The organism is Haloterrigena sp. KLK7 (assembly GCF_037914945.1).
GTDB lineage: Archaea > Halobacteriota > Halobacteria > Halobacteriales > Natrialbaceae > Haloterrigena > Haloterrigena salinisoli.
Genome location: NZ_CP149788.1, coordinates 229,767 through 287,437, shown reverse-complemented (window position 1 = coordinate 287,437; position 57,671 = coordinate 229,767). Strand labels below are relative to the sequence as shown.

48 protein-coding genes and 2 pseudogenes (1 of these 50 only partly in view) are annotated in these 57,671 nt (G+C 58.2%); 25 read left to right on the top strand and 25 right to left on the bottom strand.

Translation table 11 applies throughout. The features are described 5' to 3' along the window. Positions 1-45: 45 nt before the first annotated feature. Positions 46-303: a hypothetical protein gene (locus tag WD430_RS20140; protein WP_339105909.1), complete on the bottom strand. Its 258-nt coding sequence runs from the start codon at positions 301-303 to the stop codon at positions 46-48. A 1,584-nt stretch (positions 304-1,887) separates the two neighbouring features. Further along, positions 1,888-2,283, bottom strand: a complete 396-nt coding sequence (locus tag WD430_RS20135) for a recombinase family protein (RefSeq protein WP_339105908.1) — start codon at positions 2,281-2,283, stop codon at positions 1,888-1,890. 198 nt (positions 2,284-2,481) lie between these two features. Here WD430_RS20135 and WD430_RS20130 point away from each other — a divergent pair, with 198 nt between their 5' ends. Next, positions 2,482-2,736, top strand: a complete 255-nt coding sequence (locus WD430_RS20130; RefSeq protein ID WP_339105907.1) for a hypothetical protein — start codon at positions 2,482-2,484, stop codon at positions 2,734-2,736. A gap of 316 nt (positions 2,737-3,052) precedes the next feature. On the opposite strand, the gene WD430_RS20125 is transcribed toward WD430_RS20130, so the two are convergent. Continuing rightward, complete coding sequence (locus WD430_RS20125) at positions 3,053-4,060, bottom strand: sodium:calcium antiporter (protein ID WP_339105906.1); 1,008 nt, start codon at positions 4,058-4,060, stop codon at positions 3,053-3,055. A 168-nt stretch (positions 4,061-4,228) separates the two neighbouring features. Between WD430_RS20125 and WD430_RS20120 the strand changes: the two genes are divergently transcribed. Continuing rightward, a complete protein-coding gene (locus tag WD430_RS20120) occupies positions 4,229-4,858 on the top strand; it encodes an HTH domain-containing protein (protein ID WP_339105905.1) in 630 nt (209 codons plus the stop codon). A 583-nt stretch (positions 4,859-5,441) separates the two neighbouring features. Here WD430_RS20120 and WD430_RS20115 read toward each other — a convergent pair. Continuing rightward, positions 5,442-6,419 carry an aldo/keto reductase gene (locus WD430_RS20115; protein WP_339105904.1) on the bottom strand — a complete coding sequence of 326 codons (978 nt, stop codon included), beginning with the start codon at positions 6,417-6,419 and terminating at the stop codon, positions 5,442-5,444. A 594-nt stretch (positions 6,420-7,013) separates the two neighbouring features. Here WD430_RS20115 and WD430_RS20110 point away from each other — a divergent pair. The 5 genes from WD430_RS20110 to WD430_RS20090 all read left to right on the top strand — a co-directional run bounded on the left by WD430_RS20110 (position 7,014) and on the right by WD430_RS20090 (position 12,642). Next, positions 7,014-7,871 (top strand): tripartite tricarboxylate transporter substrate-binding protein, encoded by an 858-nt coding sequence (locus tag WD430_RS20110; protein WP_339105903.1) that lies wholly within the window; start codon positions 7,014-7,016, stop codon positions 7,869-7,871. Positions 7,872-7,876: 5 nt separating this feature from the next. Then, positions 7,877-8,413: a tripartite tricarboxylate transporter TctB family protein gene (locus tag WD430_RS20105; RefSeq protein WP_339105902.1), complete on the top strand. Its 537-nt coding sequence runs from the start codon at positions 7,877-7,879 to the stop codon at positions 8,411-8,413. Continuing rightward, positions 8,410-9,906, top strand: coding sequence for a tripartite tricarboxylate transporter permease (locus WD430_RS20100; RefSeq protein WP_339105901.1), 1,497 nt, complete (start codon positions 8,410-8,412; stop codon positions 9,904-9,906). The genes WD430_RS20105 and WD430_RS20100 overlap by 4 nt, the downstream gene beginning before the upstream one ends. 69 nt (positions 9,907-9,975) lie before the next feature. Continuing rightward, the gene (gene sauS, locus WD430_RS20095) at positions 9,976-11,409 is read left to right on the top strand and encodes an acylating sulfoacetaldehyde dehydrogenase (RefSeq protein ID WP_339105900.1); all 1,434 of its coding nucleotides are present in this window, start codon (positions 9,976-9,978) and stop codon (positions 11,407-11,409) included. Between the two features lie 45 nt (positions 11,410-11,454). Beyond that, a complete protein-coding gene (locus WD430_RS20090; protein WP_339105899.1) occupies positions 11,455-12,642 on the top strand; it encodes a CoA transferase in 1,188 nt (395 codons plus the stop codon). Positions 12,643-12,703: 61 nt separating this feature from the next. On the opposite strand, the pseudogene tnpA reads toward WD430_RS20090, so the two are convergent. Next, positions 12,704-13,116, bottom strand: a pseudogene (tnpA, locus tag WD430_RS20085) (IS200/IS605 family transposase). Here tnpA and WD430_RS20080 point away from each other — a divergent pair. Together WD430_RS20080 and WD430_RS20075 are read left to right on the top strand one after the other, a co-directional pair. Then, positions 13,058-14,188 (top strand): hypothetical protein, encoded by a 1,131-nt coding sequence (locus WD430_RS20080; protein WP_339106174.1) that lies wholly within the window; start codon positions 13,058-13,060, stop codon positions 14,186-14,188. The pseudogene tnpA and the gene WD430_RS20080 sit on opposite strands and share 59 nt — an antisense overlap. 132 nt (positions 14,189-14,320) lie before the next feature. Beyond that, positions 14,321-14,782 (top strand): winged helix-turn-helix domain-containing protein, encoded by a 462-nt coding sequence (locus WD430_RS20075; RefSeq protein ID WP_339105898.1) that lies wholly within the window; start codon positions 14,321-14,323, stop codon positions 14,780-14,782. A 1,213-nt stretch (positions 14,783-15,995) separates the two neighbouring features. Here the strand turns inward: WD430_RS20075 and WD430_RS20070 are convergent. The 3 genes from WD430_RS20070 to WD430_RS20060 form a co-directional block, all read right to left on the bottom strand. Beyond that, the gene (locus WD430_RS20070; protein ID WP_339105897.1) at positions 15,996-19,193 is read right to left on the bottom strand and encodes a PAS domain S-box protein; all 3,198 of its coding nucleotides are present in this window, start codon (positions 19,191-19,193) and stop codon (positions 15,996-15,998) included. A 220-nt stretch (positions 19,194-19,413) separates the two neighbouring features. Further along, positions 19,414-19,701: an amphi-Trp domain-containing protein gene (locus tag WD430_RS20065; protein ID WP_339105896.1), complete on the bottom strand. Its 288-nt coding sequence runs from the start codon at positions 19,699-19,701 to the stop codon at positions 19,414-19,416. A 56-nt stretch (positions 19,702-19,757) separates the two neighbouring features. Then, the gene (locus WD430_RS20060) at positions 19,758-20,009 is read right to left on the bottom strand and encodes a HalOD1 output domain-containing protein (RefSeq protein WP_339105895.1); all 252 of its coding nucleotides are present in this window, start codon (positions 20,007-20,009) and stop codon (positions 19,758-19,760) included. A 181-nt stretch (positions 20,010-20,190) separates the two neighbouring features. Between WD430_RS20060 and WD430_RS20055 the strand changes: the two genes are divergently transcribed. From WD430_RS20055 to WD430_RS20040, 4 genes and pseudogenes are all read left to right on the top strand, one after another. Further along, positions 20,191-20,496 (top strand): ArsR family transcriptional regulator, encoded by a 306-nt coding sequence (locus WD430_RS20055; RefSeq protein WP_339105894.1) that lies wholly within the window; start codon positions 20,191-20,193, stop codon positions 20,494-20,496. Beyond that, the gene (locus WD430_RS20050; RefSeq protein ID WP_339105893.1) at positions 20,487-20,873 is read left to right on the top strand and encodes a hypothetical protein; all 387 of its coding nucleotides are present in this window, start codon (positions 20,487-20,489) and stop codon (positions 20,871-20,873) included. The genes WD430_RS20055 and WD430_RS20050 overlap by 10 nt, the downstream gene beginning before the upstream one ends. A 71-nt stretch (positions 20,874-20,944) precedes the next feature. Further along, the gene (locus WD430_RS20045; protein WP_339105892.1) at positions 20,945-21,541 is read left to right on the top strand and encodes an O-antigen ligase family protein; all 597 of its coding nucleotides are present in this window, start codon (positions 20,945-20,947) and stop codon (positions 21,539-21,541) included. Between the two features lie 189 nt (positions 21,542-21,730). Then, positions 21,731-21,997: pseudogene (locus WD430_RS20040) on the top strand (site-specific integrase); the annotation flags it as partial. A 29-nt stretch (positions 21,998-22,026) separates the two neighbouring features. Here the strand turns inward: WD430_RS20040 and WD430_RS20035 are convergent. Next, complete coding sequence (locus WD430_RS20035; protein ID WP_339105891.1) at positions 22,027-22,554, bottom strand: hypothetical protein; 528 nt, start codon at positions 22,552-22,554, stop codon at positions 22,027-22,029. Next, positions 22,551-23,150: a transcriptional regulator TrmB gene (locus WD430_RS20030; RefSeq protein ID WP_339105890.1), complete on the bottom strand. Its 600-nt coding sequence runs from the start codon at positions 23,148-23,150 to the stop codon at positions 22,551-22,553. The genes WD430_RS20035 and WD430_RS20030 overlap by 4 nt, the downstream gene beginning before the upstream one ends. Before the next feature lie 99 nt (positions 23,151-23,249). On the opposite strand from WD430_RS20030, the gene WD430_RS20025 reads away from it, so the two are divergent. Beyond that, positions 23,250-23,990 (top strand): DUF429 domain-containing protein, encoded by a 741-nt coding sequence (locus tag WD430_RS20025; protein ID WP_339105889.1) that lies wholly within the window; start codon positions 23,250-23,252, stop codon positions 23,988-23,990. Positions 23,991-25,165: 1,175 nt separating this feature from the next. Here the strand turns inward: WD430_RS20025 and WD430_RS20020 are convergent. Together WD430_RS20020 and WD430_RS20015 are read right to left on the bottom strand one after the other, a co-directional pair. Continuing rightward, on the bottom strand, positions 25,166-26,254 hold the full coding sequence (locus WD430_RS20020; RefSeq protein WP_407067150.1) for a CNNM domain-containing protein: 1,089 nt from the start codon (positions 26,252-26,254) through the stop codon (positions 25,166-25,168). A 95-nt stretch (positions 26,255-26,349) separates the two neighbouring features. Beyond that, positions 26,350-27,456, bottom strand: a complete 1,107-nt coding sequence (locus tag WD430_RS20015) for a hemolysin family protein (RefSeq protein WP_339105887.1) — start codon at positions 27,454-27,456, stop codon at positions 26,350-26,352. Between the two features lie 265 nt (positions 27,457-27,721). On the opposite strand from WD430_RS20015, the gene WD430_RS20010 reads away from it, so the two are divergent. Next, entirely contained in the window at positions 27,722-28,153 is a 432-nt protein-coding gene (locus WD430_RS20010) for a universal stress protein (RefSeq protein WP_339105886.1), read from the top strand. Positions 28,154-28,873: 720 nt separating this feature from the next. After that, positions 28,874-29,107: a hypothetical protein gene (locus WD430_RS20005; RefSeq protein ID WP_339105885.1), complete on the top strand. Its 234-nt coding sequence runs from the start codon at positions 28,874-28,876 to the stop codon at positions 29,105-29,107. Positions 29,108-29,918: 811 nt separating this feature from the next. Here the strand turns inward: WD430_RS20005 and WD430_RS20000 are convergent. Together WD430_RS20000 and WD430_RS19995 are read right to left on the bottom strand one after the other, a co-directional pair. Further along, positions 29,919-30,278, bottom strand: coding sequence for a hypothetical protein (locus WD430_RS20000; protein WP_339105884.1), 360 nt, complete (start codon positions 30,276-30,278; stop codon positions 29,919-29,921). A gap of 71 nt (positions 30,279-30,349) precedes the next feature. Further along, a complete protein-coding gene (locus tag WD430_RS19995) occupies positions 30,350-31,006 on the bottom strand; it encodes a helix-turn-helix domain-containing protein (RefSeq protein WP_339105883.1) in 657 nt (218 codons plus the stop codon). 919 nt (positions 31,007-31,925) lie between these two features. Between WD430_RS19995 and WD430_RS19990 the strand changes: the two genes are divergently transcribed. Further along, a complete protein-coding gene (locus WD430_RS19990) occupies positions 31,926-32,393 on the top strand; it encodes a hypothetical protein (protein WP_339105882.1) in 468 nt (155 codons plus the stop codon). Here WD430_RS19990 and WD430_RS19985 read toward each other — a convergent pair. Genes WD430_RS19985 through WD430_RS19975 form a run of 3 tightly spaced genes read right to left on the bottom strand, consistent with a single transcriptional unit; the run spans position 32,390 to position 38,003 of the window. Continuing rightward, positions 32,390-35,128 (bottom strand): type IV secretion system protein VirD4, encoded by a 2,739-nt coding sequence (locus WD430_RS19985; protein ID WP_339105881.1) that lies wholly within the window; start codon positions 35,126-35,128, stop codon positions 32,390-32,392. The genes WD430_RS19990 and WD430_RS19985 overlap by 4 nt on opposite strands. After that, positions 35,125-36,183, bottom strand: coding sequence for a hypothetical protein (locus WD430_RS19980; protein WP_339105880.1), 1,059 nt, complete (start codon positions 36,181-36,183; stop codon positions 35,125-35,127). The genes WD430_RS19985 and WD430_RS19980 overlap by 4 nt, the downstream gene beginning before the upstream one ends. Further along, positions 36,183-38,003, bottom strand: coding sequence for a hypothetical protein (locus tag WD430_RS19975; RefSeq protein ID WP_339105879.1), 1,821 nt, complete (start codon positions 38,001-38,003; stop codon positions 36,183-36,185). The genes WD430_RS19980 and WD430_RS19975 overlap by 1 nt, the downstream gene beginning before the upstream one ends. Positions 38,004-38,075: 72 nt before the next feature. Here WD430_RS19975 and WD430_RS19970 point away from each other — a divergent pair, with 72 nt between their 5' ends. Beyond that, a complete protein-coding gene (locus tag WD430_RS19970) occupies positions 38,076-38,999 on the top strand; it encodes a hypothetical protein (RefSeq protein WP_339105878.1) in 924 nt (307 codons plus the stop codon). A gap of 218 nt (positions 39,000-39,217) precedes the next feature. Here the strand turns inward: WD430_RS19970 and WD430_RS19965 are convergent, their stop codons facing one another. Both WD430_RS19965 and WD430_RS19960 read right to left on the bottom strand, forming a co-directional pair. Further along, complete coding sequence (locus WD430_RS19965) at positions 39,218-40,267, bottom strand: hypothetical protein (RefSeq protein WP_339105877.1); 1,050 nt, start codon at positions 40,265-40,267, stop codon at positions 39,218-39,220. A gap of 313 nt (positions 40,268-40,580) precedes the next feature. Continuing rightward, positions 40,581-41,069 (bottom strand): hypothetical protein, encoded by a 489-nt coding sequence (locus WD430_RS19960; RefSeq protein WP_339105876.1) that lies wholly within the window; start codon positions 41,067-41,069, stop codon positions 40,581-40,583. A 141-nt stretch (positions 41,070-41,210) separates the two neighbouring features. Here WD430_RS19960 and WD430_RS19955 point away from each other — a divergent pair, with 141 nt between their 5' ends. Both WD430_RS19955 and WD430_RS19950 read left to right on the top strand, forming a co-directional pair. Further along, the gene (locus WD430_RS19955) at positions 41,211-41,426 is read left to right on the top strand and encodes a MarR family transcriptional regulator (protein WP_339105874.1); all 216 of its coding nucleotides are present in this window, start codon (positions 41,211-41,213) and stop codon (positions 41,424-41,426) included. Positions 41,427-42,125: 699 nt separating this feature from the next. Beyond that, entirely contained in the window at positions 42,126-43,022 is an 897-nt protein-coding gene (locus WD430_RS19950; RefSeq protein WP_339105873.1) for a thermonuclease family protein, read from the top strand. 572 nt (positions 43,023-43,594) lie between these two features. Here the strand turns inward: WD430_RS19950 and WD430_RS19945 are convergent. Beyond that, entirely contained in the window at positions 43,595-44,602 is a 1,008-nt protein-coding gene (locus WD430_RS19945) for a DMT family transporter (protein WP_339105872.1), read from the bottom strand. Between the two features lie 446 nt (positions 44,603-45,048). Here WD430_RS19945 and WD430_RS19940 point away from each other — a divergent pair, with 446 nt between their 5' ends. Beyond that, positions 45,049-45,504: an acetyl-CoA hydrolase/transferase C-terminal domain-containing protein gene (locus WD430_RS19940; protein WP_339106170.1), complete on the top strand. Its 456-nt coding sequence runs from the start codon at positions 45,049-45,051 to the stop codon at positions 45,502-45,504. 7 nt (positions 45,505-45,511) lie between these two features. On the opposite strand, the gene WD430_RS19935 is transcribed toward WD430_RS19940, so the two are convergent. Continuing rightward, complete coding sequence (locus tag WD430_RS19935) at positions 45,512-46,675, bottom strand: acyl-CoA dehydrogenase family protein (protein WP_339105871.1); 1,164 nt, start codon at positions 46,673-46,675, stop codon at positions 45,512-45,514. Between the two features lie 353 nt (positions 46,676-47,028). Continuing rightward, a complete protein-coding gene (locus WD430_RS19930; RefSeq protein ID WP_339106169.1) occupies positions 47,029-48,675 on the bottom strand; it encodes a thiamine pyrophosphate-binding protein in 1,647 nt (548 codons plus the stop codon). 411 nt (positions 48,676-49,086) lie between these two features. On the opposite strand from WD430_RS19930, the gene WD430_RS19925 reads away from it, so the two are divergent. After that, positions 49,087-49,869: an IclR family transcriptional regulator gene (locus tag WD430_RS19925; RefSeq protein ID WP_339105870.1), complete on the top strand. Its 783-nt coding sequence runs from the start codon at positions 49,087-49,089 to the stop codon at positions 49,867-49,869. A gap of 126 nt (positions 49,870-49,995) precedes the next feature. On the opposite strand, the gene gdhB is transcribed toward WD430_RS19925, so the two are convergent. Together gdhB and WD430_RS19915 are read right to left on the bottom strand one after the other, a co-directional pair. Further along, entirely contained in the window at positions 49,996-51,282 is a 1,287-nt protein-coding gene (gdhB, locus tag WD430_RS19920; RefSeq protein WP_339105869.1) for a glutamate dehydrogenase GdhB, read from the bottom strand. A gap of 426 nt (positions 51,283-51,708) precedes the next feature. Continuing rightward, positions 51,709-52,416, bottom strand: a complete 708-nt coding sequence (locus WD430_RS19915) for an SDR family oxidoreductase (RefSeq protein ID WP_339105868.1) — start codon at positions 52,414-52,416, stop codon at positions 51,709-51,711. 203 nt (positions 52,417-52,619) lie between these two features. On the opposite strand from WD430_RS19915, the gene WD430_RS19910 reads away from it, so the two are divergent. Beyond that, positions 52,620-53,390 carry an aldolase/citrate lyase family protein gene (locus WD430_RS19910; protein WP_339105867.1) on the top strand — a complete coding sequence of 257 codons (771 nt, stop codon included), beginning with the start codon at positions 52,620-52,622 and terminating at the stop codon, positions 53,388-53,390. 118 nt (positions 53,391-53,508) lie between these two features. Here WD430_RS19910 and WD430_RS19905 read toward each other — a convergent pair whose 3' ends face one another. After that, positions 53,509-55,002 (bottom strand): CoA-acylating methylmalonate-semialdehyde dehydrogenase, encoded by a 1,494-nt coding sequence (locus WD430_RS19905; protein WP_339105866.1) that lies wholly within the window; start codon positions 55,000-55,002, stop codon positions 53,509-53,511. Between the two features lie 531 nt (positions 55,003-55,533). Between WD430_RS19905 and WD430_RS19900 the strand changes: the two genes are divergently transcribed. Both WD430_RS19900 and WD430_RS19895 read left to right on the top strand, forming a co-directional pair. Further along, positions 55,534-56,700 (top strand): pyridoxal phosphate-dependent aminotransferase, encoded by a 1,167-nt coding sequence (locus tag WD430_RS19900; protein WP_339105865.1) that lies wholly within the window; start codon positions 55,534-55,536, stop codon positions 56,698-56,700. 152 nt (positions 56,701-56,852) lie between these two features. Then, positions 56,853-57,671 carry the 5' portion of an NAD(P)-dependent oxidoreductase gene (locus tag WD430_RS19895; protein WP_339106168.1) on the top strand. The gene runs 51 nt beyond the window's last position, so only the first 819 of its 870 coding nucleotides appear in the window; the start codon lies at positions 56,853-56,855; its stop codon lies beyond the right edge, outside the window.

Genomic DNA, 57,671 nt, shown 5'->3' with positions numbered 1-57,671 from the left:
CGTTGTTGAAGAAGCAACGGGAAAGGGCGCAGGCTTTCATATTAATCAGTCATCTATCTTGATTGCGTCGAGAAACTTGTTGAGAGTATCGGCGAGATCCGGGACTGATCTGCGGTCATCTGTCTCGATCGGCGAGAATCGGATGACGATCGTATGCTTTGTGTCGGTGTTACGCGCCGTATCGACGCTGCTAACGCCTTGCCAGATCCCAGTGACTTTGACGTTGCCGTGGCTTGCATGGTCGTATACCTCGCCAACTTCGATAGATTGGTTCGCTGTCGAATCAAGATCCGCCTTAGACATCTATCCGATTGTCACCATTCATGGTGACTTAGTCTCTATGCCGACATGCTAATCGTGAGACGACGCTACCGCCATGAGCACAGCGCGAGAACACCCGCTCAGCCCTCAAGTCAAGCCGACGTCGTCGCTGGAACGTTGTTCGGAGTACGCTTGATTTCTGAAAAGTCAAGTGTGATTTGAGAGTATGGAGAAAACTACCCCTACGCCGCACCGCATTTCATCTCTATCAGATAACCAATCCAGTAGCTTTCTAGCGAAGGTTCTCTCGAGAATCAGAGTGGTTTCGGAGTTGCTGTCAGAGTGATCGAGTTGAAAGGGTATTGTGGGTCTGCCCATACCCTTCGAGAGTGTTCAACGGTGGCTCTGACCCACCTTCGGGGTCATGGGACCGTACCGAAGGCAGGTCAATTAAGCGTTTGCTAGTCCATTACATAGCGATTGGCCCGCCCTTTGCATGGACGCTTTGAGGGGGTGACTAAGTCGTTCTTCTGCGTTCTCAAGTTTGGTAGTTGTTCCAACCCCAATTAGCAATGTCCTCGAGTAGTAGGATTGACGGGGCAACTGGATGGTAGTTTAGAGTGGTTTTATATACTTAGATATAGTGGTAACTCTCACACTCGCGGCACACTGATAGGAATGAGATCCTATGGTGCAACGCCCCCCAGCATTGCACCGTGATCTGCGACAGCACCGCGAGTGTTTCCCCCACCCCCATTCTCAAAAATCCCTAATACTGTTTCTACTCCGCGAATGGCAGTAAGGAGTCCCAAATGAGTCATAGACGTGTTTCCTACAAAAGATCCGACCCAGTCGTTCTTTAAGTGGTTCTGGTCACAAGGTAGAGCTATGACGGGAAGTGAGGTTCTCTGAGGCGCTTACCCCACAGTCACAACTCGGTCACAAGGAGCGTTGCATAGGCCGTTGCATATATCGAACCGAACCTATCCAAAGCTGGATTGCATGGGGTATTTCGCTTTAAGTGGTTCTCGGCACAAGGTAGAGATATACCAGGGAGTCGTTCCTCTGAGATCTCCACTCCTCAGCCGATCAGCATCCTCGAGTCGCGGGACTGGAAACCATCAGTCACTGGTGTTGGCTATCGGTGGTCTCCTCATCGAACGGGGCAGATGGTGACGAGTCAGAAATTCACCGGTTCTCTGAAGATATACAACTCGGATGGAAAACACCAAGGCCGAACTTGCCTCCCTCTGTCGCCTTGTGTACTCGTCTTCCCTCTATCAGCTCGCCGCATTCATCGCACCTCTTTGGCACCTTCCCCTTCGTTTGGGTATTAGCTGTCATAGCTAGTGGTATCCGGTCCAGCAAAGGAGACGTCTGGATCTGGTCTCTGCCTTTGCATCTGGCCGGATACTCTAACCAACTAAATCGACAGTATTGAAGGCCTGAGACTGTTGATTGCCTTAGTAAGCGTTAACCGAAATTAACGCTATTTTCGTTGTGTTTAGCTCAACAGTATAGCGGTCAGCGACCATTCTGTTCATACAGTCTACATCTAGGATGCACACACCCGCCGTGTGTAGTTCTCTCGAGGATCGCTCACTCATGGCGGTCTCGGTCGCGAGATTATAGTCGGAGGTATCGACAAGCCCGCTCGACCGAATGCAGTTCGACGTCGCGCTCATCAAGAGCGAGCAGTAGTCGGATCCAATTGTTCTGATTCCGCGAGAGCCGCGACAAGTCCCGAACGACGACAGCCGAGACGGCGCCTTCGCTAACGTGACGTCGGAGCTCGTCGTACTTCTCTCGACTCCCATCAAACCCACTCAAGCCCGTTCCATCATTAAGAATCCAGACAAGCTCGAGGTCGCGGTCAGCACAGTACTCCCGAATGTCCTCTTTCTGGCCGATGATCGAACGGTCAGACTCTTGGGAGAGCCGCGTGTAGCCGAGAACGGGAGCGTTGTCTGGCACCGTTACTGGCCCACCGGAGTCGGCGACGCTCTCGCTGTTTCCGCTCATACGCTACTCCCCGCTACTGTTATGGCCGGTGATCTCGAGCTTGCTGCTCGCATTTCCAATCTTCCACTCGAGGGTAGTCTCCCGATTCATATCGAAGAACTTGGACGCCGACGACGGCCAACCGATGTGCGAGTCGTGCAGTATCCAGTGGGATGACGACACAAGTAGGTAGGATACAGAGGATATGGAGGAAGTAACATGAGCAATGATGGAACCGGATTCGAGAAGGTTGTAGTGCGACGAGCCGGCGATCTCGGCGTCGACACCGACCCAGAACCGCCAGAGATTCGCGGACCTGGTGACTCCGGCTCCGGATCGGATCTTCAAACGCCTGCGTTCAATGAGATTCGCGAGCGCGTTGATCTCGATGAGCACGACGCAAAAACGCACGTAGCCACGATTTGGTACGACCCCGACACTTGGGAGTACACGGTTGAGTATTCCGTAGAGTGAGATCGGTGACGGTTGTATCTCCCAACGAGGGTGTCAAGTGCCTCTGACGTTAATTCGTTGTCATCACTCCTTCTTTATCTTTCGATACCACTTCACCACGGACTCTCGAGTCTGGTCGCAAGGCAGCGGCAATGGACGGACAACCGATGCCCGAACGGACAGAATCGTGGCGAATGCCCAGCACCGCACCGCGGCCGCCGTTGCTGGCGACCGGTGGACAGTCGACCTGGAACACGCAAGATGGACAGTCCACTCGAGATTGCGCAAGGAAGGCACCAGATTTGGCCCTGTTGGAATAATTTGAAGTGAATATTGATTAGATTCCCTGAACGGTCTCAATAACGTCCATTGATTCGAGAATCATCCAGAGAAGGAACAGCCCGTACAGTCCGAGGAAACCGTATGCTTCGCGATCGGTAAGTTCGAGGTGAGTACGAGTAAACACGATAAATACGAGCGTAGCGAACGCGAGGAACCCCATCGTTGGAATCGCCGCGAGGAAGTTGATGGTCGCAGACCCCGCTAAGAGGACACCGACGGGGATAGCGACCAAGAGGTTAAACGTATTACTTCCGAGGACGTTCGTAAGACTGGTAACGCTGTCGTCATTCTGAGCGGCGCGAACGCTGACGAATGCGTCGGGCAGACTCGTTCCGGCAGCGATAACGGTCAACCCCCATAGGAAACTCGGCGTGTCGAAGATCGCTCCGAGTGAGAGGGCGGCACGGACGATTCCCTCGACGCCGACGGCAATGACGAGTAGACCCACTACGAGCACTCCCCATTCTCGGGCTGGACGTACATCGAGAGAATCGTCAGTGACGTGTTCACTGGCATCCTGCTGGTGGAGAAAGACGTAAATTCCGTACGTGGCAAGTGAGATCAGAGCCAGCGGAGGTGTCAGGATCGCAGCACGGTTCGTTCCCCCTGGAACGTAGGTCGCACCGAGTGCGAAAGTGATGAATAGGACGAGAACGCTGATGACGTAGAACTGCGCGTCTTTGTGAATGAGGTCGCGGGTCGCTTCCAGTTCCTCGCTAGAGAGGGCTGAGAGAGCTGGAATCACGAGGAGGTTGAAGATGGCGCTCCCAACGATTGCTCCGACACCGAGGGAAAACTCACCGTGAACGACCGTACTGATGACGATGGAACTGATCTCGGGGAAACTCGAACCGATGGCAACGACGATGGCTCCATGGACGGCGACAGGTAACCCATAGTGCTTACTCAGTCGCTCTGCCGCCTGCTCGAAGTATCCGCTTCCTTTCCAGATGACGAGTGTTGCGACAACTGCGAGAACAAGGGTGCCGAGCAGTCCTGGCATCGATTATCGTTTGTCGACACGCGATGAAAGATGTGTTTCCTTCGAACGAAAGTGAATGAGCGCCGAGCGAGGACCGCCTTGTAGTTCTCCCAGCCCACCATTCACGACGGAGACGTGGTCTAAGTTGCTAGGGGCATCTCGTTAGTCAGGTGCGTGACGTCCTTGACAATGCGGGTTCTCCGCATCCAAGCTGTGGAATTCGCTCCCGAAGACGAACACCGCGAACTCCGACTGGATGAACTCCGCTATGCCCTGGGTACGCTCGAGCCCGAGCAGTTACTTGCCGACCTCCCACCGGCCGTTGGTCGAATCATCCACACGCTTCTCACCACCGAGAGCCGGATCTCACAGCGTGAGCTCGCCGACCAAGCAAACGTGTCGGCACGAACAATCCGAAACTATCACGGCCGACTCGAGGCACTCGATCTCGTTCGTGTCGACGAGAGCGGGTATCGACTGGCGTTGTCGTTCCGAACGGCCACCGAACGTCGCGAGCCCGTTGTTCCGACCGGCCTCGAGGAGAGCCAGACGCTACGTAACGCAGCTGACGCACTCCTCGACATACTTCTTCCACCAGATCGATATGGCGACCCCGACGATCCGATAGGGAGTGTACTGTTCTGGCCACCAGATCCAATACGATTACTCGACCATCCCAGAGTCGGTCTGTGGCTACAGCTGGCAGCGGCGCTCACAGCAACAGGATCTACCGAGAACAACCGAGCCGTACAGATGGGCCCACCGCTTAAGCAGCAAGCGCTTCATCGTGTCTCTGGCCGCCCATCGGACGGGAAGTAGTCTAGCTCACATTGTACACATAATGAGTCGACGCCGACGCTGCTCTCGGTCCTGGACCGAGCAGCTGTCAGCTGCCGATGCTCGGATGCTCCTTGACGAGATCAGTGACGCCTGCAGTTGGGACGCAAACAGCTACGTACAACGGGCCCGCTCGCTGCTCGAGGAGTCTTGACACCGACGCTGTCGCCCTCCGGTCCTCAGTCATCTCCTCTTCTACCCATCTGTACTGAGGGTGTCATAGAACGATCCGCATAACGTTCTTTTCACCTAATCTGGAGCGAACCATCCGTTCACTACACCTGCGAGGTGAGCGATAAGCCGGGCCGGTCTCGGACGGTACGGCGTGATGCCGCCGACAGTCGTCTGCGAACGCATGTGACGAGGGAATCCAGATCTGTCCTAAGTACAGTCATTCCGTGAGGAACTCGAAAGGACCACAGTGAATCAATAACCCCAACCTAGTACACGTCGTTCTCGCTGCAGCATTCGACGAACTCATCACGTTCGGCTGGGCGTGCGATCGCCATCCCTATGACATCGTAACGGCTTCTCAGTATAATTTTGCTTCAGACTTCTAACTCATCTATGTGTGACCTGATACTGGTACTGGTTCGTATGGCGCCTCGAGATACTCAATATCGCTCTCGGACAACGAAATATCGAGTGCTTCGACAGCCTGTTCGAGATGTTCAATGCTCGTTGTTCCGATTATCGGCGCGTCGACCCAATCTTTGTGTAACAGCCAGGCCAACGAGATTTGTGCCATTGTCACTCCCTTGTTCTCAGCGATTTCCTCGACTCGTTCGTTGATCTCACGGCCGCCACCGTCACGATACGGGTGTTCGTACAGTTTCTCACCCGTTTCGCCTCGAGCCGTCGCGTCGATATCCTCGGCAGGCCGAGCGAGATAGCCACGGGCGAGCGGACTCCACGGCATCACGCCGATCCCTTCCTTTTCACAGAGCGGCAGCATCTCGCGTTCCTCCTCCCGGTAGACGAGATTGTAGTGGTTCTGCATGGTAACGAACCGGTCGAGTCCCAGTCGGTCGCTCGTATGGAGTGCCTCGGCGAACTGGTGGGCCCACATCGAGGAGCCGCCGAGATAGCGGACCTGCCCGCGACGGACGGCATCGTCGAGCGCTCTCATCGTCTCCTCGATCGGCGTATCGTAATCCCACCGGTGGATCTGGTAGAGATCGACCGTCTCCATTCCGAGCCGCTCGAGGCTGTTCGCGAGTTCTTGTTCGATCGCTTTCCGCGACAGTCCACTGGCGTTCGGATTGTCCTCATTCATCTCCATGTACGCCTTCGTGGCGATGACGGGCCAGTCGGAGTCGTACCCCTCGAGCGCCTTCCCAAGGATCCGCTCGGACTCACCCCGCGAATACATGTTCGCCGTGTCGAAGAAGTTGATCCCGAGGTCGATGGCCCGGTCGATGATCTCTTTTCCTTCGTCTTCCTCGAGAACCCAGTCGCGCCAGTCGGGGTCGCCGAAACTCATGCAGCCGAGACAGAGCCGACTGACGCGCATTCCTGTCGATCCGAGCGTCGTGTACTCCATGGGGTAGCTGTGGCTAGTGTGAACAAAGATACTCGGGTTGCATTTGAAATATGCACGTCAGATCTCAATTGTGCAATGTGTTATCGTACTACGAATCTCTATGTGACAGTACCCTCAATGAAGTCTAGATGATATAACGGTCTGTGATTCGGCGGTGTCAGTTGCAGTCGCAAGCCGAATAGGCAACCCCGAATGGGTTTTTGATATAACACGTAGACGAGGACACATTTCGACAACCGAATCGTCGAATGCGACGCTCGAGTTGACGTTTAATCGCCGGTGATATTCCAATGATCTCAATTGTGACAGAGCGGTGGTGTCCGCGGATCGATGAATCGAACGACCGGCTCGAGATAGGGATGCACCGAATCGCATCCGCAACTGGTTTCGAGCTGGAACGGACCAAGGCGGCTTCACTATCGAACGATGACACTAAAAAATACTAGTCGACGAGAATTTATCGCGGCGGGAACGGTCGGATTGGCGGGCGCAGCGGCGTACACCGCCCAGGCGCGGGGTATTCTGGGAACGTCCGACGGAACGCAGATCAGAGCGATCGTGCCGTGGTCGCAGGGCGGCGGTACCGACCGATCGATGCGTGTTACGACGCCGACGTGGTCCGAACTACTGGGCACCGAGTTCGTCGTCGAAAATCACCCGGGCGGTTCGACACAGGTCGGGGGCGAAGAGTTGTACAACGCAGACGCCGACGGCTACACGCTTGCGATGTGGAACATGCCCCAAATGCAGGCGACGTGGTTGTTCCAGAACGCCCCGTACAGAATCGGGGACTTCGACTATCTCGGAACCCATCACTGGGATCCGACGATGTGGTTCGCGCCACCCGATAGCCCGTACGACGACCTTGAGGGGTTTATCGAGTACGCCCGCGAGAACGAGGCGACCGTCGGAATCACTGCAGCAATCGGGAATACGGCGCTGTCGGCGCTGCTCGTCAAAGAGACCTACGACCTCGATCTGACGATCATCAATATGGGGGGCGGATCGGGCGTCCGACAGGCCGTCCTCGCCGACGACATCGATGCCGGCGTCAACCAGCCGTGGGCGTTCAACCCCGACTACGCCGGCGACGTGACCGCTCTGGGCTCTCACACGTCCGAGCAACAGGAACTGTGGCCGTCTGCGCCGTCCTTCGGTGACCTCGGTCTGGAAGAGATCCCGCTGGTCGACGAGGGCCTCGGTCAGTGGAAGCTCGTCGTATTACCCGGCGGCGTTCGCGATCGACATCCCGATCGGTTCGAGGAGCTATCGGAGACCTACGCCGCAGTATTCGAGAACGATGCGTTTCAGGCCCGAACCGAAGAACAGGGCGGCCTCGACAAGATCATCGACTATCGCGGTCCCGACGAGACGAAGCGAGAAGTCGAGGCCACCGCTCAGTTCATGAAGGAGTACGCCGACGTGATCGAGAACTTCATCTACGACCAGTAGCAGCCATGACGGATATTACGCCGCCGGTCGTCAACGTCTCGGCCGGCTCACGAACGCTCGAGATCGATACAGGGGAACTGTTGTTTCCGGGACTCGTACTGGCGTTTTGCCTGTTTTACTACTGGGATACTCACACGTTGCCGGATCTCTCGATGCTGTACGCGGGCCCGTTGCTGTATATGACGGCAGCGCTCGCCGTCGTGACTGTCTTCCAGCAGGCTGTCTCAGTCGACGGGTCCGGAGACCGAGGCGAGTCCGGGCTCGGAATAGCAATGGTCGCTCCCGCTCCCGATACAGCGGCTGAGACGACATCAGACGATCAGGTGTTCACTGTACGTAACGCAGCGTTGCTGGTCGCACTGACGACCGTCTATATCGTCGCTCTCGAGCCGATCGGGTTCCTCATTGCCACCACCGGGTATCTGGCGGTCACGCTATACCTGTTCGGCGAGGAGAGCCTGTTCGCCCTGACGCTCTATTCGATCGGGTTCACGTTTCTCCTCTGGTTCGTGTTCATCGAGTGGCTGGGGGTGCCGGTATGATCGAGGCGTTTCTCTTCCCCGCGACGATAGCGGACGGACTCGGCGTACTCGCGAACCCGTACGTTCTCCTCGCGATCCTCCTGGGGACCGCAATCGGCGTCGTTTTCGGCGCGATTCCCGGGTTCTCTGCGACGATGACGATCATCCTGTTTACGCCGATTACGATTCCGTTCGAGTCGACGACGGCGTTGATCTTCCTGGTCTCAGCCTACGGCGGCGCGGTGTACGGCGGTTCGATTCCGGCGATCCTCATTAATACGCCCGGCGCGCCGGGATCGGTCGTCACCTGCTGGGACGGGTACGAACTCACGAAACAGGGGCGGGCCGTCTACGCGCTGGCAGTCTCCGCGATCGTCTCCGGGCTCGCGGGGCTGATCGCGGCCGCCTTCCTCCTCGTCTTCGCCCCGCCGATTTCCGAGTTCGCCCTCAATTTCGGGCCGCCGGAGATGTTTTTGCTCGCGGTGTTCGCCCTGACGATCATCCCCGCCGCGAAGGGAGCGTCGCTCTCGAAGGCACTTTTGGCCGGCCTGTTCGGACTGCTGATCGGAACGATCGGTAACGATCCGCAACTCTCCCAGCCGCGGGCCACGTTCGGCCAGACGACGCTGCTTCAGGGCGTCGACTTCGTCGTCGTGCTCATCGGACTGTTCGTCCTCGCGGAAGTGTTCCGGCTCGCCCACCGCGGCGCTACCGTCACCGCCGACGAAAACGTCGAGGGCGGTATGTCGGAGGTGTACGAGGCCGCCCGAGCCGTCGCTTCTCGCCCGGTCGGGTTCCTTCGAGGGGCTTTCATCGGTACCTTCGTCGGCTCGCTGCCCGGCGCGGGCGCGGACGTGGCGAACTTCGTCTCGTACAACGAGGCCAGGCGGTGGGCCAGCGACGAATTGTCCGACCGGTTCGGCACCGGCGTCATCGAAGGCGTCATCGCGGCCGACTCGAGCAACAACGCGACGCAGGGCGGTGCGCTGATCCCGACGCTGACCCTCGGTATTCCGGGAAGCGGCTCGACGGCGGCGCTGTTGGGTGCGATTGCGCTCCACGGACTGAATCCGGGCCCCGGGCTGTTCGACGCGTCGGGCGAGATCGTCTACGCGATGATCCTCTCGCTGTTCATCGGGAACGTCCTGATCCTGGTGTACGGGATTTCCGGGTCGCGTTACTTCGGAAAGCTCGCGTATATTCCGATTCGCTACATCATCCCCGCGGTGGCAGTACTCGCGATCGTCGGCGGCTTCGCGGTGCGAAACGCGACCGTCGATCTGTATATCGTGCTGATCTTCGGACTGATCGGCATCCTGTTCATCAAGTACGACTATCCACTCGTCAGCCTCGTGTTGGGAGTCATTCTGGGGGACATCGCCGAGTCCGGCTTCGTCACCGGCTGGCTGTTGACCGGCGAGAGCGTTACGGCCTTCCTCTTCAACAGCTACATCGCGATCGGTCTATTGATCCTCATCGCACTCTCGCTGATCGTCACCGTCGTCAAGGACTGAAACGGCCAGGGCTGCCGGCGTGTAGTATGCCGGCAACATAGCTATCCGCGGGAATCGACCACGTCCGGTATGACAACGAACCCTTCACAGGTCGAATCGGCATCCGAGACGGCGGACGGCGTCGACGCCTGTCTCGACCGCGCTCGAGCGGCGATGGACGAGATCGCGGACTACGATCAAGAGCGGGTCGACGAACTCGTCCAGGCGGTCGCTTGGGCGATCTACGAGGACGAACGGGCCCGAGAGATATCAGAGGTAGCAGTCAGAGACACCGGCTTCGGCAACGTCGAGGACAAAATAACGAAAAAGCGCCGAAAGACCGCGGGTACGCTGGACGATCTGCTCGGGGAGCCGTCGGTCGGCGTGATCGATCGGGACGAGGAGGCGGGACTCACCGAAATCGCGAAACCCGTCGGCGTCGTCGGTGCGGTCGTCCCCTCCACCAATCCGGGGACGACGCCCGCGAACCTCGCGATGATGGCGGTGAAAGGTCGCAACGCGATCGTCGTCTCGCCGTCGCCGGCCGGTCTCTCGACGTGCGAACTGGTCGTCGAATACGTCCGCGACGAACTCGAGTCGGTCGGCGCGCCGCGGGACCTCGTCCAGATGCTGCCGGCGCCCGTCGAAAAGGAGAAAACGTACGCGCTGATGGACCGCTGTGACCTGCTGCAAGTGACCGGCTCCGAGAACAACGTCCGACGCGGCGAGCGCTCGGGGACGCCCAACTACTGCGTGGGCGAAGGGAACGTCGTCTCGGTCGTCGACGCGACGGCCGATCTCGAGGCGGCTGCCGAACGCATCGCGAAGAGCAAGACGTTCGACTACGCGACCAGTTGCTCAAGCGATAACGCCGCAGTGATCGTCGGGTCGGTCTACGACGACGCCGTCGCCGCCCTCGAAGCCCAGGGTGGGTATCTCTGCGATGAGGACGAACGCGAGCGCCTCGAGGAAACGATGTTCCCAGATGGTCACGGGTCGCTCTCCTCGGCGGTCACCGCGCAACCGCCGGCGGAGATCGCGGCGGCCGCCGACCTCCCGCCCGAGGCTCACGAGGCCGACTTCTTCATGGTCGAAGGGCAGGGAATCGGTGCGGAGTACCCGCTCTCGGGCGAGAAGCTCTCGGTCGTGCTCACCCTCTACGACGTCGCCGACTTCGACGATGCCTTGGAGACGACAAGCGAGATCCTCGACTTCGAGGGCAGCGGCCACTCCTGTGGATTACATACGACCGACGACGACCACCGGGAACGCATCGGCCACGAGATCGACGTCGCCCGGCTGTTGATCAACCAGCCCCAGTGTTACGGCAACGGCGGAAGCTTCGATAACGGGTTGAACTTCACACTCTCGATGGGAGCCGGCACGTGGGGCGGTAACCAAACCGACGAGAACATCAATTACACCCACTTCCTCAACACGACGACGGTCGCCGAAACCGTCGAACCCGACGAACCGACCGAGGACGAACTATTCGGTTCGTATCACGAGAAGTACGGCCGCTAACCGACCCAGTCAGGCCCAACAATTGATTTCCAACATTACTGATATATGAATCAACAGGCATTAGACGGCGTCGACGTTATCGATCTTGGACAGATCTACAACGGCGCGTACAGTTCGTTGATGCTCTCGTATCTGGGAGCCGACGTAACGAAGGTCGAACCGCCGTTCGGAGAACCCCTCCGCTCTCGCGTCGACGAGGGCGAACCGCCCGAGCTCGTGATGCTCAACTCCACGAAAGACGGGATCACACTCAACCTCAAAGACGAGCGGGGGAAGGAACTATTCAAAGACCTCGTTCGGGACGCGGACGTCCTTGTCGAGAACTTCGCACCGGGAACGATGGAGGAGTTCGGCCTCGGATACGAGACCCTCTCGGAGATCAATTCCGAACTGATCTACGCTCACGGAAGCGGCTTTGGCGAGGACGGCCCCAAGAGCGACCGGCTGGCGATGGACCTCATCGTTCAGGCCGAAAGCGGCGTCATGGATACGACCGGCAATCCAGAAGACCCGCCGACCAAGACTGGTATCGCACCCGGCGACTTCCTCGGTGGGATTCACCTCGCGGCCGGCGTTATGGCGGCGCTCTATCAGCGCGAACAAACCGGCGAGGGCCAGTTCGTCGAGGCAAGCATGCAGGACGCGGTGTACCCCTCCCTAATGTCCCAGCTGGCGAACTACTACGCCGACGCTGACGTGCCTTCTCGAACGGGCAACCGTCACAGCAGCCTCGCAAAAGCACCCTACAACGCCTACGAGGCCGACGACGGCTACGTGGCGATCCTCTGTACGTCCGACGACCACTGGCAAACCCTGTGCAAAGCAATCAGTCGCGAGGACCTGCGAGATGACGACCGGTTTGCGACCAACGTCGATCGCGTCGAACACATGGAAACGATCGATGCGGCCATCGAGGAGTGGACTCGAGAGCGCACTCGCGAGGAGATCGTATCGACCCTTTCGGCGGCTGGGGTCCCCTGCGGGTCGGTCCAGAGCGTCGAGGAGGTGATTCACGATCCCCACCTCGAGGAGCGAGAAATGGTCGTCGAGGTCGACCACCCTACCGAAGGGCCGATCCGCGTTCCCGGGACTCCGATTCGCCTCTCGGGATCGGAAATGCCCGATATCGAGCCCGCTCCACGAAAGGGTGAGGACAACCGTGAGATTTACCGCGATCGCCTAGGTCTCTCGGAGGACGAGATCGAAAAACTCCAAAGCGACGGCGTGATCTAAACTGGTTTCGAGGGCGAGTTCCCCGACCTACCGGGATCGGGGGTAAAGCCCGACACTCGGCCTAATGTTCTGTCTTCTCGATATACCGTTCAACCACCTCCTCCGACACCGCGCCCATCGTCCCCACGTAGTACCCAACCTTCCAGAACCCACCACCCCAGAGATACGACTCCCGGATCTCTGGGTAACGCTCCAGCAAGTGCTTTCCTGAGTACGACTTGACTGCCGAGCAATGTCGGCAGGACTGTGCTTCGGATCGGATTGGACAAACAGGTGTACGTGATCGTCCGCGATTTCTAACGCCAGAATCTCGTGCCCGAAGTGGTCGGCAGTCTCACCAAACAACTCTCGCACATCATCTTCCACCGCGCTGAGGACAGGGTGGCGGTACTTCGGACACCACACGAAATGATACTTGCAGGTAGTCAACGCACTCGATGAGCCGCCTGCGATCCTTCGGGGCGCTCGAAACATCGATGGACTCTCCGAGGCCGCTCTCAACGACCCCGAGACCCTCCGTACAACGTTCGCCGAGTGGGGCGAAATGCTCGAGGAGTTGACGACTAAGCTCTCTCGAGCCACCGGCGACGACACGTCCCCACTCGGCGCCGAGATCATGCGCTCGAGTCACGGTCTCGCGGGCTCGATCATACATTTGCTCGATGCTACCGGAATCGATGTCGTTTGTGACGTTCGCGTCCCCAGTAGCTGCGAGAGCGCCGACCTTGAGGGGCTTGCCGAGTCAATCACTCGATCGGCACTCATCCAATCGAAATACGGTGTATTCGCTCCCTACCATCACATCCTCGAAACTGACGCCGGCGAGCCGTCACTCTCACCGACGGTCGACGCTGCGGATCCACATGGCGAGTTGATCAGATCGTTCGTGTTCCGGGGCCCAGACGTCCACCGGATCCGGGACCCGCTCGAGATGCGGCTCTCGTCGCCAGGTGACGTCCTCGAAGATGCGCCGGAGATCACCGTCCCGATTACTGTCACCGACGCTGGCCGCCCGGAGATCGCGACGACGGTGACCCGACTACTCGAAGACAACAATCTCCGACCGACTCGCGAGGCTGTCTCAGTTCTCCACGCGCTCACCGGAAGTCCATTCGACGTCGCTCACGCCGTGAACCAACTCGAGAGCGAAGCAACATCTCTCAGTATTTCGGCCGCGATTCAGGGGAAATACGGTGTGTTCGCCTCGTACCGACAACTGTTCGAGTCTCGTGAGGAAAAGCGTCGCACCGCACTCACACCGACTGTTGATGCAGATAACCCGCTGGGGACGCTCATCGGCTCTGTTGTCGTTCGTAGGGAGGATGTCCATCCTCTTCACCCATCTCTGGAGGAAGCGCTCGAGAGGCCAGCAGCGGTCGCTGATGACGCTCCCGAATTTGCTGTCCACGCCCCCCTCTCTATGGTCGATCGAACAGGCTACGCAGCGACTACAATGCGGATCCTAGAGTCGAAAAACCTGCGACCGACTCGAGACAGCATCTCGCTCCTCCAGGCGGTAGTCAGCTCGCCGTACGCTGCTGCTTGAGCACTCCAGGAACTCGCTAGCGAAGACGAGAGCCGAGAACTCCGACCGGACGAACTCCGCTACGCGTTGGGAACGCTCGAGTCCGAACAGTTGCTCTCCGATCTCCCACCGACAGTTGGCCGACTCGTTCAGATGCTTCTCACAGCCGAAAACCGCCTGTCACAGCGGGACCTCGCCGACCGAGTGGGCGTCTCAGCACGGACCATCCGGAACTATCGCAACCGGCTCGAGGCACTCGATCTCGTTCGTGTCGACGAGAGCGGGTATCGACTAGCGTTGTCGTTCCGAACGGCCACCGAACGTCGCGAGCCCGTTGTTCCGACCAGCCTCGAGGAGAGCCAGACGCTACGTGACGCAGCTGACGCACTCCTCGACATACTTCTTCCAGCAGATCGGTACGGCAACCCCGACGATCCGATAGGGAGTGTACTGTTTTGGCCGCTAGACCCGGGACGGTTACTCGATCATCCCAGAGTAGGTCTGTGGCTACAGCTGGCAGCTGCGCTCACAGCGACAGGATCTCCCGGGAAGAACCGGGCGGTGCAGATGGGCCCATCGCTCGAGCAGCAAGCGCTGTCTCAGACAACTCCGTAGGATAGCGGCGCGGTTCTTCGATTCGACTTTTGCGGCGCCGTCGACTTCATTCCCATCGTACTCGCGAGACAACAAGGGTTCGTCTCGAACCGTACCTAATCCACCGGATACGACACACGGGGCATCCGTTCGCGTCGGTGCGGGGCCGATGAAGACTGCGCTAAGGGGGAAGAGAAGGTACGCGAGCAGACTATAGTTGGATGGACTGGTATCCATCTCGTTCGCGTCATCTGTTAGCCTCTGAATCGGGTCTTCGCTTCGGTGGAGTCGTCTCTCCCGGATAGGAGTTCAATGGCCGGCGCTGGAAGGCGGTCTGCTATTCTTGGTTCATATGTATGCATTATCTATGCGACGGAGACAATCAAGAGGGGAGACTGAGGACGAGTCGGGCGGGTTATTAGATCGGGTGCGCGGCGGCTCAACGGAGTCTCCGACGGACGATTCAGGGCGTCGGACGGATCGAGAAAGAGGCGAGTCAACGGAACCAACAACGGACGGTTCGGGGAGTTGGTTTGACCAGGCGAAAGCGAAGTACGGGCTCGGAACGCTGCTCGTCGCCGCTGGGATCGTTCTCTTCCTGTTCCCGGAACCGATTACCTCGACCGCAGGGCTGCTCTTGATCGCAGCGGGAGTCCTGATCTGGGCAGTCGGCTGGCTGCGGTAGACGAACCAGTCGATCGGTCCGCAAGTCGGTTCACACCGTTCCGGTTTAGACGGGGGTAGCGGTTCTTGGATGTCATCACCAGTGTTGTTCGTTGAGTCAGTACTCCACGACTGAAGGTTGTGGGCTTCTGCGCTGTACCGCGGTAATCTGAAGCAGGAAAATCATGGGGCGTCGCGTGGCGGACCGTACCCGTCGGGTTCCGTCCGCAGCCGGGACCGCTGGAATGAGAGTAACGGGGCGCGGCATTCGCACCGGCAGCAGTGTGCATCGGTAACGCTGCCCGTGCTCCGGCCGCGCCAGCGGTCGGCTGCTAGTGCTGTGGGCTGGATGGTTTATACAGTGGTTGTAGACTACCGCTCCTGATTACTTGCCGCAGGCGGTGGAAATGCCTCTCTCGAGTGTGCGGATACTGGGAGAAGCCGACTTCCTGTCATAGCTCCACCTTATGGCGAGAACCACTTGAAGAACGGACGGCACGACTCTGCATGAGGCAATTGACGCGGCCGGGATCGGGACGGCTGTTGAAGGTGAGCGGCCAATACAGGCCGTTCATAGATCGTGTTCACTTCCGGCTGGAAGCGTGAATGAGAATGTCGCTCCTTCGCCGGGTTCGGACTCGACCCAGATCTCGCCGCCGTGGCGTTCGATAATCCGCTGACAGAGCGCGAGACCGATGCCTGTCCCGTCGTACTCCTCGCGACTATGCAGCCGATCGAAGACCGTGAATACCCGGTCCTGCTCGTCGGGCTTGATACCGATACCGTTGTCTTCGACCGAGATCATCCACTCGTCGCCGCATCGATCTGCTTCGACATGGATCAGCGGCGGCTCGTCCCCGCTGTACGTGATCGCATTGTCGAGTAAATTCTGGAACACCTGCCGAAGCTGGCTGGCGTCGCCCTCGAGATGGGGAAGCTCTTCGACCGTCACTTCGGCGTCGCTCTCCGCAATCTGGACTTGGAGATCTGTGAGTACCTCCTCGAGAATCTCGTTCAGGTCGACGGGCTCGAACGGATCACCCCGCGTCTCGATCCGCGAGTACTCAAGGAGGGCGTCGATCATCTCGCGCATGCGCTCGGCGCCGTCGACGGCGTACGCGAGGAACTCCTCGCCATCCTCGTCGAAGGTGTCGCCGTAGCGCTGCTCGAGCAGCTGCAGGTAACTGGTGACCATCCGCAGGGGTTCTTGCAGGTCGTGGGAGGCCGCGTAGGCGAACTGTTCGAGTCGCTCGTTGGACTCCTCGAGTTTCCGCTGATACTCGCGGCGCTCGGTGACGTCTTGAACGACGATCATGCCGGCGAAGATCTCATCGTCGCCGTTTCTGACCGGCAACGTATGGGCGTAGAGGTGCCGGTCGTACAGTTCGAGGTCGAACTCGTTCGACTCACCCTCAAGCGCCGCGTGGAAGGACGGCTTGATTTCGTCCACCCGATCGCTCGGATGGATGTCCATGATGCTGTTTCCGACGCGCTCGTCCGGCTCAACCCCGATTTCATCGAGTAGTTGTCCGCCGACGGCCGTGTACTCGAGGTCCTCGTCAAAGAGACCAACCGCGCCCTCTGGGAAGTTTTCGATGAGCGTCCGGTATCGGCGCTCGCTTTCGGCGAGTTTGCGCTGGTACTCGCGGCGGTCGGTGATGTCCGTAATCGTGATGACGCCCCGAGTTACGTCGCCGTCGGTGCTCCGAACCGGCATTCCCTCGATGCGGACGATTCGGCATTCGCCATCGTCGACCTCGATCTCGAAGATGTCCGGCTCCCGAACCTCTTCCCCGTCGAGGACACGGCTCATCGTCATCTCCTCGGCTGCCACCGACTCGCCCGAGTCCGCCCATCGGACCGAGTACTGTTCGTACTCCGCGACCGAGTCGGTGTCTAATACGTCGCCACCCCAAATCTCCTTGGTCGTGTCGTTGGTTCTGATCAGCGACCCGTCTGCGTCGGCGACGACGACGCCGACCGGGAGAGTTTCGAACAGTGTCTGGAGTTGTTCCTCGTTGCGCCGGCGCTCGAGTTCGGCGCGCTTGCGCTCGGTGATGTCGGTCAGCGCGCCGGGGAACGTCAGCGGCTCGCCGTCATCGTCACACTCGACGCGGCCGCGGGCGACGACCCAGCGCAGTTCGCCGTCGGCGTTCCACACGCGGTACTCCGATTCGTACTCGCCGCAGGTCTCGACGGCCGCGTCGATCTCGGTGACCACCCGGTCGCGGTCGTCCTCGTGGATGGCCTCGATGAACCGGTCGAGCGAGACGCCCTGCTGCGCCGCATCCGGATCGACGCCGAACGTCCGGGCGAACGACGGGCCGACAATCATCTCGTCGGTCCGGACGTCCCACTCCCACGTCCCGACCGCACCTGCCTCCGTCGCCGCTTCGAGCTGGGATTTGGCGTCCCGGAGGTACCGTTCGCGCTCCTTCTGCTCGGTGATGTCTTGGGCCATTGTCATCCCGGCAAAGACCTCGCCGTGCTCGTCGGTGATCGGGACCGCGTGGAGGATCCATTCGTGGCCGGCGTACTCGAGTTCGATCGAGTGTTCTTCACCCGCGAGGGCAGCCTGAAACACCGGCCGGAGTTCGGCGGCGGCCTCGTCAGGCCAGACTTCATGGAACTTCGTCCCCTCAAGATCGTCGGGCTCGACGGGAATCTGGTTGAAGCCCCGACCCGCAGCCAGCGTGTACTTGAGGTCGTGATCGAACAGCGTGACGAGCCCGTTCGGAACGTGCTCGGCGATCGTCCGGTAGCGTTGCTCGGACCGTTCGAGTTCCCGCTCGTGCTGTTTCCGCTCGGTAATATCGCTCGCCATGCCGATCCATTCCTCGATCTCACCGTCCTCATCCAGTATCGGGACCGCACGTGAGAACGTCCAGCCCGTGCTTCCGTCGTCCTGTTCCACCCGGTGTTCTAACTCGAACGTGCTCTTCGTCTGGATCGCTTCGTTGATGGCTTCCGTGACTCGCGGCTGTTCGTCGGGATGAATGTATTTATCGAGCCAGTCGCTGATCGGTTCGTCTGTATCAGCGAGGAACTCTTTGCCCTCGAGTTCGTGCATCTCGCTCCAATCGGGGCTCATGCGATACACCACGTCCGAGCTGGCAGTGACCAGCGTACGGAATCGTTCTTTGCTCTTCTGAAGTTTCGCCTCGGCCTGCTTGCGCTCGGTGATATCGTCGAAAAGGACCGCGACTTGCTGGCTCTCGTGGTCTCCAAACGGAAATGCGTACACGTCGTACCAGCGGTCTAATGCTTCTGCCTCTGCTTCGAATTCTACTGACTCACCTGTCTGGACGACTTCACCGTAGCGGTCGAACCAGTATTGCTCGTGGTCAGGCTCCAAGTCGTGCATTCGTTCGCCCTCTGCATCTCTCAGTCCGGTCTGTTCCTCGAACGCTGGATTTGTCTCCAGAAAGCGATAATCAATGGGATTGCCCGCATCATCGAACAGCATCTCGATGATGCAAAACCCCTGGTTGATGGAGTCGAACAACGTTCGGTACTTCTCTTCAACGCTGATGGATGTGGGGTGCTCGTTCGAGGAGTCAGCAGGACGCCACCAGACACGTGCCCGGGCACCGACTTTCTTCGTGTGTACCGCACCACGGTCGTGAAGGTCCTCGAGATTGTTGTAGGCGGCGCGCCGAGAACAGCCGAGTATGTCGGCGATTTCGCTCGCTGTGACGGGTTCGTGGACTGACCCTGTGCTGGTGACTGCACTGAGAGTCTTGGAGTCCGTTACCCGGTCAGAAGCCATACTGGGGTCCAATAACGGAGCGTCAAAAAGAGTTCCGTCAACGGAACAGGAAGGAGACTGGCTGCGTGAAAGAGAGGAAGACTGATGTGTCATCACTGAGCACAATCTATGCTCCGTATTCAGCACGCGATTCTTGGCAGTCTGGAGATAGAGCGATGGCGCTGCTGGTAACGCTCTTACCGATACCCTGTACTGAGCGGTAACTCCGTGTGAGAACACGTCACTCGATTTCTAACTGACCGTTCCCGCCGTCTCCCTCATTGCCGTTCTCGTCCCATTCGAGTTCGAACTCGATACTCAATTCACCGGGGCCGTCCGTTGGCCCCTCGCGTTCGGCTTTAACCTCAAATGTCGGGCGTGATGGCGGTTCCATTGTCACGGACTCGGAACCGGATTTGAGTGTGACTGCATCCCCTTGTTCGAGCTTATCAGCGACACTGCGGAGATACGAGGCAATGTCTTCTCGGTTCTGGTCACTCTCTGATTTGAATAGGACTTCTTCAGGCATAGTGAACGGTACGCTGCCTGCACCGATAAGTGAATCCCCTGTACTGAATAGCTCGCTCAGCTGGTGATCCGGATGGTGCCGGACTCCATGATATGGATCAAATATTGCTCGATGGGGAACGTGATTTCGACGGTTCGTGATTGGGTGAGTGTATCAAGTGCCTGGGGCTGGATGTAGTTGTAGAGCGTGTAATCCAGTTCTGTAGGCTTCTTATCTTCGAGGTCGGCGAGTGCGGTGACAACGGCGAGGCTTGGTGGCTGTTCTGACTCGTATTCGTACGGTGTGTCAGGGCCGTCACTGTCGGTCATTGTCTTGGGTCTCCATGAGCAGTCATCGTTATATTTCGGCATGGACAAGCAAATCCTTATATTCACTACCTACTTAGTAAATATAATAATACGAATAGACAGAGTTTAGAGTGGATAGCTGTGGAAGAACCTGTCATAGGCAGCCGAAAGACCTTCATTGTTTTACCTAATGAATAGGGGTATGCTCGACGAGGTCATGGCGGCGTTAGCTGATGAGCATCGTCGGGAGCTACTGGTCGCGCTGGTGGAGCATAATCCGCAGGCCGCGGTCCAGACACCAGAGGGCGTGCGGTTAGATGATGAGCAGTTGGAAAATCTCCAGGTTGAGATGTATCATAACCATCTGCCCCGGTTGGAAGCCGCGGGATTCATCGAGTGGAAACAGGAGCAGCACAGGGTTGTGCGAGGCCCGAAGTTCGACCAGATCGAACCGGTGCTGGAACTGTTCGCGGAGAACGCGGACGAGTTACCGGTCGAGTGGCCGTGAAGAACAGCGGTAGCCGCGGTCAGCCGAACAACGTGATATCATCTGCACTCCTCCCGGCCCTGACGGCCGCGAGCTTCCGCATTAAGGAAGACGACCGGGCGCTTTCTGACTCGGATGGCTGGATTACATGTGATTCTCTGTGGCCGATGATGCTGCGTGGAGAAGGGTGGGAGATTGTTAATGGCGTGACGGTGTTCGTTGAACCCGACGTGCCGCTGACGCTGACGCCGGCGACTCTGCAGGACCAGTTCTACGGGACGCTGGATCCGATCGTGTTCCAGTCGATCCGGGTGACGACGCTCGACCGGGAGACCCTCGCCACGTTATCGACGCCGTGGGACTGCCGGCAGCTCGTCCTTGACGCGGCTGGAGAATAACGACCCTCGTGGTCGCCTTTCTCGCGATCGCGTTCGTTGCGATGCTCGCGGCCGTCGTCCGCTAGGCGCTCGTGGCCTTTGCCATCGGGTCGGCGACCTTCGTCACGCTCGAGGGACTCCGGCGCTGGCAGAGCCGCGGAAGCGCTCAGGGAGGGCCTGATGTCCCGCGGAAGTTGGTCGTAACGGGCGGCTTGGCCGTCGCGGCGATCGTCGCCCTCGGCGGCGCCGTCATCCAGATGCTCCCGACCTATCGGACGATGCACCTCACGGACATCTCACTTTCCGGTCGGACAGATATCTGGGCGGCAGGATGGACGGCGTTCGAGAGTGCGAACCCGCTTCTCGGCCTCGGAATCGCAGCGTTCAACACGGCCGTCGGGCCGGCCTCGTCGATCGAGTTCGAGGCCGCTGTGTTGTGGCCCCACTCCGCACTGGTCGGCGTCCTTGTCGAGCTCGGTGCGATCGGTTTTGCCCTTTTCCTCGCGACGGCGGCCGGCGGCTCTCAAGGCCTCGTTACCTATATAGGGGATTCTCAAGTGATATTCTGGCAGGCGACGTTACATATGCTGGATAGCTCGAGGAAATTCTCGTGTTCCAGGTACACCCACCCAGACGACTCCCGATCCACTCTTTTTCGTTCGAAAGGTGCAGTGGTGGCAGTCACGTGAAAATCACTCTGATGATGAGCTCGAAGGGTAACTACCACACCTGGACCAATACTTGGCCCCGATCTACCTTGCCAAAAGGTTTCCGGCAAATGTACTAGGTGGGAAGGGGATGGCGAAGGGATGACCGAGTGGGAGGTGAGTACTTCTGTATTCAGCACAGTGTTTTTGACAGGTGTCTGTGATATCAATTGCAGTTATGAGGAGGAGTGTCCGCACGACCGAGACCCGGACGACTGCGAGGCAAATACGTGTGACGCCGCTTCGAAGTGCCCATCCAGTGTGAGTCCGCACGCCATCCGTCGTGGAAGCATCACGCACAGCCTGAACAGCAACATGCCAGACAAGGTCGTTAGCGATCGCGCAAATGTCAGTCCGAAAGTCATCGAACAGCACTACGACCGCCGTACGGAACAAGAACGGATGGAACAGCGGAGGGATTACCTTGACAACCTGTAATCGAAAACCTCCGGAATCGTTCGACGAGGTCAAGTGATCTCGTCAATCAACTCGAACCCATTTTTGAACTGTGCGCGGCCCTCAAACCCGTTTGCCTCGAGAGCAGCAACGACGGATTCCCCGGCATCGATGTCCGTCGTCACGATGCAAACGAAGTCGTTCTCTCTTTGGAGTAATCCGACTGCGACCGCACCGAGCGAGGTGTCAGCCTTCTCAATCTGGTCCTCGTCCCGATTCGACGAGCGAGCGATGAACGACCGGACATCGTCCATAACCTGGGATACCGTACTGCTCGTATAGTCTGGGCCGTCAGCAACCGTAACCCAGCCAGCATCGATAGCACTGTTGATCGGTGTCTGTCCCGGCGTACTTCGATCCGGCGCACCACCGAGTTCGTCGTAGACCCGGTGGGGAACGACGAACGTGAGGTCGTTTTGACGGGCGAATCGCTCGAGGGCAGTGTACTTGTTGTTTTGCTGGCGGCCACACGCGATGAAGAGGCCCGTATCTGCCACCCACGCTACTGACTCCTGGAACGGATCGAACGGCTCACTCATCGGTCCCGTTCGCAGTCCTTTGCTGTTGCCGGCTGCTCGCGGGCGTTCCGGATCTCCTCGAAGTACGGGTCAACCGTCTTCATATCGAGGACGACGTCTCGCAACGCTTGCAGCGCCGCAATTGCGAACGCCTGCTGGAGATCGAGTTCCCGTGCCGCGACCCGTTCCGACATCTCGCCTTCAGCGTACGGGATGGCGTACGTGAGAGCAATTGCAAGCTTTCCGAGTCCGTGTCGCTCGATGAGGAGATCGAGGTCCGGATCTCGGGTCGATCGGCCGAACGCTTCGATGAGCGTCGGTGTGATTGTGTATTCGTCCCCATCGAGATTTGCGGTGAGTGTGATCGGTACTGCCGAATGCGTGTGCATCTTTTGCTCTTCGTTCCGGGTCAGTACCCCGAGTTCGACGAGCGTGCCGGCATCCGAGTACGCCGTCGTCCGTGGCATCTCCAATTCGTCAACGATGTCGTCGATGGAGACTTCCCCTTCTCGGAGAACGAACGTGTAGAGTCGCGCCAGCCGCGGCTCCTCTAACAGCTGTGCGACTGACAGCAGGCCGTTGACGGCTCGCTCAGGATCACCGGCAGTCCTCGACATACAATTCATAATTCGTGTATTGAGTAATAGCACTTGGGGTCGAACTATTCTCAGTTATCGATTTGAACTTTCAATAGCCAGAGATACGAGGAGAGCCCCATGTACATTGGCGTCGATGGATGCTCAACCGGCTGGATCGCTGTTCAGTACGAGGAGGACAGCTACGAAGACTCTTCTCTGTACAAAGATATTGACGAGCTCTGGGCAGCTCACCACGATACGGCAGAACGGATCCTGATTGACGTACCGATCGGTCTTCGAGAGAACTCAAACATGAAGCGCCCGTGTGACGACGCCGCTCGAAAGAAACTCAGTCCGAAACGTCACTCCAGCGTGTTCTCCGTTCCAGTACGGGCTGCCGTTCACGAGGAAAGCTACGAGGACGCAAAGGCGACGCAGGAGAAGCACACAGATGGAAGTCTCGGCGTTCAATCGTGGGGCATCGCCGATAAGATCGCCGAACTCGATTCCTTCCTCCGCGAAACAGAACCAGACGCCGTTGGAACGATCCGTGAGGCACATCCCGAAGTCTGCTTCTGGGCGCTGAACGGCGAATCCGCCACGAAGCACTCGAAAACAGGTCAACCGGCTGCCGCCTTCTGGGAACGGATCGGGATACTCGAAGCCATCGACGATACGATTGTCGATGACGTCCGTGATGCTGCAACCGATCTCGATGCTAAGGTTGGTAACGACGACGTCATCGACGCGTTCGCGTTAGCGCTTACTGCCAGTCCAAAAACCGGATCCCTACGAACGCTTCCTGACAAGTGGCCAGATGACGAGACAGGAGATCCGACTGGTGAACTCCCGATGGAGATGGTCTACGCTTACCCATAGTGTTGGCCGTACGATCCAAGGAATGGCTACGTCGAACCACGACGTTTCAGGAGTTGATGAAGAATCCGTGATCACTCGTGATTGAACCCGGAGTTGGGATCGTCAGCGGCGTTCCGCGATGGTTCCACAGGCACCGATGAGAAGTGCGCGCCGGTTTCGCTCGTCCATACCGGACGTGGATCGGCAGCGGACTTGAAATATCTGATTCCCACTCGATCGATCGACGCGCCGTTTCCCTCTATCCACGTCGTTCAATATAGCTAGTACCACACGACAGGAGATCGAATTCTCGACGAGACTCCCAATGAGTGAGCCCGTACCCTGCGGTGGCTGGACAGCCGCCGCGATCTCAACGGTACCCGCGTCGAAGCACCTTCGAACCGGATTCCCGGTCGCGATCGATTGTGTCACGCCGTGGCGAGTCGAGACTGGCTCGAACGGTTCATCGATCATCCAGCTCGCGTTCAGTAGCCGCACGTAGTGAGCAGAACTCGTCGAGTATCAACAGGTGTTCGATCCAGACACTACGCTTTTTGGCCCGGCGACGAATGACCCCTGTGTCCTGTGTCTCGATCCGATCCAATACAGTGTCCAATCTGTGGCTGGACGGGCAAACAGTCCGAAATCGAAAGTACAAATAATGGGTCCGTCTGCCCTGTTTGCGGCGAGTCTGTGGTGATCGAGTAGTTTCGCAGAACCCCTTCGCTATACGCTGACCGTCTGGCGTGAACGGATCAGTACCGCTCAAGGCGTTACCGCCGTCGGCACGAATTTCCCGGTTCTCGAGCGCGCACCGAACGTCAGCGTCGGTTGCTTGATGGGCCGGATGAGCTATGGATGTCCACTCTCGGCGTCGCACAGCTGGCTCGCCCAAACGAACCCATAAGACATCGGGTCACTCCCATGACGACCGGGCGACTCTCGGGTTCGGGATCGCGACGTCGATCCCAGCAAGGACCCGCAGGTCTGCCGACAGTAGGTATCGCACTCGGGACAGCGATGGACTCTCCGAGGCCGCTCTCAACGACCCCGAGACCCTCCGCACAACGTTCGCCGAGTGGGGCGAAATGCTCGAGGAGTTGACGACTAAGCTCGCTCGAGAACTCGACAGTTCTGACCCTGAAACCGGAAAGGTACTCAAGCGTTTCGTCGAGCGACTGATCGCCGAAGTCGTCTCAGGTCCCGGTCGGGTCCGCTCCACGGCGCGCGCGTCTGGCCCGCTCGTCTATCGGGTCTTCGAGGTCGCCCATGACTTCCTCGAAGGCGTCCGTCGAGGTCAGGAGACCAACGATCTCGTCGTCCTCGGTAACGAGGGCGAGTTCCTGATTTTCCGTCTGGAAGCGGTCGATGGCGTCATCGATTTCCTCCTTGGCCGGGAGCGTCATCGGCGATTCGGAGAGGTCTTCGATGTCGACTTCGCCGCTCATGAGGTCCTCGAAATGGTTCGTGATCGTCGGGAGATAGACGATGCCGCGGAAGTCGTCCATGTCCTCGCCGACCACTGGGTAGCGAGAATGGGAGTGTTCCTCGACGAGCGCGAGGTTCTCCTTGGAGGTGTTCTCGGTCGAAAGCGCGACGATCTCCTCGCGCGGAACCATGATCACCTCGACCGGGATGGCGCCAACGGCCAGCGCGTTCATCACCTCCTGCCGGCGTTCTTCGGGAACGTCTCCCGCTTCGAGGGCCGAGCCGAAGCGCTTGTAGAGACCCGCACGCCCCTGCATGACGTCCTCCTCGGTTTCGAGCCACGCGCCGGTCATCTCGACGCCGAACAACGAAAGCGTCCATTTCGCCGCCCCATCTCCAAACTTGATGACTGGCCAGATGCCCCGCGTCCACCAGTACAGCGGCGTCGCACAGTACCGACAGACCAGTTTCGAGCGCTCGACGCCGAGATAGGTCGGGGTCTGCTCGCCGTGGGTGAGATGGAGGAGGTTGACGATGAGAAACGCGAGGATGGCTCCTGCGCCGACCGATGCGAGAACGGTACCACCGAACAGCGGTTCGAAGATGGCCGTCAGCGCGGGTTCAGCGACGATACCGACCGCGATGCTCGAGAACGTAATCCCGATCTGGCAACTGGTCAAGTAAATCTCCAAGTTCTGAGTCATCTCCCAGGCGCGTTCGAGACCGGGTTCCATGAACTCCGCTTCGGAATACTGTCGGGCGCGGGTCAGCGCGAATTCGATGGCGACGAAAAACCCGTTGGCGAGAATAAGTAGTAGACCGGCAATAAGCCTGATGGAGGCTTCGAGCGCGGGCATCGGCATAGCGAATTATACGAATCGCAACACAGATAAACGGCTTGTCTGCAAACCGATTCTTCGCGCTACGACGGCTACCGTCCTCACGAGGTGTCTCAAGCCGGGTCGCTTTGAGAGTCTAGTCCCGATGCGTCGTCCCCGTGTTGTTCGCGCTGGTAGACGTCAATGGGGTCTTCGAGTTCGCCCATCACTTCCTCGAAGGCGTCCGTCGCGGTTAACAGGCCGACGACCCGTCCCTCCTCAGTGACGAACGCGAGTTCCTGATTTTCCGTCTGGAAGCGGTCGATGGCGTCGCTGATTACCTCGTCGGCCGGGAGCGTCATCGGTGACTCGGCGAGCTCCTCGATGTCGATGTCGCCGTTTTTGAACGCCTCGAATTGGTTTGTGACCGTCGCGAGGTAAACAACCCCTCGGAAATCGTCGATGTCCTCGCCGACCAGCGGATAGCGGAGATGTGGATGCTCCTCGACGACCGCGAGGTTTTCCTCGGGGGTATTGTTGGTCGAGAGTGTGGCGATTTCCTCGCGCGGCACCATGATGTCACGGATGGGGATTTCCTCGACCACCAACGCGTTCATTACTTCCTGACGACGCTCTTCGGGAATCTCATTGTCGTCGAGTATCGACTCGAGCTGTCGGTGGAGGTCCGCACGCCCCTCGATGTCCTCGCCGTCGGATTCGAGCCACGCACCGGTCATTTCGACGCCGAACAGCGAAAGCGTCCCTTTCGCCACCCAGTCACCGATGAGGAGAATCGGTCGAATGACCCACGTGAACCAATACAGCGGCGTCGCGCCGTAGCGGCAGACCTGTTTCGAGCGCTCGACGCCGAGGTAGGTGGGGGCCTGTTCGCCATAGACCTTGTGTACCAAGCTCACGATGATGTACGCCAAGAGCACGCCCGCGCCGATCGACGCGAGAACCGTCCCTCCGAACAACGGCTCGAACAGCGCTGCGAGCGCGGGTTCGGCGACGATACCCAGTGCGATGCTACAGGCGGTAATGCCGACCTGACACCCGGTGAGATAGATTTCGAGGTCCTCGGTCATCTCCCACGCGCGTTCGAGACCCGGTTCCATGAACTCCGCTTTGGAATACTGTCGGGCGCGGGTCAGCGCGAACTCGATGGTGACGAAAAACCCGTTGGCGAGAATCAACACGGCACCCGCGATGAGACGAAGGAGTATTTCGGGTGCTTGCATTCAGTATAGGTCCATCGATACGACGTCGAGGCAAAAAAGCACGGGTGGCAAACTAACATTGCTGCCGGATGGGCTGTTCAGTTGAGTCTGACCGCCCGGTCTCGGAGAAGCGATAGATGGTCTCGATGACGCGCTGGACGGGGAGACCTTCCCCGAGCGTGTTCCGCTCCGGCGGGTTACGAGCCAAGTTCCCAATATCACGATATCGTCCGGTCCATCTGACTCGGGGGCACGCTTTTTGCCGTTCAGCCAATAGGACCTCGACGTGTACCGCGACATCCTTATCCCGACGGATGGATCTGATGCGAGCGTAACAGCGCTGGACCACGGGATGGAAATCGCGTCGAGTATGGGTGCCAAGGTGCATCTCCTGCACGTCGTAGATGTTGGGACGGAGATGTCCGCATCCGCCGTTGGCGACATCGCGGATGACCTCACCGAAACACTTGATGAGGAGGCGGAAGAGGCGCTCGTTCAGGCCGAGCAAATGGCCGATGAGGCCGGAGTTACGTCCGAACGAGCCGTTCTCGAAGGATTTCCAGAAGACGCAATACCCCAGTATAGCGCTGATACTGGGATCGACCTTATTGTAATCGGAGAAAGCAAGGATTCGACCCTCACAGAACAACTCTTCGGGAGCACGACGGAGGACGTTCTCGAGTCGGTGACTACCTCGGTTCTGGTCGCTCGGGAATGAGTCCCCGCTCGTAGAAACTACCGTTATCGCACCAGTCCGTCAGAGAAAGAGAACCATCCACGGGAAACTGGCCCTCCAGACGATGATTTACGGCGAAATCGGTAGATCGGGACTCTGATTCGTATTTGTCAGTGCTTTCGTCAGCCTGTACACGATCAAACACATCGACTGTGCTGAATGCACCCTCTGTATTCAGCACAGTGTTTTTGACGGGTGCTTGTGATATCAATTGCGGCTCCGTTACCTACTTGACCTGCACTTATCGCTAAGGGTGTCAAGCCTGTCACCAGTTGAGGGTTTCAACAGAGCTACTGTTTTCAGACGTTTGGGCGTCTCTGGTGTCCGTTGAGGTCTGCACGTGGTGACAGTCCCTTGTTGATGCTCGAGTTCGGCGATTCGCTGGTCGCTAGGTCTGACAGTCCCCTGTCGCGTGTTGGTCGACGTAGCGCCGTGTCGCTCGTGGAGGGCTCCACTGAACTGAAACTCGTAATTGACAGTCCCTATTGCTGTAGAGTGCAAGCATGAACTCGAGTTCAGTGATCCGCTGAAACACAGGCTGTCATAGAAACGTTCCCAGACCCTTTCTGTGACTACCCGACAAATAGTAAGTAAAGATGGAGATGTTAACGTACGGAGTAGCAATCGCTGTGAAATCTGATAAGCAAGGATGCCAACGCTTATCCATCCGAGGAAGTTAATTCCGAGAGAGGTGTCATAGACATGGGCGTTTTGGATTCATTCGGTGCGTTAGCAAGTAGTATCATTGCTGCGATCGTGATGTTGGCTTTCGCTATCCTCAGTTTCTTTGTAACAGTCTTCATCGTGCAGGTAGGGGCGGGGTTAGCTGGGTACTCGCCGAGCGGAGACTTCGTTGCCCTGTCGGCTGCAATTTTGGCTGCCGGCGCGATCGCCGCAGGGTCGTCTCCGATGACCGGCCTCACTGACAACGTGTGATTGACCGCTGATAGGATTTCGAGCGTTCGATTCGCAAGTGTAGTGAACGGATAGTTCGCTCCAGGTTAGGTGAAAAGAACGTTATGCGGATCGTTCTCTGACACCCTCTGGAACACGCAAGATGGACGGTCACTTGTTGTTTCTCGAGTTCAGTGATACGCTGATCACCAGGGCTGACAGTCTACTCGGCTGGAAGCCGCCGGAGTCGAGGACATGCAGGTCGTCAGAACTGACAGTCCCTCTGTTGCGTGTCGGCCGACACAGCATCGTGTCGCTCGTGAATGGTCCTACTGAACTGAAGCTCGCAAGTGACAGTCCCCTACTGCTGTCTATTTCAATCCTGAACTCGAGTCCCAGTGATCTGCTGTTACTGGAACCACGGTGTTTCGCACAAAACGGCACCCAACCAGTGCGGTCACGATGGCACCCAGATGGGGCGTCGATACTGGCACCTCACTGGTGCTCTCGTGCTGTTTACATTGGTCACCCTCCGTCTCATCACACCGCCACCCTAGTCGTACGTGGTACAGTTGGCACCCCAGCAGTGCATCACAATGAGGTGAATTAACCTGTATTGCTCACGTCGGCACCCAAGATGCCGGTCCCACTGGTTGGCACCCCCACGCTGACGCTTTGGGTCTTTGTCGGCCTATTTCGGCAGAAAAGGACTGTCTGGCTCTATCGAAATCCTATTCTTCAGATGTGATGTTGTCTGAAACAGCTGTTACATGAGATGCGTATTGTTCGTCGCCCTCATTCCCTCACTGGAATGGTCTGGCACCAGACGAGAATGGAGAGCGGTTGATCGACATTAGAGTTCGATCGGCGCTTCAAGTGTGGGGTCAGCATCAACGATCGTAGACACGGTCGGCTGTATCTGCTCGAACTGTTCGGTCGGTTCCACGAGCTGTCGGTCTGAATCATAGGTGATAATCCCTTCCGAGGCCAGCTTTGGGAGGTGGACATGATAGAGTGAGAGGCGAATATCGGTTAGTTCGTCCTCAGAGACCTCTGTAATTGACGTGTGATGGTTGTACTTGAGGACGGTTTGCGTAAGGTCATTCAGCGTTAGCGACCGCTGTTCTGCTGCGAGTATCCCAAGCACGATCCGACGATGATGGTGTTGACAGAGGTCGAGGACCGAGTCGAAGGTGGAGGAAGCCTCACTCATTATATGTAGTGCAGACGACTGACGCTAATCACACTGGCTTTTTCACACACAAACCGCTTTTACGTAGCCGATCAAAATCGGTATTCGACAGCGGAGAGCGTGCTTCCGAGGATGTGCTTGATTCCACCTCGGATACGGGATCCAACGGCTTGCTGTGAGATGCCAAGCTCCTCACCGAGCACCTCCAGCGTGACCTCACGCGGGGACTCAAAGTAGCCATGCTCGTAGGCGAGTACCAGCGCCTCTTGCTGAGTGTCGGTGAGGGCGGCTTCAGTTCCCGTTTCGACCGGTGTGAGCGCGTGCAACTCTGTCAGCGTGGTCGGGATGTCCAGTTCTCGACAGCGCTGTTGAAATTCGGCGATGTCGCTTTGGTCGTCGCCGCGGATCTCGAACGTCCACTTGTGGTTCGTACCGATGGCCTCGATGAGCGGTACCTCTGTCTTCGCCAATACGGTGAGGACGTCGTCGTAGTCCAGCGCCCACTCGACTCGTAACAGATACTCGTCTTCGACGGAGTCTACGAGTCGAATCCCTTTCGTGCCGGGATGCTCGGTGAACACGCTCTCAATGTCATCAACTTCGGTTCCCCGTACCCAGAAATAGGGAATCACTACGTCCCGTGCGGGGATAATGCGCTCAAGTTCGACTGTCACGTCCGGCAGTTGATTGAACACCGTCCCCAGCGGGAACTGATCGGATGGAACCGTGAACGTCGCCTCGGTAGCCATTGTCTGTACCAGTGGCTCCCAGCGGGAAAGGTCTACGACTGAGTGCTCGTGACGCCGTTGTTCGTAGATACCTACTTTCTTGAACCATACCTCGATTGTAGATAAGTCTCGATACCAACAGTAGGATCATTGATGAGGTCCCTGAGGTCGTTCTCTGCTTCCTCTGTACTTATCGCTGAGGGTGCCAAACCTATCACCAGTTGAGGGTTTCAATAGAGCCGACTGTCCTCACTTTCGTCGGGAGAGACTGTCCGCTGTTGACCTCCAGCCGCGCTGTCGCTATCGTTACGCGGTCTCCGGAGTCCCACTGCTCGAGTTCACGTGTTCGCAGTTTCTCGCTATCCAGGATGGCGGTGCTGTCAGTGCTCTCGGTACTGACTGTCCTGCTGGCAGTACACTCTGCTTTGGGGGCCACTGCTCGCACTGCTGGACTGTCCCCCCTTTCGTCTCTACGTCTTTCCGCTCTGGGTCCGGCATGTCCTGACTGTCCCACAGTCTCATTCCGGCTGTCTTCCTCGCCGTCGCTCTCGAGTGGACTGTCCCACTGCTGGTTGTTCCTATTCTGGGTACCTGGTGCTCATTCGAGTTTCCGCCGGCTCTGTGCGTCCGCTGGGGTGCCCCTGTTCGCGTCATCTCGTCTATTCTCTCTCTTGTGATCTATTCGGGTGCCATCCCTGCTGGTGCACTCGTCAGTCTCACTCTGGTTTCCGTCTCGATTTTCCCGTGGGTTATGGGATGAATTCTCCTCGAGACTCGAGCCTGGCTGAACTCGAGCCGCTACTCCTCGAGTTTCGGTCACGTTCTCTGTTCTTCTTTCTCCCGCTCTATCGTTTACTGTTGTTTGGATCCAATTGTATAGGTTCGGCTGGGGTTTATAATCAACGATATTTTTATTATTGTATGGTCCATTATTATTGCTATGGGAGAGTCTCAGAAAAGCGAGGAGTCAGTCACGATTGACCGGCTTGGAGATACTCGACGATCGATCCTCGAGACGATTCGAGCCGTCGGTGGTGAGGGTGACACATCGACGATCAAGCGCACGACCGAGACCGAGATCCCGGAGGGTAGCACTCGGTATCACTTCCGGTGGCTCGAGGAGGAAGGACTGATCGTTGAGATCGGTCGGAAGGACGTCAGCCACGGTGGCAAGGATGCAATTGTGTGGGGGCTCACCGACGCCGGCGAGGACCTACTGGAGACGATCGACGCCGAGATGGGGCGGGACGATCGACCGAAGACGGTCTCTGAGTTGAACGAGCGGATCGACGAACTCGAGAGCGAAGTCGAGAATTTGAAGGAGGTCGTCCGGAGCGCTCTCTCCGAGGATCTCCCGGCGATTATCAGCGAGCACGTCGAGAAGGAGTTGGAACAGCGGGACCGTTAGTCGATTTTTTCGAGGAGCCCCTCAAGCGTCCCGGAACCGTCCGTTTCGTCAGATTCGTTTTCGTCCGTGCTCTCGGCCTGGTCGTCCTCAATTCCAATGCTCTCGATCGGGACGGTCATGCCGTCGACGTAAATCTTCAGGTCGTCCGTGGATAGCGTCTCATCCTCATCTGTCGACGGGGCGACGACGATGAACCAGTCCTCACCGGGCTCGGGGACCTCGCCATCGAACTCAAACTCGGGGATGATCGGCGTCTTGATCGTCCGCATATCGTCGCCGGCCTGATCGCCGACTGCAGGATAGCGGTCGACGTCTTCGAATACGGACTCGGCATCAGGGAACCGAGCGTGCTCCTCGCCGGCGCTGTCTCGGAGGATGATCTCACCAGTGGACTCGTCACGAATCCAGACGTCTTCTCGAGCACCGTCGCGATACACTCTTTTCCCGTCGATCCCCAGAGGTCGAAGATTGTAGAACCGGGTTTCTCCGGAAACGGAGTGTCGTTCTCGCGCGCCTTGCGGCTCCTCGGCCAGCGTTTTCCAGACGTTCGGGGCGACATCCTCTCGGCAGACGAATAGACAGTTCTTGCCCTCGCTGAACGCACTCGCAAGGTTGCGGACGGTCTGTCCCTGTTTCGTCGATCCTGTGCTCTTCTCGGCTTCGAGAACGGCCTCACGCCCGCCCGTGAGAGCATCGACCGTTGGATGGCTCTTCTTGAACTCCTCGAGTGCTTCGGCAATTGCCACGGGATCGGCGTCACTGTCGACCTCAAGCAGCGGCATCGGATCAAGCGTCCCATCGGGAAGGCTCTTCTTGCCTTCGCCTTGCTCGGCGATTGCGACGTCGACGCCGAGTTCGTTGAACGCAGGGTATGCGTCCTGCAGAACGAGCGCGTGCAGTGCACCACCGGAACTCTCGTCGTCGCCTACGTCCTGGATGGCCGATACAGTCTCGTCGCCGACGGACAGCCATAGCGCACCGTCTCGCTCGGTCTCTGAGAGCATCGAATCGGGGATCGGCTGCAGAACGTTCCGCCAGAGACGTTCTCGGCTGTCTGTCCGGGTCTCGTCGTGTGCCGGGAGCACGGCCCGAATCGCGTCCTCGCACTCCTCGAGTGGGATCGAGAGGTCATCTCGGTCCGACCGGAGTGCTTCGTCGTGGACGGCCTTGCAGACGTCTCCTTGCGTGCTCTCGTCGGTAAGGAGATCGACGCCCGACTCGGCGAGTCCACCAAACGGCAGCTCGCGCTGAATCTGTTCGTCAGTGAGTGGCTGCTCGCCGTACCGCTCGAGACTGTCGGAGATAATCTCGTCGACGGCGTCTTTGTCCCGGAGCGGTGGATAGGGCGCGAACGCTGAGAGTTTCAGCGGCCTCGAGTACTCGCCGCCGCCGGTTGGGAGTCGAGTCCACACCTTGTACTGCTCTGTTTGTATGAGGTCTTCCGGATTGTACCCCTTGAACCGGTCTGTCAAGATTCTCGCGTCATCGGCGTCGTTCGCCTTGAATGTGACCAGATTGTCAGCGTTATTCTTGAACGGCTTCAACACGCTCTCGTCGAGTTGTGACGGGTATTGGACGGCAGCAGTGACGCTCAGGTTCATCGACCTCGCTCTCGCGAGCATCGATTTGATATCAAGCTGCTCACTGGCGATGTCGTCGAACTCGTCGGCGAATATGAAGTAGGGGTCCGGGTCCATCGTCTCGTATGACCGGTTTTGCACTGCTGACCAAATCCCACGCATCGCGGCGAGTGTCGTCAGTCGTTTCACGTCTGTACTGTCGACAGGCGTGCGAAGGACGACGATCCGGTCCTCGTCGATGAGGGCGCGCCAGTCGATCGTTGACTCTCGCCGGGCAATGATCCGACGCACGACGCCGTTCTCAACCCACGCTTTCACGCGCTTCATGAGCGGACGAAGTTGTTCCTCGTCCATTTCGGCGACTTGCTCGAGGAACTCGCCAACGTATGGATCGGGACACTCCTCAGCGAACGTCTCCCGTCGCTCCTGGTTCAATAGGATGAAATAGAAGTCAATGACGCCGTAGTTGGGTCGATCCGGGTCGGCGTTCGCCTTCATCATGGCTCGGGCCATCGATTCGGTCACTGACTCCATCGTCGCGTGGAGTTCGCCTTTCGCGGCTAACGCGGCTTTCAGATTCTCGAGGCGACTTTCAATTCCCGTCTCAAGTTCGACTTCACTGTCTGTATCCGGGACATCAAGCAGGTTCAGACCGATCTCCTGGTCTTTCTCGGTCCCCGGCTCAATCCAAACCACGTCATCGAGCCGATGTTCTGGGAGTTTCCGGAGTAGTTCCCTGGAGTCCTTGCCCTTGGGATCGAAGTACGCGAACCCGTATCCAGAGTACGCCAACTGGATCATCCAATTGAGTAGTTCCGTCGTTTTGCCGGCGCCAGAGACGCCAGCTACCCAGAGGTGTTGGGCAAGTGACCCGAACGGAATCCCGGCCTCGCGGAACCCTTCTTGCGGATCTTCAGTGTATCCGACCCACAAGTCCTTCTCTGGATTGCTGTGGCCCTCCTCGAGAATCCGACGGACAGCCGGGCCGGCGACGACGCCTTCCGCTTCGGTCTCTGTGATGGCCTCGACGCCACCGACTCGGTCTCCACCAGTCGGCGTGATATCGTACGTCTCTCCCGTGACGGTCGTCTCGTCGTCCTGGATGTCCTCGTTCTCGTCGCTGTCGTCAGTAGAGCTTGATCCGAACAGCTTCATAGGCTCTCACTCTTGTTCGAGTCCGCAGGAACACGCGAACCCTCTTGCGTGTGTTTCCAGTCGATCCGTGGTGTCTCGATCTCCTCGTTCGGGATGTGTGCAGCGCTGGCGAGCTCGTCGATGGTCAAGATCATCTCCCGATCGGACCACGCCCTCGAGTGGACGTCGTTGATCAGCGTCCGGGCATCAGAGACCGACTCGGCGACGAATCCTTGCTCCGTCGTCGCGTTGTAGTACTTCACGAACATCCCCGCCACCCCTCGAGCGCGAGCTTCCGCCTCGGTCTGGTTTGGAGAGGCCGCGAGAACGCGGATATTCGTGCTAAAGGCCTGTTGTCCTCGCTGTTGCTCGACGATCTTCGCCGACTGTTTCTCTTTCGAGGATGCGTCCCGAACGCGGGGATTGATCCAGCCCTTCACGTGACCGTCGCGAAGGCCCTCGGCGACATCATCGACGGATTCGCCGTGCCATCCGCCGTCGGTCCAATTCGCCGGCTCCGGGCGGAATGCGACCTGAACGACGACGGCCGTCTCCTCGGTCGAGAGCATCTCGCTGGTGATCTCGCCGTAGGGATCGCGCTCGAATCCCTCGCCGTCGCGGAAGTGATGAATCGGGTAGTAGTAGTGTCGCGCAAGGCTCAGGCGAGCACCGGCGACGTACTCACCTGCCTCGAGCGGCGGGAAGCCCTCGCCGCCGGCCTCGAAAACGGCGCTGTTGGCGTAGTTGTTGCCGACGCGCCGGCGGAACTTGTCGGCCGCGGCCTCGTTCGCAGCGTGCATGAAGAACCGAATGCGCTCGCCGTCGAACCAGAGTTCGTACGTGTGCGAGTCGCTCGTGTTCTTGCCACGGAAGTTGGTCGTCACGTCGTGGACCGACTGGAGCAGGCCTGCAGCGTCGACCATGCCTTGATTCTCGGCATGTGGTTGGATCTGCAGGAGGACACCAGGTGTCTCGTCTGCGGTCTGTGTGTGCGAACTCGTGAGCCGTGTCGAGGCGTAGTTCGATGGATTCGGATCTGAGGCATTGTCACCGAACAGCCGAGAAAGAAGCGACATTACGCCGTCACCTCCCCATACTCGGTGCGAATGTGCTCCTCAAGGCTCACGTCGCTCTCGGGCTCATACGTCAATACGGCCGTCTCGAAGTCTGATGCCCGAATTCGAGTCCGGAACCACCCCTCAATCGCATTAAAGTTGATCAAGGCCTCAGAGTACCCCTGTCCCGAGTCGCCTCGAGTGGCCCGCTCCCTGATGAACTCGTACTGCTGGTCATTGAAATCGAAGAGTTCGGCGGTCTCGGGATCGAGATCCGTCTGTGTGAACTGGATCGTCGTTGCCTGCTTGCGGATCGTGTCTTTGTGGTCGTCCTCGTCCTCACCGGAGACGAACTCCGCAGGCGACTGACTGGCGAACCATACGCCGGCCTCGTAGTGTCTCCAGTGACGGGCCGCCCGCTGCAACCACTCGACAGTCTCCTCAGACTCGAGCAGGTAATGGGCCTCGTCGATCAGGAACAGCGTCTCTCCGGGTGCGTTCTGGACAGCCTCATAGACTCTGTCGAGCATCAGCTGCAGCATGACGGACTTGCCGACCGCGCCCTCGTTCTCCATCTGTTGCAGATCCAGGTAGGAGACGCCGCCGGGCGTGATCTCAGCACTGCCCGTCCCGGCGAGTTCGGAGTACTCACGACCTTCCTGGAAGCCAGAGAGCTTGCGGAGTAGCGTCGCCGCGTTGCTCTCGATCTCGGTGACCTCCATTGTCGACTCGGAGAGCGCAGGGTCTTCGGGATTGTTCGCGATCTCGCGAAGTGTGTCGATGTAGTCAGCCATCGTCGGGCTCTCGAGGCCGTGCGTCGAGTAGTCGTCCGGCTTGATTCCTGCCTTCCGGTAGGTCTCGTATGCCGTCTCCTTGATCAGTGTCGTGTACTCGCCGGCGTCGACACCCTGCTCGCGGAGTACACCCGAGATGAATGCGTTGACACCGTCGATCTTCATCCCGAATGGGTCGATCCCGGTATTACGAACGCGCTCGGGCGTCTCGGAGATATTCAGCGGATTGATGGAGTCCTTGCCGCCGAGGACGACGTGCGTCCCGTTCAGTAGTTCGACGATCCCGGCGAAGTCACCGAAGGTATCGCACAGCACGACCGTCCGATCGTCCTCAGCGAGATACCAGCGGACGATTTTCTGTAAGGTGGAGAACGACTTCCCGGAGCCGGAGTCGCCGATAAACAGCGCGTGAGCGGGGCCACCGACGCCGGCCGGATCCGCCGAGACCTCGCTTCCATCCTGCAGTTTACGGCCCCACTCGACGCCGTTCTCGTGACGAATCTCGGCCGAGAGTCCCGGGAATGCAGCGCCAAGAGTACCACCGAGAACCATCGTATAGCGGTCGCGATGGCTGACGTCGTCGTATACGTCAGGCGCGGTCGGACTCCCGGAAACGTAGAGGTCGCGCTGTCGCGTATCGGGCGAGAGTAGCGTGAGACTCGCGGGCGTTGACTCGGCGACGTCGCGGATGTCCTCACACCGATCCTCGAGCGCCCGGCGCTTCTCAACGTCGAAGTTGAGATCGTCCGAGGTCGCGCCATTTTCGATCGTCTTCTCTGCTCGCTCGAGTGCGGCTCTCGTCCCGGCGCGAACAGTAATGTAGCCGTTGAGGTCCCACGGACGAACGGACGTGTTATGGAGGAGTTTGTACGCCTGTACGTACGCCTCCATGTCGTCACCGACCGTCATCGCCGAAATATCGGTCGCCTCCTCTCGCTCCTCGATATCGGCGTCGATCTCGGCAATCGCGTGCTCGAGCTCGTACTCGGTCTCCTCTTTGTCCCGTGCTTGGGCGTGGAGCGTCACGTCGACATCGACGCCGCTCATCGTCACAAGACCCTGCAAGAATCCAGGATCGGGTTCGACCGGCCACTCGGCTATCCAGTAGGTTCTGCAGTATTGATCGCCGACGCGGATGTGATCGGAGTCGATGTCATAGCTTGGCGCCGAGAGGATCTCCTCGAGTCGTCCCTCTCGAATCTCGGTCACGTCGTCGAAGTTGTGATCGACGCCGGACCAATAGCGGCTGTGGAGGAGCGCGTTTTCGGCGGGACCGACGCGTTCGACCTCGACGCCGGTCACAGCGCCGAAGACTGTCGCAACACGCTCGAGACGCTTCTCGAGGGCAGCAGACATCCGACTATACCATTCCTCGTCGTCGACACCGGCATCAGAGCCAGAGCCGAAGACTTCCTTAATCCCGTCGAGAACAGATGCGGACATATCGAGGCCGGTCGTGTCGACGTCCTCGCTGTCGACCTCGACGACGACGTAATGGCGCCATTGCTTCGCGTCCCAGCGCGGTGCCTCACTTCCCTCATACCAGTCGGCGACGTCGTGCAAGAGTTCGCGAGCGCCAGCCCAGTCGTCGCCGGCGAGGTGCTCCGAGAACGCGGCCTCACGGTACTTGCCGACCACTTCCGAGGGATCGAACTCGGTTGTCGTCGAATAGTATCGAAAGCCGTGCTCGAGCGTCTCATCGATCCGCGTCGAGAGCGACGAGAGGACTGCCTGCAGCTCGTCGCGTGTCTCGGTGTCCGTATTCCGTGGCTCGATCCGAAGCAAGCCAACCATCCGTCCATCAGCCATGACCGCCGCGCCGTCACGGCGAATCTTCCGGACGCCATGTACGAGGTCGTCAGCGGCGTCCTCTTGGGGGATCGGATGCTGTCGTTTCTGTCGGAAGTAGCGAATGGGGGAGCGCATTTTGTCGAGTCCAGTCGTGGTGTCGTCAGCCCGACTCGCAAACACCGGGCCGATTGCTGCCGCTGGCAGCCCGATTGCCGTGAGCGGAATGATGAGGTCGTCTGCTCCCACAGTTAGCGCGCCGATCGCGCCACCGAGAGCGATGAATCCCGGAGTGCCGTACCAGAGGTCTCGAGCTCGGTAGTCGCCGATTTTCATTCCGGATTCCACGTACGGGAGCGTGATCTGAGACGGGTCTATTTCATCATCACCATTCATAGTATGTATTGTACTACAGTGTGAATAATAATATTCGTTGGGATTCGTAGTGCAGAACGAAGCCGAAAAAGAGCGAATTACTGGAAGCCGCGGTCTCGATCTCGCTCAAACTGCTCTCGAGTGCGGCTGCCACCGGTCGAGTAGCGTCCCGTGCCGTCCGACGACTGTATCGATCCCACCTGGCCGATACTCCGGCTCGAGGCCGACGAGCCGCTCGGAGAGTCGGTTGAGTGCGGTGCTCCGGTCCTGGTGTCCGTATTCGAGCCGCGCCACTTCTCGACGCGCTCTTTGACGTGACCGACGCGCTCGCTCGCATTCTGCGCGTGTTCCTTACCCTTGCGCGGGTTCACGGAACTCATTCCGAGGCCGACGTTGGCAGCTCGATCGGCTGTCTGCAGCGCCGACCACGGGAGATAAACACCGACGAATCCGAGTCCAACGGTCGTCGCAATCAGTCCGATAACCGGCCCCGAGACTCCCGCATCCCACGGGAGTAAGTACAATAACCGCAAGAACATCGCCTGCGTGATATTGACGCCGATTAGGAGCCCGAATAGCCAGACGACGAAGTTGCCGAGGCTTGCGACCGTCCCCTCGCCGTACGCCTTGCAGCCCCATGCAACCGGCCAGAAGGCCACACACAGGTGGATCAAGACGTGTTGCGCGATTATTGCGAACAGTCCAAGGACGATCACACCGGCGTAGGCATAGAGCAGAATCGCCGCTAACATCCCGCCTGACAGGATTTTTCCCATCCCGGCTGGTGTCCCAAGTAACTCCTCGCCGCCCGGAGCGAACGCGGCCGACGCCTGAGCTCCGAAATGCAAGAGAAAGCCGGTCACTTGCCACGTCAAGATGATCATCACGAACGCAATGAGCGCGGTCCGTAACTTCTGGCGTCGGCGCAACGGATCGTTGTGTCGAAACGCGAGCGTCGCAGCGCCACCGACGAGAACGACGCCGAGGCTCGTCGTCCACATCGTCATCTCCCATATCCCCGGCCACCAGCCGTTTTGCGGGTTCGTCCACGAGGTCGGATCGTCGTGTGTTCCCGGCGCCGGGACGTTCGCAATGATCGCGTTTACGAAGTTGAGCCCAGCCGTCACGGCTCCGGCGCCCATGTTCATCATCCACTCGAGGGCGCCATTCAGCCACGAATACGGATTGAATGTCCCGCCGAGGAGACCGCCACCTTCGTCCTCCGACTCGACCTCGAGTGTCTCGTTTCCGAGCGTCACGTTTCCAGACGCCTGGTTTCCAAAGGACTCGTTGTTGTACGTGCTGTTTCCGAGTTCGTCCTCGGGCTGGTCCATCTGTGCGGTCACCCCGATCGGGACGATCGCCGTGATCAAGAGGAGGACAACTGCAACGCGAGCAATACCAGCCGCTCGTCGATCCTGTGTGTCTGAAATCATTAATACTCTCCATCAAACCACCCGCTTAGAACGGGACACCAGTCACGGCCATGCCAACAATACCACTCCACTCGATGCACGAGAACGCGCCGATGCCGACGCGGTCAAGCGCCATTCCGAAGATCGCCGGGAAGAACGCCCCGATCGCGGTAATTCCCGCGCCCATCATCTTCTCGCGGCCCTCACGCTTCTTCTCGCTCCGGCCCTGTCCCAGGTCTTTGAATGCCATCGTTCCCCGGAAGGCGGCGAGTAGGAGAAGCAACACGACCGCAGCACCGAGTCCGAGACCGACGAGTTCGCCGAGCCCAGATTCACACATCATCCCTGCTGCCTCGCTGGCCTGCTGTGCCATTGCCGTTCCAATGGTGAGATTCACCGCCGTGACTGTCACAACTGCCCGCCGAATGGGCGATGAGAACAGTATTTCGCGAAGGTTCTGGAATCCGCGGCGCGCCTGTTGAAGCGTACTCGTCACACCGTTCTTTTCCCCCTCAGTCGTCTCGTTTTGTGACATCTACAAACTATACTACGATATGTTTACTAATTAATTTTTGGATTGGTAGAAGGATTTATAGTATATATAGTGCTACGAACCCTAGCAATAATGGTCCACAATCCGTAGGATAAAGTGGTGGCATCGCAATATCCAGCAAATATGGAAGTCGACGAGACCGACGAGATCCTCCTTGATATGCTCGCAGAAGGGCGATGTACGCAGGGGTACCTCGTCACCGAAACTGACATCCCGCGGTACAAAATCCACGATCGACTGAAGATGTACGGTAAAATGGGATATGCGAAAAACCTCCACGAGAACACTGCGCTATGGGAACTCGTTAAGGACCCGCGAGAGGAAAGTGATGACGGCTGACGATCCCGCTCGAGAGGCGGCGAGAGGTCATCTAAGCGCGATATGGGGCTTGATCCGATTTTTGCCTGGCGGCATGGCTCGAATGTTTGGTCCCGTGTTCCTCTGGGCGATGGCTCGGCCCGTGCTTATCGATGTCGTCGGCACCCCATCGTTCGGGCAGGTGGCGTTCGTGATCTTCGCCGTGTCGATTTACTGGGCGCACTTACACAGTCTGCGGTTCAAAGGCCGCTAACGTCTGATGTTCGCGCCGTACCCGCCGTCGAGCAGATCAGTTGGGGCAATCAGCCACCAGAAACTACATTTTGATAGATGGATTTTAGCGCATAGTAGTTCCTCTGAATTGGAGGTATAATTAAATGTTCCGTCAGAAACATCGAATTAACGCCCAACTGCTCACACTCCTGATACCAGGCGTCTAAATAAGGCCCATATCTCCTAAATCGGTGTGATCATAGTCCGAGGACAGATGAGCAGGTGGAATCACTCGCATAGAAGCCAGACACATCCCGTGTGATTCGAGCCACACCTCCTTGAGGGTGGACACCGGCGATAGAATCGATACTGAGATGCAGTCTCGTTTCGGCTTGAAAAATGAGCTGAAATATGTGTATATATGAATACATATAGATATTACACAATTTGATGGCGATTGCAGTCGGGTCAGTGAGTGTGATTCGACAGAAACTCCTGACAGCGGTCATGGTCGTAGCGCTCGTTGCAACTGGGATGACGGCCTCGGCGGGGGCGGTCACGGCGCCGTCGGCCGAGACGTCGACCTCGATCAGTGAGTCGACGACGGTGACGGTAACGAACGTCGTCGACGGCGACACAATCGACATCGAATACCAGAACGGGTCGACCGATACCGTTCGACTACTGGGTGTCGACACACCGGAAACGTATGGGTCGGTCTCGCCCAGTGAATTCGAGGGTGTGCCGGACACGCAGGCGGGCCGTGAGTGCCTGCAAGCCGCGGGTGAGAACGCGAGTGCGTACGCGACTGACCAACTCGCTGGCCAAACGGTCACGCTGCAGTTCGACAGCCAGGCGGACCGACGCGGTGACTACGGCCGTCTGCTCGCGTACGTACAGGTCGACGGTTCGAACTTCAACTACGATCTCGTAGAGCGGGGCCACGCGCGAGTCTACGACAGTACGTTCTCCCAGAGTGATTCGTTCTACAGCGCCGAATCGGCGGCTCAGTCCGCCGAGCGAAACGCTTGGTCGTGTCGGACGCCGAACGACGATGGCTCTGGCGATGACGGGTCGTCGAGTGGGGACGCAAGTGCGCTCACTATTGATTGGGTCAACGCGGAAGCGAGTTCCCTCAACGACGAGCGTGTGAAGATCACCAACACCGGCAGTAGTTCGGTCGACCTCGACGGGTTCACGCTCGCCGACGAGGCGGGTTATAGCCACACGTTTGCGGAATTCACGCTCGGCGCCGGTGACTCGGTGTACGTCCACACTGGTAGTGGAACCAACGACGCCAACGATCGCTACATGGGCTACGGGACCGAAATCTGGAACGACGACGGTGACACGGCGACGGTGCAGACGGCAGCCGGGACGACCGTCGACCAACTCGCGTACTAAAGCGAGCGCAGCAGCTCATTTTTCAGATGTCTCGCCGGCGGGTCAGGTGGTGGCGACCGCGCTCGATAATGAGCAGTGAATCCTAGTATCGAACTACGATGACACTGGCTATGGATGAACACAGCCATCCAACCACTTCCTACTTCTAAAAAACATCTATTCATCCGACAACGATAGGAATTGAACCCCGGGTTTGGTGAGTTTATAGTCAGAGTCTTCGATACTTGTCTTCCGAAACTTCTAGGTTTTCCCTTATTTGACGATATCATCCACCTTCCTCTTAAATTGCTACCAGAATATATGATTATAAACAATATGTGGCAAGTCTAATTATTTATGAATGTTAGAGCCCCGATATTCAAATGCATACTTCAATCAGTTCGGCCATATTAATCCCATATACCAAACGACCGTCCAATTATGGAATCGGTCCAGATAAGTGTAGTTGCCGTCTCGTTAGTCATCTCCGTTGTCGTGTTCTTGGTCGTGTATACTCACCGCGAGTTCACGAAGTGTTCTGGAAAGAAACAGTGCTGCCATCCGTGGGTATACAAACGGCCCGGAAAGAACAGTTAATCACCTGGCTGTCGGCAAGTCTGTGAGTCGGTCTGTTTCTTGTACACGTTCCCTCGGACGCGGACTTCATCGCGCTCGAGCGACCAGTCACTGTCGTCCGTGTTCCGAGCGGACCGAAGAAGCCGCCAGAGCGGCCGGATATTGCAGAGCGCGAATCCGACGACGATGAGCGCGAACCCGGCGACGGTCGTCACGGTGATTTGCTCGCCGAGGAGGGTCGCACCGAAGAGCGTCGCCACGACGGGAGATGCGTAGTTAATGAGGCTGACGCTCGTTGCACCGATTCGATCGAGCAAAGTGAAGTAGAGGAGGTACCCGCCTGCTGTCGCGAAGACGCCGAGGTACGCGACTGCGGCGGCTGCTGACGGCGTCCACGCCACGTCTCCGAACGATGCGCCCGAATAGGCGTAGGATGTGATGTGGAGGAAGACCGCACCGGTAGCCATCGACCACGCGTAGAGAGACATCGTCGGGAGACGCGCCGTCCAACGTTCCGTCAATACAGACCCGAGCGCGAAGACGAGCGCGGCCGCTACCAGCAGTCCGACGCCGAGGAGCTGTCCGTCGAAGGAGCCGCCAGCGATCGCAATAGCGGTTACGCCGGCGAGCCCAGTACAGAGACCGATGACGTCCGTGACGTAGATGCGTTCCATCGGGAGGAGACGGATCGCGATGAGGGGGGTAATGATCGGCGTGAAGCTAATGATGATCGCGGCGACACCGCTCGTGACGTAGCTCTGGCCGAGAAAGGCGAACGCGAATTGCGCTCCGATGACGAGGATCCCGTTCGAGAGGATCAGAGCCACGTCCGGTTTCGTCCGAGGGAGCCACCGGATTCGGCTGACAAGTACGACTCCAGTGAAGATGACCGCAGCGATGTCTAATCGGGCCGCTGCGAAGAGGAGCGGCGGCAGCGTTTCCAGTCCGATTTCGATCGCTGTAAAGGCTGTTCCCCAGACGAGTGCGAGCGCGCCAAAAAGCAACGCGTTTTTCATATCCGTCATGTTATCATGGTGTAATTTGTGGCTGTTTCAAAGTCGGTATAATGGCTATGAGCGGCCCAACTAAACAGTTTGCGGGGACTGTGATAACACAACCCAACGGGTATATAGTCATACGAGTCAGTCACTGAACACGCTGATGCAGACACGGCTCTCGCTACGGAGAGAGTGGAAAATAGGTAGTTAGACTAACGTACAAACCACGAGGCTATTACTGAGAATAGACGTGAAAGAACCAAGAAACAGTGGGAAATAGATTCAAAATCCATCTATGTCCCAACTATTCAAGCAGCTCCCCTATTGTTCCGGTCGTAGTCAAATTACCCGCACCGGAGGCAGGCATTCGAAGTTTTATTCTACTACAATCTCCAAATAAGGGGGAGTTGATTGCAAAATAGTTCGAGAGAGGTGACAACTGGCAAAAAATCTGAACAGGGGATTTCTGTCCCATTAGAATCCAACCGAGTGCAGCTATCAGTCGAATCCGCTGGTTTCGGGAAGCAAGTGCTCTTCGACACTGTTCTCGTCTATATGGGAACGTCAATTCGACTCACGTCCGCGGCAAACGGATGATAAACGGCATCGGTGACTTCACCGATTTCAACCGCACCGCTCTGGTAACGGTCTGTGCACTTCCCTCGACGAACGGTGATGGAACGATTTCTGGAATTGTACCGATGACGTTCCATGTCGATCACACTGAACACGATATCGATGTCGCCGTTACTGAACAGGGAATCACGGATATCCGCGGGAGGTGGCCAGTAGAACGCCGAGACGACGTAGACGACGTCCGAAATCAGCAGAACCACGTTCCGAGCGATATCGGACACGCGGCCGAGTGGCCGAATAGAACGGTGGGCTGTGATTTTCGGTTCGGTAATTATCCTCGAGAAGGAGGGTGAGGATCGACTACTGATACGCTTGGAGTCCAGTGAACTCCTCGCCCAGAATCAGCGTGTGAATATCGTGGGTGCCCTCGTACGTGTAGACCGTCTCCATGTTCGCGAGGTGGCGCATCGGCGAGTAGTCGGTCGTGATGCCGTTGCCGCCGAGCATCTCGCGGGCGACACGGGACTGTTCGCGGGCCATCCGAACGTTGTTTCGCTTGGCCATCGAGACGTGCTGCGGTCGCAGGTCACCGCGCTCCTTCAGATCGGCCAAGCGGTAGGCGAGCAGTTGGGCCAGTGTGATCTGGGTGCCCATCTCCGCGAGTTTTCGCTGCTGGAGCTGGAACCGACCGATCGGCCCGCCGAACTGGTCGCGATCGGTGGCGTATCGGCGAGCCGCTTCGAAGCAGTCGCGAGCGGCGCCGATCGCACCCCAAGCGATGCCGTAACGGGCCTGCGTGAGACAGGACAGCGGGCCCTTCATTCCGGTGACACCGGGTAGGACGTTCTCCTCGGGGACGGAGACGTCGTTCAGGCCGATCTCGCCCGTGATCGAGGCGCGAAGGGAGAGCTTCTCGGTGATCTCGTTCGTCGTGACACCGTCACGGTCGGTCTCGACGAGGAAGCCGCGGACGGGGTTCCCTTCGGCCGACCGGTCCCGAGCCCAGACGACCGCGATATCGGCGATCGGCGAGTTGGTGATCCAGGTCTTCGAGCCGTTGAGGACATAGCCGTCGCCGTCCTTCTCCGCAGTAGTTTCCATTGCCGACGGGTTCGAACCGTGTTCAGGCTCCGTGAGCCCGAAACAGCCGACCGCTTCACCCTGCCCGAGCGCCGGCAGCCACTCCGCTTTCTGTTCCTCGCTCCCGTACGCGTGGATGGGATACATGACGAGTGCGCCCTGGACGGAGGCCATCGACCGGAGCCCCGAATCGCCGGCCTCGAGTTCCTGCATGAGGAGTCCGTAGGCCGTTTCGGAGACGTTCGGCGAGCCGTATCCCTCGAGGTTCGGCGCGTAGAATCCGAGTTCTCCCATCTCCGAAATGAGTTCGGTCGGGAAGGTGCCCTCTTCGAAGTGCGTACCGATAGCAGGTTTGACGCGTTCCTCGACGAACTCCCGAGCTGTGTCTCGGATCAACCGCTCTTCCTGGTCTAAATCCGACTCAAGCTGAACGAAATCCAACATACGATTTACGTATAGAATGAATGGTATAGCTATTGCGGTCCGTTCGAGTAGGTACAGTACTCGCGCTGTAGCGGTCGAACCGAACTCGTGATCGACTGCTCGTTCGGTGATACCGAAATAGGGACGAGAACTCCGCTGTCGGGTTCGTCCACTCATTACTGAACCGATTTCCGAAGGACCCAAATATCATTTATAATAATGAGGAAATTACGACCATACCGATGTAAAAGAAATACATTATATATCTGATGTAATTTCTGTTTCGCCGTTATCGATACTTCGTTGTCGAACGAAGAAGCAGGCTGAAACGTCTTCGGTCGGATTCCCGGGACCAACGTCACTTCCGCTCGAGATCACTCGCTCATCCACTCGCTCGCCTGCGGTTCAGTGGGGTCGGTACGGATTTCTACGAGCGAGGGACGGTCGGCGGTGAGTGCGTGGGAGAGAGCGTCGCGTATCTCGTCAGGACCGTCTGCTCGCGTTGCATCCACTCCCATCCCCTCAGCGACGGCCACAAAGTCGATCGGTGAGTCTCCCCATTCGTATTCCTGGGGTTGAAGGTCATAGCTCCGTCCGGCTTCGTCGCTGATGAGGGCGTAGTCCTCGTTGTTGAACACCACGACGACGATCGGCACCTCCTCGGCGACGGCCGTGTGAAGTTCGTGGAGGCACATCATGAGGCCACCGTCGCCCGTCAACGCCACGACGGGCGTCTCCGGATTCGACAACGCCGCGCCGATAGCGGACGGGACCCCAGTGCCCATCGTGGCCCACGAGCCCGGATTGACGTACCGATGGGGGCCGTACGCCTCGAACGTGTTGAGCCCCCAGACGCGGAACCCACCCGCGTCAGCCGTCACTATCGCGTCCCGCGGAAGGACGTTGCGGATCACGGAGAGCGCACCGACGGACGTGAGCGGATCGCGGGCGTCGACGAGTTCCGAGACGCGTTCTGCGGTGCGCTCTCTGACGTAGCGGGCGCGTTCGACGCCGCTTCGAGTCGACGACTCGAGTTCGCGATCAGCGAGAGCGTCGTCCATGGCAGATAACGTTAGCTTCGCATCGGCCACGACGCCAATCGTCGGATCGTATCCAGTGCCGATGTCGTTCGCGTCGAGCGTGACGTGGATTAGGTCGTCGGGAAACTCCACCGAAAACCCTCGAGTCCCCAGCGCGTCGAAGTCGGTACCGACACCGAGGACGATATCAGCCTCCGCGAGACACGACAGGAGTTCGGGACTCGCACTGCCGCTCAGACACCCGGCCGAGAGATCGTGGTCTTCCGCGAGCACTCCTTTTCCTTTGTACGACGTGACCACTGGAGCGTCGAGCCGTTCGGCCACTGCCCGGAGTTCGTCGCTCGCGTCGGCACTCCGAACACCGCCGCCGGCGAAGATGACGGGCTCGCTGGCAGATGCGAGGAGATCGGCGGCCCGAGAGACGGTTTCTGGATCGGGTTCGATGCGTCCCTCGACCGAAGACGAGCCTCGCTCGGCCAATGCGACGTCCATCTTCAGGAAATTCTTCGGAATTCCGACCCGGACCGGCCCCTGTGGCTCCGACTGAGCCACTGCTGCGGCACGGTCTATCTCCGCGGCCGTCGACTCGGGATTCTCCACGAGGACGTTCTCTTTGACGACGGGATCGTAGGTGTCGGGCGGCGTCTCGTGGATCGCATCTCCGCCTCGGAGGTCGGGTTCGGTCTCGATGGCGATGTGTAGTAGCGGCGTACAGTCATTGTAGGCGTTCTTGAGGCCGTTCATTGCGTTCATATCGCCTGGTCCGGGAATGACGACGGTCGCTGCCATTCCGTCGCTCGTTTCGGCATACCCCCAGGCCTGGTGGGACACCGCCGTCTCGTGGCGCGAAACGACGAACTCGATGTCGTCGCGCGAGCCAATCTCCTCGTTGAGCGGCAACGACTGTTTGCCCGGAATTCCGAAGACAGTATCGACCCCATTGGAGACGAGTCGGTCTATGACTGCTCGATTGACGCGCATACGCATCCCAGTGGAGGCGAGCGATAAATAGATTGTCGAACCGGAGACTCGGATCGACCCGCAGACCACTAGCGTCGTCTCCGCTGGTAGTCGATACGATCCTCGCAGATCTTCCTGCTGAGCGGGTAGACGAACTACTGGCTTCACAACGGTTCTCGCTGCCGCTGAACGGACAACCACGTCTATGATCCCTTCCTTCAGGGTATCGTGTAGAGATGGAATGAGCCGAGTTTGATATATGCGAAGATATCGGTTTCGAATATCTTGTAAGAGCGTTCATTATCCCCAACCGAAGATCGTTGTGTCGCATAGTTCCGAATTTATTCCGATTCCGTTCTGTCCTGTGTAATGTCCCTCCGTGAAGTTTGATATACCCGAGGTTTCATTACGCATGGGTCGTGATTAGCAACCATGGCGAAGGAACCTCGGAAGATAAAGGCAATTGAAGTAGGATGCGAAATACTTGCCGAACTTCAAGAAAGAGAGGGCGCTCGAGTGAACGAACTCGCTGAGGCGCTCGACCGCTCTGAACCGACGGTCCATACGTATCTGAATACGCTGAAAGAGAGAGGATATGTCGAAAAGGACGGGTACGTCTACAAGATCGGGCTGAAATTCCTGCCGATAGGAGAATACGCGAGAAATAGAGAGGAGCTCTATCTCGCCGGAAGAGACGAAGTGGATTCGTTGGCGGACACCTCGGGAGAATACGTTCATCTCATTACTGAGCGGAGAGGGAGGCAAATCAAACTCTACGAGGACTACGGTGACGTCGCCGTTGCGACCAAACACCACACCCGACAGCGCGAATTCAGACAGTATCTCCATCGGAGTGCGGCAGGAAAAGCGATTCTGGCCGAGTTTCCCGCGGCCAAAGTCGACCAAATCATCGACGAACACGGGTTAGAGGGCGCAACGGAGAACACCATTACCGATAGGGAGACGCTGTTGAACGAACTCGACAGCGTTCGAGAGCAGGGATACGCAACTAACGATCAGGAACTGACGATGGGCCTTCGATCAGTGGCGGCGTCAATTATCGGTCCCGACAATCACGTGAGAGGGGCTATCAGCATTTCAGCGCCCCTCGAGCGCTGTAAGGAAGAGACGTTCCACGAAACCTACCCCGAGATGATACGGAAGAGCTCTAACGTGATTCAGATCAATATTGACACGGAAAATTACTTCTTCTAGCGATCACCATACTCACTGCCAGAGAGGGCACAGCTAGTGGACCGAACGAGATCGGTACAGGCGGTACGGAAAGAACTGGCAGTCTAAGAGGAAGAAGCAGTTACCGTGCGATGAAACTGCCTCGAGTTACGGCCACAGGCCGCGCGTCTCCTTCGCCTCGGCGATCCGCGACAGCGCCACGACGTAGGCGGCGTCGCGCCACGTCAGCTCCTTCGCCTCGACTTCCCGCCGAACGTCGGCCCACGCCTCGAGCATGTGCTCCTCGAGTTCCTCGTTGACGCGCTCGAGGGACCACTGCCGGCGGTTGATGTCCTGGAGCCACTCGAAGTAGCTCACCGTCACGCCGCCGGCGTTCGCGAGGATGTCGGGAATCACGGGAACGCCGCGCTCTTCGAGGATGGCGTCGGCGGGGAACGTCGTCGGACCGTTCGCGCCTTCGACGATCAGATCGGCCGCGATGTCATCGGCGTTGTCCGCGGTGATGACGTTGCCGACCGCGGCCGGAATCAGGACGTCGACGTCGAGTTCGAGGATTTCCTCGTTAGAGAGTGTCTCCGGGGCGTTCTGCTCGAGGACGGCCTCGGGTTCCTCGTCGTGGGTCGGAATCGAGCCGACGTCGAGTCCGTTCGGATCGTATATCGCACCGTTGACATCGCTGACGGCGACGACGGTCGCACCCCACTCCTCGAGGAGGCGGGCGGCGTTGGCGCCGACGCTGCCGAACCCTTGGACGGCAACCGTGGTGTCCGAGAGGTCGCGGTCGTAGTAGTCGACGGCCTCGCGAGCGGCGATCGCCGTCGAGCGGCCGGGCGCCTCTTCGCGCCCGTAACTGCCGCCGATTACCGGCGGCTTGCCGGTGACGACGCCGGGGATCGTCTCGCCCTGTTGCATCGAGTAGGCGTCCATGAACCACGCCATCGTCTGGGCGTCGGTCCCCATGTCCGGCGCCGGGACGTCCGTCGTAGGGCCGATGACGTAGCGCAATTCCTCTGCGAACCGACGGGTGAGCCGTTCGGTCTCCTCATCGCTCAGCGACTTGGGATCGACGGCGATACCGCCCTTGCCGCCGCCGAAGGGGAGGTCCATCACGGCGCACTTCCAGGTCATCCACATCGAGAGGCCGATACACTCGTCGGCGTTCACCTCGGGATGATACCGAAGGCCGCCCTTGTACGGGCCGCGAACGTCGTCGTGCTGGGCGCGGTAGCCGGTGAAGACCTCGACGCTCCCGTCCTCGCGCTCGAGGGGGACCGAGACCTGTTCGATCCGCGTCGGATGTTTGAGGCGTTCGATGACCCCCTCGTCGACGTCGACGTGAGTTGCGGCGCGGTCGAGCTGGCGACGGGCAGTGACGAGCGCCGAATTGCGTTCCTCATCCGGTTCGGGTTCCTGCTGGGATGGTGGTGTGCTCATCGAGAGTTACGCAGTGAATAGACTTCGCGGGAGTTTGCAAATGTTTCGGTTCCAGTGCTAGTAACGTGGACCGCGGATGGTCATGCCGACCGTGTCGATGTCGCAGATCAGCGATTCGTCGATTCCGTCGCCTCGTACGTGGGAATGTCCGCTTCAGCCGTCACGGATCCGCCCCAGTGCGTTCTCAGAGATCCGGCCCGTCTATCGCACGGAGTCGAGTGCCTACTCGGACGTCTTCACGCGACCTGAGTTGCCGAGTAGCGCAACCGCCTTGAAGTCGGCCACGGGGTAGTTGGGCCGCAGAAACGGAGCAAATCGATCGAGTGCCGCCGCATCGCTGTGCTCGATTCATCGAGAGTGATCGAACTCGAGACGGCGCGGCGACCTCGTTACGTGTCGTGATCCGTGCTCGTGTCGGCCTCGGAGCTACGGAATTGACTGCGTGAGTCCCCCGTCTACTCGGAGATTTTGACCGGTGATGTAACTAGCGTCATCGGACGCCAGAAACGCAACTGCGTCGGCGATTTCGCTGGTACTAGCCTGACGTTCCATCGGAATGCGGTCTACCGTTTCCTGATCTGCATCGTAGCTGTCCACGAAGCCGGGAAGCACGTTGTTCATTCGAATGTCCTCTTCGGCGTACCGATCGGCGTACATCTTGGTAAAGCCTCCGAGCGCAGCTCGGAACGCCGATGAGACCGGGAAGTCGAGCGACGGTTCGTAGGCGGAAAAGGTGGAAATGTTCACGATCGATCCGCCTCCTGCCTCTTTCATGATCGGTGTGACTTCTCGCGCGATTCGAACGACATTCATGTAGACGAGGTCGAGTCCCTCGTACCAGTCCGAGTCAGGGATATCGAGCAAATCGCCGGTCGCCGGATGACCGGTGCTGTTGACGACAGCGTCGACGCGTCCGTGTAGATCGACCGTCGTCTCTACCAATTCCTCGATGTCGTCCGGATCCGTTACTGAACCCGTTATTCCGGTCGCGTCGATTTCGTCGGCGACCTCGTTTACGTTATCCGATCTGGACATCAAGACGAGCTCATACCCGTCCGTCGAGAGCTTCCGAGCACACTCGGCTCCCATTCCGCTTCCAGCCCCAGTAACTATCGCTACGTCTGGTTCGCTCATACCTAGAATAACGGAATCGAATTGTAAAAGTTCTTTGCACCCACAGAGGGTGACGTATCGTAGAATTCGAGGCCGCTGCAACGATGTCCAGTACGAGAGAGACGGAAGATCCCGGTACATTTATAGATGACCATTCACATACACTACCTAGCCAACTACACCACTTTCAGAACTAGTTGTGCTAACATTCGGAGTTATCAATCATGGACCACCAGATAAACCTAGAACGCGGAGAAGAGTCGGTAGGAACGTGGATTTCGATCGGTAGCCCGGCTGTCGCTGAGGTGACCGCATCGTTAGACCTCGACTTCGTCGCCATCGACGTTGAACACACGACGATCGGACTGGAAACGGTGGAGAACATGGTACGCGGAATCGAGGCCACGGATTCGGAGACCGCGTCCATCGTTCGTGTTCCATGGAACGACAACGTGTATCTCAAGCGTATCCTCGATATCGGTGTCGATGGAGTGCTCGTTCCGATGATAGAGACCGCCGAAGAGGCCCGTGAGCTCGTCGAGGCGGTCCGATACCCGCCCGCGGGCGGGAGGGGAATCGGTTCCGGCCGAGCGTCCGAGTACGGGAGCAATTTCCAAAATTACGTGGAAAACGCAGAGGATTCCTTCGTAACGATCGCCCAGATCGAGAGCCAACGCGGCGTCGAGAACGCTCGAGAGATCGCGTCGGTCGATGGGATCGACGCGATTTTCCTCGGGGCAGCAGACCTGTCCGGCTCGCTCGACGTGTTCGCCGAATGGGAGTCAGACGTTCTCAACCGGCATATCGAACAGGCAGTCGCGATCAGTGACGAGGTGGACATACCGATCGGGACGCTCGTGACCGATAAGGGCGGTATCGAGAGGCGTGTCAGGCAGGGCTTCGATTTCTTCGCTGTCGGGAAGGACACGGCGGTCCTCGCGGACGGAACGAACGAGATGATAGCCGAGTACGAACGGGCTATGGAAGAAGAGTAGCGCTCTTTCCGGAACGGAGGCGTATTACTGCTCAGTAACGGATCTCAATGCGTTGGAAGCGTAGCGCGAGACGGTAGCGGTCGCAGACGGAGACGAATACGACGGCAGGGGAATCTACTTAGTTAAACCAGCGTTCGATGACGATGGTCTTCTCCGTGTAGAAGTTCACGGCGTCTTCCCCTTGCGCGTGCAGATCACCGAAGAACGACTCCTTCCGGCCACCGAAGTGGAAGAAGGCCATCGGCGCGCAGACGCCGATATTCACGCCGATATTCCCGGCATCGACTTCGTAGCGGTACTGTCGCGCTTCGCCGCCGCGTTCCGTATACAGTGACGAGGCGTTTCCGTACTTCGTCGAATTAACGGCATCGATTGCCTCATCCAAGTCGTCGGTAGACATCAGACACAGCACCGGACCGAAGATTTCCTCCTGTGCGATGTCCATATCCGGCGTTACGTTTTCGAGAAGCGTCGGCCCGAGGAAATTACCGTCCGGATACTCGGGGTGCTCGAAATCGCGACCGTCGAGAACGAGCTCCGCGCCTTGGTCGATAGCGTCGTCAACGAGTTCGACGATTCGATCCCGAGAGTCGGGCGTAATTACCGGCCCGACATCCGTCTCACTCTCGAGCCCGTTTCCGACGGCGAGCTGCTCGGCCTGATCGATGAGCTGTGTTCTCAGGTCGTCATACACCTCTCCGACACCGATGACCACGTCGGTCGCCAGACATCGTTGGCCCGCGTTTCCGTATACGGAGCCGATGATATTGGGGACCGCATCCTCGAGTTCGGCGCTTTCGGAGACGACGGCGTAATTCTTGGCACCGCCCTGAGCCTGGACGCGTTTTCCGGTTTCGGCTGCGGTTTGATACACGTGCTTTGCGACCGGGGAGCTACCGACGAACGAGACGCCGGCGATATCGTCGTGCTCGAGCAGCGTATTCACCGTCTCGGCTCCACCGTTGACCAGATTCACGACTCCGTCCGGGAAGTCGACCTCGTCGACGGCGTCGAAGATCAGCTGTGAGCTCAGTGGCACCCGCTCGCTGGGCTTGAGAACGAACGTGTTCCCAGTCGCCACCGCGTACGGAAGGAACCACAGCGGGATCATCGCCGGGAAGTTGAACGGGGTGATCGCAGTGAACACACCGAGTGGCTGTCGGAGTGAGAACTCGTCGACGTCTTCTGCAACGTCTTCGGCGGTACCGCTCCCCTCGCGGAGCATGTTCGGGATCCCCGCGGCCACTTCGACGTTCTCGATACCGCGTCGGATCTCGCCTTTCGCCTCTCCGAGCGTTTTTCCGTGTTCGCGCGTGAGCGCACGAGCGATCTCGTCTTCTCGATCCTCGAGAGCGCGTTTCAGGTCGAAGAGATACTGAGATCGTTCGACGGGAGGCGTCTCACGCCAGGACTGGAACGCTTCCTTCGCGTTGTCCACAACGGCGTTCACGTCTTCGTTCGTCGAGTACTGGACCGTTGAGAGAGACTCGCCGTTAACTGGATTCGTGACCGATTCCGTCTCTCCGTTTGCACTGACCCATTCGCCATTTGTGTAATTCCGAGCTGCCTCAGGCAGGTCGGTAGCCTCTACTTGGCTCTGCTTGTTCTGCATACGCTATCATAGATACGGTCACTTCTTATAAAAGTTCGCCCTCTCGTACGATCCGATCCGACCCTTCGAGTCGCAATCCGCACGTGGGAACCGTATTCTCCCTCTCAGCGGAATCCGCTTCGTTCGGACGCTCTGAACCGTACCATGCCTCGATAACGAATTACTGGTCGACGCACCACTTCTGAAGAGGGACCGCTCGAGTTTGTGTATATCAAAGATCATCATCGTCAGTGAGCTATCGGACACCAGTTCCGATTATTTACATCCATACTACTGTAAATAGTCTGGAGAGTCGATCACCGGCCGTTATCCTGAGTTGCCCTAATATTACATCCATACATTTGTAAACACTGGTGGTCGATTCCTCTACTGAGTTTGTATATATCTAATTTAGGTGTTAGCGAACCACACGGATCGTCTCCGACGGCCTGTTATGTAACCTATCTAGAACTATTTGGAAAATTACGTTCATCGATGGTTATTTGTACTTCCGTCCAGCATCTTCAGGGGAATCCTATGCCAGCCCAACGAATGGAAGAGATTCCGTACTCCGGAATACGGGAGATTTTCTCGGAGTGTAACCGACTAGAGCGGATGGGTGAGGACATCGTACACCTCGAGATCGGTCGACCCGACTTCGACACCCCATCGCCGATAAAGCAAGCTGCAGTAGACGCGATTGAGGAGGGCCACGTTCATTACACGTCCAACTACGGGATTCGCCCGCTCCGCGAGCAGATCGCGGCGAAATTCGAGTCCGATAACGGGATCACGTATAGCCCAGACGACGAGGTTATCGTTACCGCTGGAGCGAGCGAAGCGGTCTTCATCTCGATGATGGCGATGGTCGATCCGGGTGCGGAAGTCCTGATCCCTGACCCGTGCTGGACCTATGCGCCGAGTGTCCGTGCTGCTGGCGGCACTCCTGTTCGGTATCCCTTAGATCCCGAGAACGATTTCCAGCCGGACATCGAGGCGTTGGAATCTCAGATCAGCGATGACACGGCCTTACTGATCCTGAATAGCCCGCAGAACCCAACGGGGAGCGTTATAGACGATGACCATCTACGGGCAATACGTGATCTCGTCGTAGAGAACGATATATACGTACTCTCCGACGAAATCTACGAGAAAATAATTTACGACGAAAGCGAACATCGGAGTCCGGCCTCGCTTACCGGCATGTACGATCGGACGATTACGATCAACGGTGTTTCGAAAGCGTACTCGATGACCGGGTGGCGAGTCGGATATATCGGCGCACCGAAAGAGTTGGCCGACGTACTCCTGCGAATGAGACAGTACACGACGACGTGTGCCCCCTCGATTTCGCAACACGCTGCGCTCAGGGCCCTGCAGGGAGATCTCTACGAACCGCTGGTCGAAGCGTTTTCGGACCGGCGAACGCTGGTTTGTGAGCGGATGGACGACATCCCGGGAATGACTGCGCCGGAACCGGAGGGCGCGATCTATGCGTATCCGACAGTTCCGGACGTCGGAATGGACGGGCGCGAGTTCGCGTGGTCACTCCTCCAGGACGCCGGAGTCGCGCTCGTTCCGGGGGACGTCTTCGGATCGAATTCGGACAGAATTCGAATCGCCTACTCTAACTCCCTCGACAGAATCGATACCGCGTTCGACCGTATTGAGGAATGGGTGGAAACGCGACAGCGTTCCGAGATCGAGGGAGATCTGTGACAGAATGAGACGATTCTAAATAGTCGTAGTCGAAGAGCTCCGTGTCTCGGCTTCTGCGAAGCACTGGTATTCGCTCTCAGAGTCGGTCAGATCTTGGCAACACTCGCTGGATACCCGAATTTATTTGACCCTGAATGCCCCATCAGTAGTTGATGCGAGTCCTCATCACAGGTGCTAACGGTACCGTTGGAAGCGCTATCCTCTCGGAGCTAGGTGACCAGGAAGAGTACGAGTTCACGTGCCTCGACGCCGAAGACCATCCCGAGCGGGAGACAGTCGTCGCTGACATCACGAACTACGACGAGATTCGACCGCACTTCGATAACCAGGACGCAGTCATCCATCTCGCGGCCGCAGCAGAACTCAGCGTGCCGTGGGACACGGTCGAAGACACGAACATTAGAGGGATGTACAACGTGTTGCAGGCCGCTGCCGATGCCGAAGTGGAGAACTTCATTTTCGCCTCTTCGATTCACACCATCGGGATGTACGAAATCGAAAACTCGCCCGAACTCTATGATCCCGAGTACGACCTTTCGGTCACGCACGAGGAGCCCCCACGGCCGGACTCCTTCTACGGCGTCTCGAAAGTGCTCGGCGAAGCACTCGGACGACAGTTCGTCGAAAGCAAGGAGAATCCGCTCGGCGAGCTCCATCCCGTTTACGAGACGAACCTTCGCGACTATCCGACCAGCTTCTATTCGCTCCGGATTTTGACTGTTCTCGACGAACCGTACGATCACCCGTACGGTCTCGCTGAAACGGGTGTCGACGAAGGATGGTGGGAGCGGGATAGTGACGAATACGATCTCATGGTCGATCGGATGAAATGTACGTGGCTTTCCCACCGGGATCTGGGTCAACTGGTGGAACGCTGTCTACAGGACGATTCGATCGATTTCGATGTCTTCTGGGGAGTAAGCGACAACGAGTCGACGTGGGTCGATCTAGAGCATAATCGAGAGGTTCTC

What these genes read in the sequence shown, in the direction of transcription:
- WD430_RS20030 (WP_339105890.1), bottom strand. Translation starts at nt 23,150, where the DNA reads ATGTCGAGGACTGCCGGTGATCCTGAGCGAGCCGTCAACGGCCTGCTG.
- WD430_RS20130 (WP_339105907.1), top strand. Translation starts at nt 2,482, where the DNA reads ATGAGCAATGATGGAACCGGATTCGAGAAGGTTGTAGTGCGACGAGCC.
- WD430_RS20065 (WP_339105896.1), bottom strand. Translation starts at nt 19,701, where the DNA reads ATGCCTGAAGAAGTCCTATTCAAATCAGAGAGTGACCAGAACCGAGAA.
- WD430_RS19975 (WP_339105879.1), bottom strand. Translation starts at nt 38,003, where the DNA reads ATGAGCGGCGTCGATGTCGACGTGACGCTCCACGCCCAAGCACGGGAC.
- WD430_RS20070 (WP_339105897.1), bottom strand. Translation starts at nt 19,193, where the DNA reads ATGGCTTCTGACCGGGTAACGGACTCCAAGACTCTCAGTGCAGTCACC.
- WD430_RS19945 (WP_339105872.1), bottom strand. Translation starts at nt 44,602, where the DNA reads ATGACGGATATGAAAAACGCGTTGCTTTTTGGCGCGCTCGCACTCGTC.
- WD430_RS19980 (WP_339105880.1), bottom strand. Translation starts at nt 36,183, where the DNA reads ATGTCGCTTCTTTCTCGGCTGTTCGGTGACAATGCCTCAGATCCGAAT.
- WD430_RS20005 (WP_339105885.1), top strand. Translation starts at nt 28,874, where the DNA reads ATGGGCGTTTTGGATTCATTCGGTGCGTTAGCAAGTAGTATCATTGCT.
- WD430_RS20140 (WP_339105909.1), bottom strand. Translation starts at nt 303, where the DNA reads ATGTCTAAGGCGGATCTTGATTCGACAGCGAACCAATCTATCGAAGTT.
- WD430_RS20120 (WP_339105905.1), top strand. Translation starts at nt 4,229, where the DNA reads ATGCGGGTTCTCCGCATCCAAGCTGTGGAATTCGCTCCCGAAGACGAA.
- WD430_RS19985 (WP_339105881.1), bottom strand. Translation starts at nt 35,128, where the DNA reads ATGAAGCTGTTCGGATCAAGCTCTACTGACGACAGCGACGAGAACGAG.
- WD430_RS19965 (WP_339105877.1), bottom strand. Translation starts at nt 40,267, where the DNA reads ATGAACATGGGCGCCGGAGCCGTGACGGCTGGGCTCAACTTCGTAAAC.
- WD430_RS19960 (WP_339105876.1), bottom strand. Translation starts at nt 41,069, where the DNA reads ATGTCACAAAACGAGACGACTGAGGGGGAAAAGAACGGTGTGACGAGT.
- WD430_RS19905 (WP_339105866.1), bottom strand. Translation starts at nt 55,002, where the DNA reads ATGCAGAACAAGCAGAGCCAAGTAGAGGCTACCGACCTGCCTGAGGCA.
- WD430_RS20135 (WP_339105908.1), bottom strand. Translation starts at nt 2,283, where the DNA reads ATGAGCGGAAACAGCGAGAGCGTCGCCGACTCCGGTGGGCCAGTAACG.
- WD430_RS20125 (WP_339105906.1), bottom strand. Translation starts at nt 4,060, where the DNA reads ATGCCAGGACTGCTCGGCACCCTTGTTCTCGCAGTTGTCGCAACACTC.
- WD430_RS20035 (WP_339105891.1), bottom strand. Translation starts at nt 22,554, where the DNA reads ATGAGTGAGCCGTTCGATCCGTTCCAGGAGTCAGTAGCGTGGGTGGCA.
- WD430_RS19935 (WP_339105871.1), bottom strand. Translation starts at nt 46,675, where the DNA reads ATGTTGGATTTCGTTCAGCTTGAGTCGGATTTAGACCAGGAAGAGCGG.
- WD430_RS20075 (WP_339105898.1), top strand. Translation starts at nt 14,321, where the DNA reads ATGCTTCTCACAGCCGAAAACCGCCTGTCACAGCGGGACCTCGCCGAC.
- WD430_RS20015 (WP_339105887.1), bottom strand. Translation starts at nt 27,456, where the DNA reads ATGCAAGCACCCGAAATACTCCTTCGTCTCATCGCGGGTGCCGTGTTG.
- WD430_RS19995 (WP_339105883.1), bottom strand. Translation starts at nt 31,006, where the DNA reads ATGGCTACCGAGGCGACGTTCACGGTTCCATCCGATCAGTTCCCGCTG.
- WD430_RS20060 (WP_339105895.1), bottom strand. Translation starts at nt 20,009, where the DNA reads ATGACCGACAGTGACGGCCCTGACACACCGTACGAATACGAGTCAGAA.
- WD430_RS19950 (WP_339105873.1), top strand. Translation starts at nt 42,126, where the DNA reads ATGGTCGTAGCGCTCGTTGCAACTGGGATGACGGCCTCGGCGGGGGCG.
- WD430_RS19910 (WP_339105867.1), top strand. Translation starts at nt 52,620, where the DNA reads ATGGACCACCAGATAAACCTAGAACGCGGAGAAGAGTCGGTAGGAACG.
- WD430_RS19955 (WP_339105874.1), top strand. Translation starts at nt 41,211, where the DNA reads ATGGAAGTCGACGAGACCGACGAGATCCTCCTTGATATGCTCGCAGAA.
- WD430_RS19925 (WP_339105870.1), top strand. Translation starts at nt 49,087, where the DNA reads ATGGCGAAGGAACCTCGGAAGATAAAGGCAATTGAAGTAGGATGCGAA.
- sauS (WP_339105900.1), top strand. Translation starts at nt 9,976, where the DNA reads ATGACAACGAACCCTTCACAGGTCGAATCGGCATCCGAGACGGCGGAC.
- WD430_RS20020 (WP_407067150.1), bottom strand. Translation starts at nt 26,254, where the DNA reads ATGCCCGCGCTCGAAGCCTCCATCAGGCTTATTGCCGGTCTACTACTT.
- gdhB (WP_339105869.1), bottom strand. Translation starts at nt 51,282, where the DNA reads ATGAGCACACCACCATCCCAGCAGGAACCCGAACCGGATGAGGAACGC.
- WD430_RS20115 (WP_339105904.1), bottom strand. Translation starts at nt 6,419, where the DNA reads ATGGAGTACACGACGCTCGGATCGACAGGAATGCGCGTCAGTCGGCTC.
- WD430_RS20025 (WP_339105889.1), top strand. Translation starts at nt 23,250, where the DNA reads ATGTACATTGGCGTCGATGGATGCTCAACCGGCTGGATCGCTGTTCAG.
- WD430_RS19900 (WP_339105865.1), top strand. Translation starts at nt 55,534, where the DNA reads ATGGAAGAGATTCCGTACTCCGGAATACGGGAGATTTTCTCGGAGTGT.
- WD430_RS20100 (WP_339105901.1), top strand. Translation starts at nt 8,410, where the DNA reads ATGATCGAGGCGTTTCTCTTCCCCGCGACGATAGCGGACGGACTCGGC.
- WD430_RS20090 (WP_339105899.1), top strand. Translation starts at nt 11,455, where the DNA reads ATGAATCAACAGGCATTAGACGGCGTCGACGTTATCGATCTTGGACAG.
- WD430_RS19915 (WP_339105868.1), bottom strand. Translation starts at nt 52,416, where the DNA reads ATGAGCGAACCAGACGTAGCGATAGTTACTGGGGCTGGAAGCGGAATG.
- WD430_RS20055 (WP_339105894.1), top strand. Translation starts at nt 20,191, where the DNA reads ATGCTCGACGAGGTCATGGCGGCGTTAGCTGATGAGCATCGTCGGGAG.
- WD430_RS20105 (WP_339105902.1), top strand. Translation starts at nt 7,877, where the DNA reads ATGACGGATATTACGCCGCCGGTCGTCAACGTCTCGGCCGGCTCACGA.
- WD430_RS20000 (WP_339105884.1), bottom strand. Translation starts at nt 30,278, where the DNA reads ATGAGTGAGGCTTCCTCCACCTTCGACTCGGTCCTCGACCTCTGTCAA.
- WD430_RS20110 (WP_339105903.1), top strand. Translation starts at nt 7,014, where the DNA reads ATGCGTGTTACGACGCCGACGTGGTCCGAACTACTGGGCACCGAGTTC.
- WD430_RS19930 (WP_339106169.1), bottom strand. Translation starts at nt 48,675, where the DNA reads ATGCGCGTCAATCGAGCAGTCATAGACCGACTCGTCTCCAATGGGGTC.
- WD430_RS19990 (WP_339105882.1), top strand. Translation starts at nt 31,926, where the DNA reads ATGGGAGAGTCTCAGAAAAGCGAGGAGTCAGTCACGATTGACCGGCTT.